Below are 40,759 nucleotides of genomic sequence, written 5' to 3'. Positions count from 1 at the left end.
GCGATCACCACGAACGCGTCGGGCACGTTCGGGTCAGGTACCTGCGTCCAGCGCGCCGGCATGGGCAAGGTGATGTCCAAGGCCTTGAAGTTCAGCGGCCGCTGCGCCTCCAGCTTGACGCCCTTGCTCTCCAAGTACTCCCGCAGAGTGCCGGTGACAGCCGGGATCGCCGCCGGTGGTGTCGGTGCCGCGGCGGGCGCGGGCGCGGTGCCCGGTCCCGCAGCCGGAAGTGCCGCGGCGGGCGCCAGCGCGGTGGCCGGTCCCGCAGCCGGAAGTGCCGCGGCGGGCGCGGGCGCGGTGGCCGGCCCCGCAGCTGGAACTGGTGCGGCGACCGCCGCAGGCGGCTGCACCTGGGCGGGAGCTTGCAACGGCGCGAGCGCGGGTGCCTGCGCCGGGGCAGGGGCGAACCTGTTGCTGTTGGCGCTCCCGGGAAACACCGTGGAGTTCTGACCGGGCGGCGTCGCGGGTTGCATGGGGACGGGACCCGGGATAGAAGGCTGGGGGATCATCGGCTCTGCCGATGCGGTCCCGCCCGCAACCAGCACCAGGCCGACGACGCCTGCGGCCATGCCACCCGCGACTGTCCGCCAGGTGCGCGCGATCTGAAACATCTCGGTCAGTCCCTCCGGGATAACGCGGGGCCGGGTATTGGTTTGGTACTGGATGAGCCCGACTCGAGGCTGAATGTAACTGCTGCTCAGCGCCGCGACCATGCCTGAAATAGAGCTGGGATGAACCTCTGATCGGTGCGCAACGGAACCGAGACCAACCTGTGGCCGGCGGAGCGGGGCCGGTGGAATGGAAGCTGCCCTCTACCCTGTTGGGCGTGACCGAATCGCCGACCACGAAGGACTCGGACTCCGACGCGCCGCGATACCGCTATACGGCCGAACTCGCGGCCGACGTGGAACGCAGGTGGCAGGACACCTGGGCCAGGCTGGGGACTTTCAACGTGCCCAACCCGGTTGGTTCGTTGGCTCCCACCGACGGCTCGCCCGTGCCTGAGGACAAGCTTTTCGTGCAGGACATGTTCCCCTACCCGTCGGGGGAGGGGCTGCACGTCGGTCACCCGCTTGGTTACATCGCCACCGACGTCTACGCCCGTTACTTCCGGATGCTGGGCCGTAACGTGCTGCACGCGTTGGGTTTCGATGCCTTCGGGTTGCCCGCCGAGCAATACGCGGTGCAAACCGGAACCCATCCGCGCATCAGGACCGAAGCCAATGTCGTCAATTTCCGGCGACAGTTGGGCCGCCTGGGTCTGGGCCACGACAGTCGGCGCAGCTTCTCGACCACCGACGTCGAGTTCTACAAGTGGACGCAGTGGATTTTTCTGCAGATCTACAACGCCTGGTTCGATACCGCCGCCAACAAGGCCCGCCCGATCGCGGAGTTGATCGCCGAACTCGATTCCGGGACGCGGCGTCTGGACGATGGCCGCGAGTGGGCGGCGTTATCGGCGGGGGAGCGGGCCGACGTGATCGACGGCTTCCGGCTGGTGTACCGGTCCGATTCGTTGGTGAACTGGTGCCCCGGCCTGGGCACGGTGCTGGCCAATGAGGAGGTCACCGCCGACGGCCGCAGTGAGCGCGGCAACTTCCCGGTGTTCCGGAAGCGGTTGCGGCAGTGGATGATGCGGATCACTGCCTACTCCGATCGGCTGCTCGACGACCTCGAACTGCTGGACTGGCCGGAGAAGGTCAAGTCCATGCAGCGAAACTGGATCGGCCGCTCGACGGGTGCATCAGCGCTGTTCGCCGCCACCAGGGTCGACGGTTCACGCGCCGATGTCGAGGTGTTCACCACCCGCCCGGACACCCTGTTCGGCGCGACCTATCTGGTGTTGGCGCCGGAGCACGATCTGGTCGACGAACTGGTAGGGACAGCCTGGCCGGACGGCGTCAACCCGTCCTGGACCTACGGCGCCGCGACACCCGCGGAGGCCGTGGCCGACTACCGTCGCGCCATCGCGGCCAAGTCGGATCTCGAGCGCCAGGAAAACCGCGAGAAGACCGGCGTGTTCCTGGGCAGTTATGCCGTCAACCCCGCCAACGGGGCGGCGGTGCCGATCTTCATCGCTGACTATGTGCTGGCCGGCTACGGCACCGGAGCCATCATGGCGGTTCCGGGGCACGATCAGCGCGACTGGGACTTCGCCAGGCAGTTCGGCCTTCCCGTCGTGGAAGTCATTGCCGGCGGCGATGTTTCGGAGTCCGCCTATGCCGGTGACGGAGTGCTGGTCAACTCGGACTATCTGGACGGCATGGACGTGGCCGCGGCCAAAGAGGCGATCACCGCCCGGTTGCAGAGCGAGGGTAAAGGGCAGGCCCGCGTCCAATTCAAGCTCAGAGACTGGCTTTTCGCGCGACAGCGCTACTGGGGCGAACCCTTCCCGATCGTCTACGACAGTGACGGCCGCGCACATGCGCTCGACGAAGCGGCGCTGCCCGTCGAACTGCCTGACGTGCCCGACTATTCGCCGGTGTTGTTCGATCCCGACGACGCCGACAGCGAGCCGTCACCGCCGCTGGCCAAGGCATCCGAATGGGTGCATGTGGAACTGGACCTGGGCGACGGGTTGCGGGCCTACACGCGCGACACCAACGTGATGCCGCAGTGGGCCGGCAGTTCCTGGTATGAGCTGCGCTACACCGACCCACACAACTCGGAGCGGTTCTGCGACAAGGAAAACGAGGCCTACTGGATGGGCCCGCGACCCGCGCAGCACGGACCCGACGATCCCGGGGGTGTCGACGTCTACGTCGGCGGCGCCGAGCATGCCGTGCTGCATCTGCTGTATTGCCGGTTCTGGCACAAGGTGCTCTACGACCTCGGCCACGTCAGCTCCCGCGAGCCCTATCGCAGGCTGATCAATCAGGGCTACATTCAGGCGTTCGCCTACACCGACAAGCGCGGCGCCTATGTCCCTGCCGAGCAGGTGGTCGAGCGCGATGGGAAGTTCTGCTACCCCGCACCGGAAGGCGAGATCGAGGTCTTCCAAGAGTTCGGCAAAATCGGTAAGAGCTTGAAGAATTCGATCTCGCCCGACGAGATCTGCGACGAATACGGCGCGGACACGCTGCGGGTCTACGAGATGTCGATGGGTCCGCTGGAGGCGTCCCGGCCCTGGGCCACCAAGGATGTCGTTGGCGCGCAACGCTTTCTGCAGCGGGTGTGGCGGTTGGTCATCGACGAGGAAACCGGGCGGATCCGGGTGGTCGACAGCGAGTTGAGCACCGACACGCTGCGTGCTCTGCACCGTACCGTCGCCGGAGTGTCCGAAGACTATGCGGCACTGCGAAACAACACCGCTGCGGCCAAGTTGATCGAATACACCAACCACCTCACCAAGCAGCATCGGGGCGACGTCCCCCGCGCGGCGGTCGAACCATTGGTGCTGATGCTGGCACCGCTGGCCCCGCACCTAGCCGAAGAGCTGTGGTCGCGGCTGGGTCACCCGAAATCGCTGGCGCACGGTCCCTTCCCGGTGGCCGACCCGGCCTACCTGGTGGATGACACGCTGGAATACCCGGTACAGGTGAACGGCAAGGTACGGGGCCGGGTGGTGGTGGCCGCGGATGCGGATCAGAACGCGGTGCAGGCTGCCGCTCTGGGCGACGAGAAAGTGCAGGCATTCCTGGCCGGTGCCGTCCCGCGCAAGGTGATCGTAATCCCGGGCCGGATGGTCAACCTGGTCGTTTGACCTAGCGCGGCCGGATGACCACTTCATGGACGTGGCCGTCCGGCGGTGTGGCCACCACCTGCGCAACCACCTCGGCGACGGTCTCGGGCCGCAAGAACTTCGCCGGGTCGTACTCGCCGCCCTCATAGGCGACGAGTTCGCGCTGCATGTCGGTGTCCACGCGGCCGGGGTGAATCGAGGTCACCAGCAGTGCGGGCTCGTCCTGACGCAGCGAATCGGCGAAGGCCCGCAACGCGAACTTGCTGGCCGAGTAGGAAGCCATGCCCGGCGACACATTGCGTCCCGATCCGGAGTTGATGAACACCACCCGACCGCGGGCTTGTCGCAGCGCCGGCAGCAGGGTCAAGGTAAGGGCAACGGCGCCAAAGACATTGACGTCAAAGGTGGCTCGCCACTCGTCGACGTGTGACTCGGCGACATGCCCGGGTACGGACACCCCGGCGTTGTGCACCAACACGTCCAGTTCGTCGATGACTTCACACGTGGATTCGATCGAGTCGGTATCGGTCAGGTCCAACGGAAACGTGGTGGCGCCGAGTCGCTGCGCGACGTCATCCAACCGGCCCGAGGGCCGTCCGGCCAGCAGCAGCGTATGCGTCGGAGCCAGCGCCCCAGCGATGGCGGCGCCGATACCGCCGCTGGCGCCGGTGATGAGTGCGGTGGGCATGACTTCAGCAGTTACCGAGCCGGTTGGAAACAAAACACTTTCATGAACACTCGGCGGGTCCGGCGGCGTTCCCGGCCGATTCACGGCTGGCCAGGCGGTCCAGCGGCGGCAGCGCTTTCGTCAGGTTTTCCAGGTCGGAGGCGGAGAGTTGGCTGAGCATCGCCGCCAGAGCGGCATGCCGGTTGGCCAGCGACTCGTTGTGCACCGACCGGCCTTGCGGCGTGATGTCGACCAGGACAGCCCGAAGGTCCGACGGGTCGCGCGAGCGTTTGACCAATCCGATCTTCTCCAGCCGGCGGATCGCCACGGTGGTGGTGGGGGTGCGTACCCGTTCGTGGGCGGCGAGATCGGTCATCCTGATCGGCCCTTGGTCGAGCAGGGTGACAAGAATCGACAGCTGCGCGAGCGTCAGTTCGCCGGCGACCATGCCGTTCGGGTCACCGCGGCGCAGAATCGCAAACAGCTTGGACAGTGACCGGTGCAGCCCCTCAGCAAGCTCGGTCACCTCCGGGGCGGTGGCTTCGCTGTCTGCCATAAACCGGCAGTCTAACCAGAAATGCCCGCGGCTGGAGACCCCGTATCGGGCGGGCTTACCCGTCGGGAAAAACCCGGAGTCAGAGCACCTGAGCTAGGAACCGCTGCAGGCGTTCGGTCACGGCGGCGCCGAATATCTGCTCCGGCGGCCCGAACTCCACGACTTTGCCGTGGTCCATGAATACGACAGCATCCGAGGCCGAGCGCGCGAATCCCATCTCGTGAGTGACCACCAGCATCGTCATGCCGTCGGCGCCGAGATCGGCGATGAGCGCCAGGATCCCCTTGACCATCTCGGGATCCAGTGCCGAAGTGGCTTCGTCGAAAAACATCACTTGGGGAGCCATCGCCAGTGCCCGGGCGATGGCGACGCGTTGCTGCTGGCCGCCTGACAGCGTGCCCGGCCGCGCGTCGGCCTTGGCCTTCAGCCCGACCCGGTCGAGGTGGTGCACGGCGAGGTCCCGCGCGGCCTCGCGGGACAACCGGTGCAGCCGACGTGGCGCCAGCGCGACGTTGTCCAGCACGCTGAGATGCGGAAAGAGGTTGAAATGCTGGAACACCATGCCGATGCGCCGCCGGAGTTGGTCGGGGTCGTCCCGCAAAACCGATCGCCCGTCCAGCAGGATGTCGCCGCTGTCGGGTTCGTGCAATCGATTCAGGGTGCGTAACAGTGTTGATTTGCCCGACCCGGACGGACCGATCACCGCCGTGGTGGTCCCGGCCGGCACCTTGATGGTGACACCGCGCAGCACCGGGTTGCCGTCCAGGATCTGGTGAATGTCCTCGGCTGCCAACGAGACCGGGTTTCGGCACGGCACGGCGGTAGTCATGTCATCTCCACGCCGATGGTCGAGGTGACAACTTCCGGAGGATCTTCCGGTCGCAGCTTGCTGCGGCCGCGGCGAAGGCGGCCGTCGATCTGGTTGACCAGGTGCGTCAAGGGAACGGTCAGCATCAGGTAGAAGATGCCGGCAGCCACCAGCGGCGAGAGGTTCCCGGTTTGAGCGTTCAGGTCGCGCCCCACCTGGAACAGTTCCCGCTGATTGGCGACCAGGCCCAGGAAGTACACCAGCGCGGAGGCTTTCAGCAGCGCGATGAACTGGTTGACCAGGGCCGGTAACACCCGCCGGATGCCCTGCGGGACCACTACCAACCGCATCGCGGTCGGATAGCTGAAGCCGAGCGCTCGCGCGGCTTCGAGCTGGCCGGGGTCAACGCTCTGGATTCCGGACCGCAGAATCTCGCCGACGTAGGCTCCGGCCATCATCCCTAGGGCGGCAATGCCCAGCGGATACGGATTGTTATTGGTCACTTCGCCGACCACCGGGCCCACGCCGAGTCCGATGATCAGAATGATCACTACCTCTGGCAGACCCCGGAAGATGTCGGTGTAGATCCGGGCGGGCCAGCGCACGCATCGCTTCTCCGAAATTCCTGCGATAGCCAGCAGCATGCCGATCGTCAGTCCGATCACGCTGGCGCTGCCGGTGAGGATGAGGGTGTTGGGTAGTCCGGTTGCGAGCAGCGCCGGGATGGCTTGCCGGTACATGTCCCAGTCCAGGAAGGATTCCCGCAGTTGGGTGAGGGTCGACTTGGGGGCAGTCGGGTGTACTGGTTTGCGGTGGTGTTCGGCGGCGATCCGGGTGAAATCGGGCAGTTTCGGTGCGACGGCGGCCTTGGAGCCCGGTTTCCAGCCGGGCGGCAGGGTGCGGGGCACCCACTTGCTGTACAGCTCCGCCCAGGTGCCATCCGCGATGACCGCGTCGAGTCCGGAGTTCAGCGCATCGACCAGCGGCTGGTTGTCCTTGGCAACGGCGTAGGCCACGAAGTCGTTGGCGCCGAAGGTGTTCGCCACTATCACGGCGGGGTCACCCGTCCGCAGGGCGGCCGATGCCTGGTTGGCCGGTGCCACCCAGGCATCGATCTGGTGGGTTTTCAGGCTGGCGTAGACGGTGACGAAGTCCGGGTACCGCACCGGTTGCAGATGCAAGGTGTCGACGACGTAGGTGTCCTCGACGGTGCCCTGGACGACGCCGATGCGTTGCCCCTCGGCAAGGTCGGTGAAGTTTCTGATCGGCGAAGCCGGTGGTACGACCAGCGAATAGAAACCGAAGTCGTAGCCATTGGTGAACGCAACAGTGTGACGACGGGCGTCGGTGGCCTTGACCGACGACGAGCCGACGTCGAAGCGCCGCGACGACACCTGAGCAAGGAGTCCGGAGAAGTCGGTCTCGACGAAGCGGACGCGCAGGCCGATCTTCGCAGCTATGGCGCGCAGCAGTTCGTTGTCGAAGCCGGTGAAGCGCCCGGTGGCATTGATGCAGGTGCTGGGCGGCGCGTCGGGCAACGTGCCGGCGACCAGGATTCCGGGTGTCGCCAGTCCCAGCGCACCGATGTTCACCGAGCTCAACGGAATGGTGCCCGGGGTGGTGTCGGTGTCGTCGGCGACGTCGGAGCCGGGTGAGGTGGTGAGGTCGTCGGGCAGTACGGTGGCACTTTCCACCCCGGGCGGCGCGCATTGGTTGCGATCCGCGGCTGCGGGTGCGGCACCGGCCAACCCGCCGACGATCACGATGCTCGCGATTATCCCGAACATCTTTGCCCCGCGGGGGCCGGACCGCCCGACGTTCGAACTCATCACTGCCACCGTAGCCAGTCCTCTGCGGTGACGTTCTAGAACACGATCGACGACACCCGCGGGCTAACCGGCCGGAACTGAAGGTGATTGCGCGACAGAGGTTTCCGAACATTCGCGGGAAGCGAACACCCCGCGTCTGCACAGCTCGGCAACCATCGTCTTGGCCATCAGCTCAGCGCGCCCCACACAGGCGGCCCGAGCGGCTCGCGGGTCGCGCCGGTGGATCGCGTCATTCTCAGCTTCGTAGAACGGCAGCATGTCGTCGCGGCTGTGCTGGTAGGTCATGAAGAAGACCCGGGGGATGAGATTCTGCGAGGCGCGGATGGTGGCGTGCAGGCGTGGCCCGGCGTACTCGTCATTGACCACGCGCCGGTACTCCCACGCGATCTCGGCGAAGGTGCGCGGTTCCTGGGCGACCCGCAGCGACCGGAGCAGCGCGTCGAGTTCGCCCAGGATCCGGGGCGTCGGGTTGGCTGCCGCCCGCGCTGACGCGATGCCGTTGAGGAGGCCGTCGAGTTCGTGGTGTTCGAGCACGGTTGCCTCGTCGAACCGCTCGATGAACGCGCCCCGGTGATAGCGAGTCGAAACGATACCGTCGTGTTCCAACTGAACCAGTGCTTCTTGGATGGGTACCCGGCTGATGCCGAGCCCCTGGGCGATCTCGTTGCGGTCGACGCGATCGCCACTGCGCAGCGTCCCGGTCAACACCAGGTTGAGAATGTGCGTCACAACTTGGTCTTTTTCTTTGACCCCGTATTTCTTCGGCATCAGTCCTTGCAGTCTCTTCCGGACGGCCCGCGGCCGCTAGCGCGGCCAGTTTCTCACGACGAGAGCGGCGCGGAGAGATGTTTCGTCGATCGCATAAGGATCAGCGCGAGCTGTCGCGCCACCGACACAGCGCTTCGGCGTCCTTCAGGTCGTAGTCGGGCCCATCGCAGCCGACCGTCAGCAGGGTGACTCCGAGATCGGCCAGGGCTTCAGCGTTGGCGATCAGGTCGGCTCCGCCACCGACCCCCGCGGACCGCTCGATACTGGCCGGGTCTCGGCCGACCGCTTCGCAGTGCTTGGCCAGGACCTCCGACTTGGGCGGATATTCGTCCGCGGAGCTGAAGCTGTGCCACACATCAGCGTGCTCGGCAACCAGCCGCAGCGTCTTGCGTTCGCCGCCGCCGCCGATCAATACCGGGATGTGCCGGGTGGGCGCCGGGTTCAACTTGGCCAGTCGCGAGGTGATGCGGGGGAGGGCACCGGCCAAGTCGTCGAGCCGACTGCCCGCGGTGCCGAACTCGTAGCCGTACTCGTCGTAATCCTTCTGCTTCCAGCCGGATCCGATGCCCAGAATGAGCCGACCGTCGGAGATGTGGTCTACCGTGCGCGCCATGTCGGCCAGCAGTTCGGGATTCCGGTAGGAATTGCACGTCACCAGCGCGCCGATCTGAATGTGCGACGTCTGCTCGGCCCAGGCCGCCAGCATCGTCCAGCATTCGAAGTGGGCACCGTCGGGATCACCGTAGAGCGGGAAGAAGTGATCCCAGTTGAAGGCCACATCGACACCGATGTCTTCGCAGCGCCGAACGGCGTCGCGGATATCGCGGTAGCGCGGGGCATGCTGTGGTTGCAGCTGGACGCCGATGCGGATAGGGACGGCGGGTTGAGCGGTGGAAGTCATGACAACCACCGTAGGCGCGTGTCGCGCCGGCGAACTCAGACGCTGCTGTACTGGCGCACAACACAATGCGTCCCGGTGTATACGGTGGGCATGCACTTCATGCAGTGGACGCACAGGCCCTCGGTGGCCGCCCCCCGATGAAAACTGTTGACCAGATGCGGGTCTCGCAGCAGGGCCCGGGCCATCGCGACGAATTCGAAGCCCTCGGCAAGCGCTCCTTCGACGGTGTCGAGCCGGTTGATTCCGCCAAGCAGGATCAGCGGCATGGACAGGGCCGCACGAAACTGTCGGGCGAGCGGGAGGAAGAAAGCTTCTTCGAACGGGTAGCTGCGAAACATGCGGCGACCGATGACGCGCAGGCCGAGCCCGACCGCTCGCGGTTGCGAGGCGATGAATTCGTCGAGCGGAACGTCGCCTCGGAAGTAGTACATGGGGTTCTGCAGCGAACTGCCGCCGGTCAGTTGCAGCGCGTCCAGGTGTCCGTCGGATTGCAGTAGGCGGGCCGTGGGCAGGCTGTCGGTGAGCCAGAACCCGCGGCGTACCCCGTCGTCCATGTTGAATTTCGCAGTGATCGCAACGGACGGGCCGGCGGTGCGCCGAACCCGCTCGGCTACCCGCCGGGCCAACTCGGCGCGCCGGGTGGTGTCGCCGCCGTAGCTGTCCCGCCGCTTGTTCAGGCTCGGGCTGAAGAACGAGCTGAGCAGGTAGCCGTGGCCCATGTGGATTTCGATCGCGTCGAACCCGGCTTCGACGGCATTGCGGGCGGCCGCTCCGAAGTCGTCGACCACCGCCTCGAGCTGATCGGGGGTGGCCGCGCGGACCAAACCCATGGCCGGCGCGCTGAGGCGGGTGGACGGGGCCAGGGTCGCCGTCTGGTTCGACAGCGTGTTGGCCACCAGCCCCGCATGTCCGATTTGCGCGCACACCAGTGCGCCCGCGGCGTGAACGGCATCTGTCAGGCGGCGCAGCTGCGGTACCCGATCGTTGTCGAGCACGACGGTATCGCGGTGCACTCGTCCGCCCGGGGAGATCGCGCAGTAGGCAACGGTGGTCATGGCCGCCCCGCCGCGGGCAACCTCGGTGTGGAAGTCGACGAGTGCGTCGGTGACTTGCCCGCGTGGCATCACGCCCTCGAACGTCGCCGCCTTGATGAAGCGGTTTTTCAGCGTCAGAGGACCGAGCCGCATCGGGACAAATGCAAGTTTCGATACCATTGGCACCGAAACATATCACCTGGTTATCGCCGGTCAAAGCGTGGCATCAGAAACTTCCGCAGGTAGCCGGCGACGTGGCGAGCGGGGACGGGGCGCGGCCAATCGTCACCGCGAAAGTGTGCGTCGGTTCCGCCGTCGACGAAAACGATACTGCCGCAGAGGAAGTCGGCCGAACCTGAAAGCATGAAACAGATCCACTGGGCCAGCTGCTCCGGGTCGCCGAAGCCGCCGACCGGAACCGGGAAGCGCTGCACGGCCCGGCGCTGCCGGGGATCGGCCAACTGCTGCTCGAGCAGTGGCGTCAGCACCGCGCCGGGTGCCAGAGCATTCAGCCGGATGCCGGCTCCGGCCCAATCGGTTCGGATCGCCTGCCGGCGCAACCACCGGCTGACCGCGACCTTGGATGCGGCGTAGACGATGGCCGGCCGGGCTGGTCCGAAGATCCGTACGCTGCGCACCGCCCGATCGACATCACCGGCCAACAGTGCGCGTACCGTCCGGCGCGGGACCATCGGAGTGGTGGTCGTCGAGTTGCTGGACACCACAACAACTTTCGCCCCGTTCGCAGCGGCCAGCGCGGGCCGCCACTGTTCGAGGAGTTCCACCACTCCGAGGTAGTTCACTTCCGCGATGCGGCCGAGATTGCCGGGAGTGGGGCCGATACCGGCAGCCAGGACGGCGCCGTCGAGCCGGCCGTCGGTGGCCGCGAGCACCGCGCCCGCCGCCTGCGCGCGGCCTTCCGCCGACGAGAGGTCGGCCAGCACTTCAGCGTCTCTGAGGTCGACTCCGATGACGGTGTGACCTTCGGCGCGCAACCGGTTCGCGGCGGCGCGGCCCATTCCCGACGCCGATCCGCTGATCGCGTAAATCCCCATGTATGTGCAGCCCGGCCCGCGCTCTAGAGTTACGATTCCACTGGTCTCGTAACGTTAGCACTAACCGCCGTCCGGCCGCATCGCCGTCGTCAGCAGCTGCGCTATCCGATTCCGTAAGGCCTGCGAATCGTCTTCGGCCGCAACGGTTGTCAGAAACAGCGCGGCGCCCGCCGCCATCGCCAGGGTCGCACGCGCGTCGAGCTCAGCGCGTTGCCGCTGCCGGCGGGTGGTGGCCTGTACCTTGTCGGCGAACAGTTCTGCGGCCGGACCGCTGAACGCGGTCCACAGCGTCTTTCGAAGGTCGTCATTCTCCTGCAGGGCCAGCAGCAGGCCCGGTACCGCCGTCCGTACGTCGGCACGGCTGAACAGCTCATGGCTGCCGCGGACCACCCATTCGATCCAGCCCGCCAGGTCAGTGCCTTCGAACGGTGCCAGGTCGGGGGTTTCCCCCAGGATCGCGTGCAACACCAGCTCCGCTTTGGAAGACCAGCGTCGGCTCAGGCTGGACCGCCCTACTCCGGCCCGCGCGGCGACCAGGCGCACGCTCAGGTCGTCCCAGCCGACCTCGAGCAGCAATTCACGTGTCGCCGACAGCACCCGGTCATCGATGGACGTGTCACGCGGCCGCCCGGCGGGCCTGGCTCGATCGCTATTGGTCATCCGACGGTGGACCTCAGCGGGCGGCGATGACTCCGCGCACCAACTCGATCAGCGCCCGGGGTTGGTCGCTTTGCACCGAATGGCCCGAATTCTCGACGACGTGGGCGGCACGGAAGTGCGGTGCACGCCGGCCGAGTTCGGCGGCGTCGTCACCGGTGACGAAGCCCGATGAGCCGCCGCGAATCAGGGTCACCGGCGCTCGAAGGCTGGCCACGTCGTCCCACAGGGTGCTGAAGTCGGGAAACACGCGTATTGCGTCGTATCGCCACGTCCAGTTGCCGTTGTCCATTCGGCGAGAGTTGTGGAAAACGCCACGGCGCAGTGCCTTGACCTCGCGGTGCGGCGCGGCCGCGATCGTCAGGTCCAGCATCGCCTGGAAGGTGGGAAACTCCCGTTCGCCGTGCATCAGCGCCACGGTGCCCTGCTGCTCTTTGGTCATTTCGGAGTGCCGTTGCAGCGCCGACGGGGTGACGTCGATGAGCACGAGTTCGTCGACCAGATCCGGGGCGAGCGCACCCAGCCGGATGGCCGTCAACCCGCCGAGCGACATGCCGACCACGAGTTCGGCGCTGGGTGCCAGCTCGCGCAACACCGGCGCCAGCGTGTCGGCGTTGTTCTTGGGGGAGTAGTCGCCGTCCTCCCGCCAGCCGGAGTGCCCGTGCCCGGGTAGATCCACGGCCAGCGCCGGCTCGCCGAGGCCGACGATCACGGTGTCCCAGGTGTGGGCGTTCTGCCCGCCACCGTGCAGGAAGATCACGCGAGGGTCGGAATCACCCCAGCGCAGCGCGCTGACGGCACCCGCGGTCACCCGTTCTACCTGCGGCAGGGGGCCTGTAACACCCGCTTGCTCGGCGTTTTCGGCCAGCAGGTCAAACTCGGACAGTCCGGTGAGTTCGTCGGGCGAGGTGTCGGTCACCCTTGTGACTCTACGAGTCAGCCCTCGATGATGAACTCTTCGAGTTGCGCACGAGCGATGTCGTCCGGGAGCTGCTCGGGCGGGCTCTTCATCAGGTACGCCGACGCGGGGATCACCGGGCCGCCGATGCCGCGGTCCTTGGCGATCTTGGCCGCCCGCACCGCGTCGATGATGACGCCCGCAGAGTTCGGCGAGTCCCACACCTCGAGCTTGTACTCCAGGTTCAGCGGCACGTCGCCGAAGGCACGGCCTTCCAGTCGCACGTAGGCCCACTTGCGGTCGTCGAGCCAGCCGACGTGATCGGACGGGCCGATGTGCACGTCTTTGGTCTTGAACTCACGCTGCAGGTTGCTGGTGACGGCCTGGGTCTTGGAGATCTTCTTGGATTCCAGACGCTCGCGCTCGAGCATGTTGAGGAAGTCCATGTTGCCGCCGACATTGAGCTGCATGGTCCGGTCCAGCTGCACGCCGCGGTCCTCGAACAGCTTGGCCATCACGCGGTGGGTGATGGTCGCACCGACCTGGCTCTTGATGTCGTCTCCGACGATCGGCACACCGGCGTCGGCGAACTTCTTGGCCCACACGGGGTCCGAGGCGATGAAGACCGGCAGTGCGTTGACGAATGCCACGCCGGCGTCGATGGCGCACTGAGCGTAGAACTTGTCCGCCTCTTCGGAGCCGACCGGGAGGTACGAGACCAGCACATCGACCTTGGCGTCCTTGAGCGCCTGGACCACATCGACGGGTTCGGCGTCGGACACGTCGATGGTGTCGGCGTAGTACTTGCCGATGCCGTCGAGCGTCGGACCGCGCTGCACCGTCACATTGGTCGGTGGCACGTCGGCGATTTTGATCGTGTTGTTCTCCGAGGCGAAGATCGCTTCGGAGAGGTCGAAGCCGACCTTCTTGGCGTCGACGTCGAAAGCGGCCACGAACTTGACGTCGCGGACGTGATACTGGCCGAACGTCACATGCATCAGCCCGGGCACGGTGCTGTTCTCGTCGGCCTCGTAGTAGTACTGGACGCCCTGAACCAGCGAGGACGCGCAGTTGCCGACGCCGACGATGGCGACCCGTACCTCAGACGCCTGTGGCGCGTTCTGCTCACTCATTGGGCGTTCTCCTAACCTCGTAACTCTGCTGTCTAAGTTGTTCGTTCTGGATGTCGCGAATTCACGTCTGTTCGGCGTGATTGGGTGCCGCTAGCTCCGCGGCGATGAGCTCGTTGAGCCACTTGACTTCCCGCTCGCTGGACTCAAGGCCGAGTTGATGCAGCTGACGGGTGTAGCGGTCGAACGAACTGCTGGCCCGCGCCACCGCCTCGCGCAGACCCTCTCGCCGCTCCTCGACCTGACGGCGCCGGCCCTCCAGGATGCGCATCCGCGCCTCCGCGGGAGTGCGGTTGAAAAAAGCCAGGTGCACCCCGAAGCCGTCGTCGGTGTAGTTGTGCGGTCCGGTGTCGGCGACCAGTTCGCCGAAGCGCCGGCGACCCGCGTCGGTCAACTGGTAGACCCGGCGTGCCCGTCGGACCGGTGTCCCGGCTGGAGCGGCGTTTTCGGCAATCAGCCCGTCGGTCTGCATGCGGCGCAGCGCGGGATACAGCGAACCGTACGAGAACGCGCGGAACGCTCCGAGCAGGCCTGTCAGACGCTTACGCAGCTCGTAGCCGTGCATCGGTGACTCGATGAGGAGACCAAGAATGGCAAGTTCCAGCACCGGTTCACCCCCTCTTTATGCGACTGATTACGACGATACGACGCCTCGTGTCATCGTATCGCCCCGATATATTAGCGACAACACCACCAACTGTTAGTGCGCCGTTAGTCACACCCTCAACTCACGTAATGGACCTGTTTCACGGTGCCGTCACCGGCCAGCTCGATGTAGCCACTGCCGTAGTCGCCGGAAACGTAGATGGTCAGGGACAACGTCCCCGGTGTGGTCGGGTCCTTTGCCGGTTCCACGATCAGATATGTCGATTTGACGTCTTGCGGCTTCATGCCGACGGTCTCCGGTGCGCCGCGCATGATGCCCACCACGGTCTTGACATCGAACTTGGCGAGATCCACCAGAGCGCCGTCGGTGCTGCTCTTTGCGGAGCTACTCGGATCGCCCCAGCCGCCGCGGTAGGTGTAATCCAGCACCCGGCGCTCGTCGGCGGGGTCGGGTCGGTCCATCGACGCGTAAGTGGGGTAGACCACCAAGCGGTAACCCTTCGTGTCGCCGAATCGTTTGCGGCTTTGCTCCAACAGACCAGTCAATCCGCCGAGGGAGTGGAGTTGCTTGGGCGGTGTCAGTACCACCGGGTCGATGCCGTCCGATTTGGCGCCGGGATCGGAGGTGAAGTCCAGCGGCGAGGTGGTATTGCCGTACAGACCCCACCCGATGGCGATGCCCAGCAACGCGGTGACCGCGAAGGCCGCTACGGTGAGGCCCCGCCCGTTCGGCTTCTTCCGCTGTTTGACCACGGCATTCTGTACCGGCGGCGCGACCTCGGCGGACTGCAGGTCGTCAACCAGAAGCTGCAGGTCGTCCAGGGTCACCGCGTTGGTGGCCATGCTGACCCGCTCGCGATGCTCCTCCATCGACAACTCACCGTCGTTGAGGGCGTTGTCAAGGATCCGGCACGCGCGTTGCCGGTCGCTGTCCTTTGCCCGCGTAGTCGCCGACCCGCCACGAGATTTCGCCACGGGATGATCGTAGAAGTCCTGGCGCGCAGCGGCGCAGCGTGTGAGCACTCAATACCGATTCACCCGCCTCCGGCCCGTGCGACAACACCCGCGGCTGCGTATCGGTGCTGGGGAAGGCGACGTACTCTGGTCACCGTGCGACTGCAGCGACAGGTGGTGGACTACGCGCTTCGACGGCGCTCGCTGCTGGCTGAGGTGTACTCGGGCCGCACCGGGGTGTCGGAGGTGTGCGACGCGAATCCCTACCTGTTGCGCGCGGCGAAGTTTCACGGGAAACCGAGCAAAGTGATGTGCCCGATCTGCCGCAAGGAGCAACTGACGTTGGTTTCCTGGGTGTTCGGTGAGCACCTGGGCGCGGTATCGGGGTCGGCGCGCACCGCAGAAGAGTTGGTGCTGCTGGCCACCCGCTTCTCAGAGTTTGCTGTTCACGTCGTAGAGGTGTGTCGCACCTGCAGCTGGAATCACCTGGTCAAGTCGTACGTCCTGGGTGCGGCAGTCCCCGCACACCCGCCGAAGGGGACGGGTGGCCCGCGGACGGCGCGCAACGGCGCCCGCACAGCCAGTGAATAACGACGGGCGTCACCACCAGGCGTCCAGCGGCTCACCGGGCGAGTCGGCGACCGAGGGTGGCACCAAGCATCCCGCCGAGCCTCCCGCCGGCGATCGGGGTGTTCCGCCGCCGGCACCGCGCCGACCGGTGCCCCCCGACGACCGGTTGACCACGATCCTTCCGCCCGTCGTCGACGACCGGTCGACTCGGCACGGCGATCCCATAGACAAGGTGAAGGCGGCCCTCGACAACGCGGCGTCAGCACCGGTCGAGCAACGCGACCCACTCGACCAGGTGAAGGCGGCACTGGACGCTCCGTCGCCGCGGCCCGGCCAGGATCGGGAACGGCTCAGCGGCGCACGACGGCCCCCGGGGGGCCCGCCCCCCCCACCGGGCCCCACCGGACCTTCGGGTGGCCGAAGGCCGCGCCGGAAGCCGACTTGGTCCGAGCAGATCAACTGGCGATGGGTCCGACGCTCGGCGTACTTGAGTGCGGCCGTGCTGATTCTGTTGCCGATCGTCACGTTCACGATGGCCTACTTCATCGTCGACGTGCCACGGCCCGGTGACATCCGCACCAACCAGGTCTCCACAATCCTGGCCAGTGATGGCACTGAGATCGCCAAAATTGTGCCGCCCGAGGGCAACCGGGTCGATGTCAACCTCAATCAGGTGCCGGTGCACGTGCGGCAGGCGGTGATCGCCGCCGAGGACCGCGGCTTCTACAGCAACCCTGGTTTCTCTTTCAGCGGGTTTGCCCGTGCAGCGAAGAACAACCTGTTCGGGGGGGATTTGCAGGGCGGGTCGACGATCACCCAGCAATATGTCAAGAACGCGTTGGTCGGCTCCGCGCAGCACGGGTGGAGCGGCCTGATGCGCAAGGCCAAGGAATTCGTCATCGCCACCAAGATGGCGGGGGAGTGGTCGAAAGACGATGTGCTGCAGGCTTACCTGAACATCATCTATTTCGGCCGCGGCGCCTACGGAATCTCGGCTGCGTCCAAGGCCTACTTCGACAAACCCGTCGAGCAACTCACCGTCTCCGAAGGTGCGCTGCTGGCCGCGCTGATCCGCCGGCCCTCCACCCTGGACCCCGCCGTCGACCCCGAAGGTGCTCTCGCCCGGTGGAACTGGGTCCTGGACGGCATGGTGGAAACCAAGGCGCTCGCTACCGGCGACCGCGCCGCACAGGTCTTCCCGAGGACGGTCTCACCGGATCAGGCGCGCGCGGCCTACCAGACCACGGGACCCAATGGACTGATCGAGCGACAGGTCACCAAAGAGCTTTTGGATCTGTTCAACATCGACGAGCAGACATTGAACACCCAGGGATTGCAGGTCACCACCACGATCGATCCGCAGGCCCAGCAGGCCGCGGAGCGGGCGGTGTCGAAGTACCTGGACGACCAGGACCCCGAGATGCGGTCCGCGGTGGTCTCGATCGACCCGCGCACCGGAGCGGTGAAGGCCTATTACGGCGGGGCCAACGCCCAGGGTTTCGATTTCGCCCAGGCGGGGTTGCAGACCGGTTCGTCGTTCAAGGTCTTCGCCCTGGTCGCTGCCCTCGAGCAGGGCATAGGTCTGGGCTATCAGGTGGACAGTTCCCCGCTGACCGTCGACGGCATCAAGATCACCAATGTCGAGGGCGAGAGTTGCGGGACGTGCAACCTGGCCGAGGCGCTGAAGATGTCGTTGAACACCTCGTACTACCGGTTGATGCTCAAGCTCAAGGGCGGCCCGCAGGCGGTAGCGGATGCCGCGCACCAGGCTGGAATTGCCGAGAGCTTCCCAGGTGTCGCTCACACTCTGTCCGAGGACGGCAAGGGCGGACCCCCCAACAACGGAATCGTCCTGGGGCAGTACCAGAGTCGGGTGCTCGACATGGCCACCGCCTACGCCACGCTGGCTGCGTCCGGTCTCTATCACCGTCCGCACTTCGTGCAGAAGGTGGTCAACTCCGAAGGGCAGGTGCTCTTCGATGCCGCCACCGCTGACAACAGCGGTGAGCAACGCATCCCCAAGGCAGTGGCCGACAACGTGACCGCCGCGATGCAGCCGATCGCCGGATACTCGCGCGGCCACAGCTTGGCCGGGGGGCGGGCGTCGGCGGCGAAGACCGGTACCACCCAACTGGGTGACACCAACTCGAACAAGGACGCGTGGATGGTCGGGTATACCCCGTCACTCTCGACCGCCGTGTGGGTTGGCACGGTCAAGGGCGACCAACCCTTGGTGACAGCGTCGGGCGGCGCCGTGTACGGCTCGGGCCTGCCATCGGACGTCTGGAAGTCCACGATGGATGGTGCCCTGAAGGGCACGCAGAACGAGACCTTCCCCAAGCCGACAGAGATCGGCGGTTATGCGGGCGTGCCCGCAGCACCGCCCCCGCCACCGCCGCGCCCTTCGCAGACCGTGATCCAGCCGACCGTAGAGGTGGCCCCCGGGATCACCATCCCGGTGGGGCCGCCCCAAACGGTCACGGTGGGACCGCCCGAACCGCCCGGATCACCGGGGGTGCCCGGATCGCCGGGGGTGCCCGGATCGCCGGGGGTGCCAGGATCGCCGGGGTTGCCCGTCCAGCCGGGCCCGGTACTGCCGCCGCCGGCTGACATTCCCCAACCGCCCCCGTGACGCAGGCACCACCCGAACGCGCCACCATCTCGCCGCTGCCGATCGCCGCCGATCGCCGCAGTGCGGACAGCCGCGACTGCCCGAGCCGCACCGATGCGCTCGGCGCGGCACTGGCCACGGTCATCGGCGGACCAGTGGGGCGGCATGCGCTGATCGGTCGGTCCCGGTTCATCACCCCGTTGCGGGTGATGTTTCTGATCGCGTTGGTGTTCCTGGCGTTGGGTTGGTCGACGAAGGCGGCTTGCCTGCAGAGCACGGGAACCGGCACGGGTGATCAGCGGGTGGCCAATTGGGACAACCAACGGGCGTATTACGAGCTGTGTTACTCCGACACCGTGCCGCTCTACGGCGCGGAGTTGTTGAGTCAAGGCAAGTTTCCGTACAAATCCAGTTGGGTCGAGACCGACAGTGGTGGTCGGCCGCAAGTCCGTTACGACGGCCAACTCGCGGTGCGATACATGGAATATCCCGTGCTGACGGGGGTTTACCAATACCTGTCGATGGCGGTCGCCAAGACTTACACCACCGTGAGCAAGGTTGCGCCGCTACCGGTGGTGGCCGAGGTGGTGATGTTCTTCAATTTCGCCGCACTTGGGTTGGCGCTGGCGTGGCTGGCCACCGTGTGGGCGACCGCGGGGTTGGCGGGCCGTCGACCATGGGACGCGGCGCTGGTGGCCGCCTCCCCGTTGGTGATCTTCCAGATCTTCACCAACTTCGATGCGCTGGCAACGGCTTTCGCGATGGGAGGCCTCCTTGCCTGGGCGCGGCGCAGACCCGTCCTTGCCGGGGCGTTGATTGGGCTGGGCGCGGCGGCGAAGCTGTATCCGCTCTTGTTTCTCGGGCCGTTGCTGGTGTTGGGTGTGCGATCCGGACGGTTACGGGGCGTGGCACGCACCGCGCTGGCCGCCGCCGTCACCTGGCTGGTGGTCAATCTGCCGGTGATGGTCCTCTACCCGCGCGGCTGGTCAGAATTCTTCCGGCTCAACACCCGTCGCGGCGACGACATGGATTCGCTGTTCAACGTCGTCAAGTCGTTCACCGGGTGGCGCGGGTTCGACCCCTCGCTGGGGTTCTGGGAGCCCCCGACGGTGCTCAACACGATTGTCACGGTGTTATTCGTATTGTGTTGCGCGGCAATCGCTTACATCGCGCTCACCGCGCCACAGCGGCCCCGTCTGGCGCAGCTGGCCTTTTTGGTGGTGGCTGCTTTCCTGTTGACCAACAAAGTGTGGAGCCCCCAGTTCTCGCTGTGGCTGGTGCCGCTGGCGGTGCTGGCTGTGCCGCATCGCCGCGTACTGCTGACCTGGATGACGATCGACGCACTGGTGTGGGTGCCACGCATGTACTACCTGTACGGCAACCCGAACCGTTCGCTGCCTGAACAATGGTTCACCGCGACGGTGTTACTGCGCGATATCGCGGTGTTAGCGTTGTGCGCCTTGGTGATTCGTCAGATCTATCGGCCGGATGAGGACCTGGTGCGGTGGCAGGGTAGGGTCGACGACCCCGCGGGTGGGACCTACGACCTGGCACCGGACACGCCACCAGGCTGGCTGCCGAACCGATTGCGGCCCAAGGCCGCAAGGCGTGCGCCGGCGCCGGCCCCGTGCCCCGAAGCTGAACTGGTCGGCGAGAAGCCTTGATGCAGATCGCGATTCCGTTGTTTCCCCGGTTCACCGCCCTGGATGCGGTGGGGCCCTACGACGTTTTGCAGCGCCTACCTGGCGCACAGGTGGTGTTCGTGGGTCGGCAGCGTGGTGAGGTGCGCACCGAGAACGGCATGCTTGGTGTGAGCTGCGATGCCACCTTCGACGAAGTGGACTCGCCCGATGTCGTGGTGGTCCCTGGGGGCATCGGAACCCGGGCGCTCATCGGCGACGAAAAGATCAGCGGTTGGTTGCAAGCGGTCCATCCACACACCACCTTCACCACCTCGGTATGCACCGGCGCGCTGCTGCTGGCCGGTGCAGGTCTGCTCGACGGGCTTACCGCGACCACCCATTGGTCCGCTGTCGACCAGTTGAACAATTTGGGCGCGCGGTACGTGCCGGAGCGGGTCGTCGAGCACCTGCCGCAGCGCATCATCACCTCAGCAGGGGTGTCCAGCGGTATCGACATGGCATTGCGGTTGGTGGAACTGCTGGCCGACCGCGTCGCCGCGCAAGCAATCCAGCTACTCATCGAATACGACCCCCAGCCGCCGTTCGACTCCGGTTCCGTCGCCAAGGCAGACGACGCGACGCGGACGCGAGCCGCGGAGTTCCGGACGTCGCGGAAGTGATTTCCCAGGTCGGTCCGGAGTCCGGTACCCTGATGCGGTTGCCGACGCAGGCGACCCTCCTGCCACGGACCGTCCGTGGCCGCCAAGACCACAGGAGGTGATGAGGTCCCTATGCGTCCATATGAAATCATGGTCATTCTCGACCCCACGCTCGACGAACGCACCGTCGCCCCGTCCTTGGAGACGTTCCTGAACGTCGTCCGCAAAGACGGTGGAACGGTCGAGAAGGTCGACATCTGGGGCCGGCGGCGGCTGGCGTACGAGATCGCCAAGCACGCCGAAGGCATCTACGTTGTCGTCGACCTCAAGGCCGAGCCCGCGACGGTGTCCGAGCTGGACCGCCAACTGAGCCTGAACGAGTCGGTGCTGCGAACCAAGGTGATGCGCACCGACAAGCACTAGCCGCCCCTGTCGGGGCCGTTGCTTAGGCTCGTCGTAACTAGCCATCAGGCCAGGATTAGGTAAGGATCAGGCGGAACAAGGAGGATTATTGTGGCTGGTGACACGACAATTACCGTCGTCGGAAACCTGACCGCTGACCCCGAGCTGCGGTTCACCCCCTCGGGTGCCGCCGTGGCGAATTTCACCGTCGCGTCCACGCCTCGTATTTACGACCGGCAGAGCGGTGAGTGGAAGGACGGCGAAGCGCTGTTCCTGCGCTGCAACATCTGGCGGGAAGCGGCTGAGAACGTGGCCGAAAGCCTGACCCGGGGTGCGCGGGTGGTTGTCACCGGGCGACTCAAGCAGCGGTCCTTCGAGACCCGTGAGGGCGAAAAGCGCACCGTGGTGGAAGTCGAGGTCGACGAGATCGGACCTTCGCTGCGGTATGCCACCGCCAAAGTCAACAAGGCCAGCCGCAGCGGCGGCGGTTTCAGCGGTGGCGGTGGCGGCGGATCCCGGCAGTCGGCGCCGGCCCAGTCCGGCGGATCGGGCGACGACCCGTGGGGCAGTGCCCCGGCATCGGGTTCGTTCGGCGGCGGCGACGACGAACCCCCCTTCTGATTTAGAAAACTTCAGAGAACGAGAACGGAAGAACAACACACATGGCCAAGTCCACCAAGCGGCGCCCGGCTCCCGAGAAGCCCATCAAGGCGCGCAAATGCGTGTTCTGCTCCAAGAAGGGCCAGCAGATCGACTACAAGGACACCACGCTGCTGCGCACCTACATCAGTGAGCGCGGCAAGATCCGGGCCCGGCGGGTTACCGGCAACTGCGTGCAGCACCAGCGGGACATCGCGGTCGCGGTGAAGAACGCCCGCGAGGTCGCACTGCTGCCCTTCACGTCCTCGACGCGGTAACCCCGCGGCGCGCAACGAAAGTACATACACGATGAAGCTGATTCTGACCGCCGACGTCGACCACCTCGGTTCCGTTGGCGAAACGGTCGAGGTCAAGGACGGATACGGGCGGAACTTCCTGCTGCCCCGTGGGCTGGCGATCGTCGCTTCCCGCGGTGCCCAGAAGCAGGCCGACGACATTCGCCGTGCTCGGGAAACCAAGACAGTCCGCGACCGCGAGCACGCTAGCGAGCTCAAGACCGCGATCCAGGCGCTGGGCTCGGTCGCACTGCCGGTGAAGACCGCGTCCGACAGCGGCAAGCTGTTTGGTTCGGTGACCGCCGGCGACGTGGTCGCCGCTATCAAGAAGGCGGGTGGTCCGAGCCTGGACAAGCGGATCGTCCGCCTGCCCAAGGCACACATCAAGGCGGTCGGCACCCATCCGGTCGTCGTGCACCTACACCCAGAAGTCGACGTCGAGGTTGCTCTCGAGGTCGTCGGCCAGAGCTAACTCGTCATCTCCGTCATCACCCGGTGTGGCCGCGAATTGGCCGCACCGGGTTTTTTCGGCTGCGTCGCGCTGGCGAACAAATCCGGCTTCACGATCGGCCGGCGGCTTAACCTGTCATTTACGCGAAGACAATCTGGCTGAAAACCAACACGCCCGACGCCATAACCTGCGACGACACGCCGCAGCAATTCTTGTCCACACGAATTCCCTGGCGTTATATGGCGGTCAACAGCAGTGATGTCGTGAGGCCCGGCCGTGATCCACAGGTTCTCCACACCCCCCTCAACACAGGTGTGCCCGGGTATGCACACGCCATGCACAGCTTCATGAACAGCGGCCCTTGGAGTACGCGCCAGCAACGCTTACGTTCGTCTCGGCGCCTAGGCCGAGTGGGGCCATGTGGTGGGACGGGGGAGGGTGTCAGTGCTTTGATTTACGCTCCGAATCGCAGTCTTCGAATGTATGTTCGGTGCCTAAGTCAGAGGAGGTGAGGGCGGATGGCAGTCGTCGACGATCTGCCGCACCCGGGGATGGATTCCGCGCCGCCGAGTGAGGACTACGGGCGGCAGCCGCCCCAGGATCTCGCCGCGGAGCAGTCGGTGCTGGGCGGGATGTTGCTGAGCAAGGATGCCATCGCAGACGTTCTGGAACGGCTGCGGCCAGGCGACTTCTACCGCCCGGCACATCAGAACGTCTACGACGCCATCCTCGATCTTTATGGGCGGGGGGAACCGGCCGATGCCGTGACGGTGGCCGCTGAACTGGACCGGCGAGGGCTGTTGCGGCGAATCGGCGGGGCGCCGTATCTGCACACCCTCATCTCAACGGTGCCGACCGCCGCCAACGCGGGTTACTACGCCGGCATCGTCTCCGAGAAAGCATTGCTGCGCCGCTTGGTCGAGGCGGGTACGCGGGTGGTGCAGTACGGCTATGCCGGCGCCGACGGCGCCGACGTGGCCGAGATTGTCGACCGCGCGCAGGCCGAGATCTACGAGGTGGCCGACCGGCGGACCTCGGAAGACTTCGTGCCCCTTGAAGACCTGCTGCAGCCGACGATGGACGAGATCGATGCGATCGCCTCCAACGGCGGTATGTCGCGCGGCGTGCCGACCGGCTTCACCGAGTTGGACGAGGTGACCAACGGGCTGCACCCGGGGCAGATGATCATCGTCGCGGCGCGGCCGGGTGTGGGGAAATCAACGTTGGGTTTGGATTTCATGCGGTCGTGCTCAATCAAGCACCGCATGGCCAGCGTCATCTTCTCCCTCGAAATGAGCAAGACCGAAATCGTCATGCGACTCTTGTCGGCGGAGGCCAAGATCAAGCTCGCCGACATGCGGTCGGGCCGAATGAACGACGATGACTGGACGCGGCTGGCGCGGCGGATGAGCGAAATCAGTGAGGCGCCGCTGTTTATCGACGATTCGCCAAACCTGACCATGATGGAGATCCGCGCCAAGGCGCGGCGGCTTCGGCAGAAGGCGAACCTGAAGCTTGTTGTTGTCGACTATCTGCAGCTGATGACGTCAGGTAAGAAGGTCGAGTCGCGACAGATCGAAGTATCCGAATTCTCAAGGCATCTCAAGCTTTTGGCCAAAGAGCTCGAGGTTCCGGTGGTTGCGATCAGCCAGCTGAACCGTGGCCCGGAGCAACGCACCGACAAGAAGCCAATGTTGTCCGACCTTCGCGAATCGGGTTCGCTAGAACAGGATGCGGATATGGTCATCCTGTTGAATCGTCCCGACGCGTTCGAGCGTGACGATCCACGTGGGGGAGAAGCGGATTTCATTCTGGCCAAACACCGTAACGGCCCGACCAAGACAGTGACTGTCGCGCACCAGCTGCACTTGTCACGGTTCGCGAACATGGCGAGGTGAAGGCTTTCCTGTCGAGATCCGTCGAAGAGTGACAAGCATCAGGTCATTGTTTGACAGAGTGCTTGGCGGATGAAGCCAACCGCCACTCCTGTGCGCGCGCTGCGAGTCCACTGAATCGCGCGACCAACGTCCGCGACAGGATTCGCCGGAGCAAAGGAACGTGTCCCTCAGGAAATAAGGGGTACAGCACATCCGTGGTGAACGTACTCGGTGAACCTTGTGCCTGTGTGCCTCGGGATATTGTTGACGCGGTGATAAGGCGCGAACGATGAATGGCATGTCGAGACCAGACCGAATAGTTGAAGACCTTCAACAGCTGCTCAAAGATGACCCCCGCTTGCGAAGTGACCTCGAGAGGTCGATCAGGCAAGCGCATGACCGTGCGGCGTCCGACCTCGACCCGACGCTTCGCGACGTCCTTGATTGGCCCCAGAACCTCGACGATTACTACAGGTACGTTCAAAACTTCATCAGGTGGATACCGCGCCAGTCGGATAATCCCGCGTGGCGAACCTCCAGTCCAGGTGAGCGCTATGCCAAAGAGGTCAGTGATCGGCTTGCGCATTTCTTCTGGCTGGTCGACCAGAGGGATGACGATGGCGGACCCGCCATCGAACGTTCACCTGTATTCCGTTCCTGGCTAACGGATTTCGCGCGACAGTGGGGCAGTTTCCTCGACACACCCGACTCGTTCAACGACGATATACTCCGGTCGTTTCTGGAGGAGGCCCCCGACTACACCGTCGAAGAGTCTCTCATCGATGGCAGACCGAACCAGCCCAGTGGGTGGCTGACCTTCAACCAGTTCTTCGCCCGTGAGCTCAATCCCGGGCTCCGTCCCATCAGCGAGCCATCGAACAACATGGTGGTTACGTCACCCGCGGATTGCAGTTATCGGCATACCTACGGCATTGACGCAGAGTCCAACATCCCCGCCACGACGGTCAAAGGAACACACCGTTACGGCAACATCAGGCAGTTGCTGGAGGGTAGCCGGTACGCCGATTCCTTCGCCAACGGAACGTTCGTCCATTACATGCTGCCTCCGTCGTCGTATCACCGGTACCACGCGCCTGTCGGTGGGTTCGTCAGGGAATCCTTCGTCACCACCGGACAGGTCTACATGCAAGTCGACCTCGTCGATGGCCAACTCGAGTCAAAGGACAGTTCGCAGAGCGGATATGAGTTCTTCCAAACCCGCGGCGTCCTGGTCCTCGACACGGCCGAATCCGGCTATGGAGACGTGGGCGTCGTCGCCGTGGTTCCGGTTGGGATGTCACACGTCGCGTCGGTCAACCTGACCACCGTCACCGACACCAAACTGCCGAAGGGGGAGGAGTTCGGATTCTTCGCGTTCGGCGGCTCGGACATCATCATCCTCTTCCAGGAAGGTATAGCCCAACGCGTCGATACCGACGCCGGCTTTTGCAAGGTGGGCAGCCCCATCGCGCACTTAAACCCAGCCTCGCCAGCGCCCTGACCGCCGCCACGTATTTCTTCGTTGCCACCTATTTCTTCGTTGGTGGTGGATGAGACGTACGGCCGTGGCACTGAGGCATGCGAGATCCGCGGGTTTATATAGCGCCCAGGCGCCGTTCTCGTTCGGCAGGCAAACTCGTTGTGTCGTACACAATGGTTGAGATGGACGGCGGTACGGAAGCAGCTACACACCCACCGGACCCGTACATCCGCGTCTACGCATCCCGCGTGCACAACCTCAAATCGGTGGACGTTGCTGCCCCGCGCGACCGTTTCGTGGTGTTCACCGGGGTGTCTGGCTCCGGAAAGTCATCGCTGGCGTTCGGCACCATCTACGCCGAAGCTCAGCGACGCTACTTCGAGTCGGTGGCGCCGTATGCCCGTCGGTTGCTGCTGCCTCAGGATGCGCCGAAGGTCGACGACATCACTGGGCTGCCCCCGGCGGTCGCGCTGCAGCAGCGCCGCGGCACCGCGACGTCTCGGTCGACCGTGGGTACTGTCACCACGCTCTCGAACCTGCTGCGCATGTTGTTCTCCCGCGCCGGCACCTATCCGCCCGGAGCCACAGAACGACTCGACTCCGACGCGTTCTCTCCGAACACCACGATCGGCGCATGCCCGGAGTGCCATGGCCTTGGCCGCATTCACGAGGTGACCGAGCAGACGTTGGTGCCCGACCCGTCACTGAGTATCCGTGAAGGGGCGGTGGCGGCCTGGCCGGGCGCCTGGCAGGGACAGAATCTACGCGACATCCTCATCACGCTGGGGTATGACATCGATAAGCCATGGCGCAAAATGCCCAAGCGGCAACGGGAATGGATTCTGTTCACCGAGGATCAACCCACTGTCGAGATCGATCCGAGCCAGCACCCGGTCACCGCGGATTACTACTACAACGGCACCTTCTCCAGCGCCGAGCGCCACGTCCGCCACACGCTGGCCAACTCGCAGAGCGCGTCGATGCGCCGCCGGGTGCTGCAGTTCGTGCACAGCGTCGACTGCTCTGTCTGCGGCGGGTCCGGGCTGCGGCCCGAAGCTCTCGCGGTGACCTTCGCGGGCCGCACCATCGCCGAGCTGGTATCCCTGCCACTGACGGCACTCGCCGATGTCCTGGCGCCCGCGGCCACCAGGACGGAGTTCGCCGCGGCCTACGAATCCACGGAATCCGGCGAATTCACTGAAGTGGCAACGATGATCGCTGCCGACTTGGTCGCCCGGATCGGCGTGCTGGTCGATCTAGGACTCGGATACCTGAGCCTGCGCCGCCGCACACCGACGGTTTCGCCCGGGGAATTGCAGCGTCTGCGGCTCGCGACGCAGCTGCGGGCAGGGTTGTTCGGTGTTCTCTACGTGCTTGACGAGCCATCGGCGGGTTTGCATCCGGCCGACGCCGAGCCGCTGCTCGATGTGCTGGATCGGCTTCGGCGTGCGGGGAATTCGTTGTTCGTGGTCGAGCATGACATGGATGTGGTGCGTCGCGCCGACTGGATCATCGATGTGGGCCCGGGCGCCGGGGAGCTGGGCGGCGACGTGCTCTACAGCGGGCCGGTGGCCGGCCTCGCCGGCATCGACAATTCAATCACCCGGAGATACCTGTTCGCCGATGAGCCGTCCGCGCAGCCGGCCCTCCGGACGCCCGCAGGCGTTATGCGGTTGCACGGCATCACTTTTCACAACTTGCGCAATGTTGACGTCGAGATCCCGCTGGGTGCGTTCGTGGCCGTCACCGGAGTATCGGGGTCGGGCAAATCGACGCTGGTCTGCAAAGTCCTCGGTGACGTGATGGCCAGCCAGTTGGGAAAATCGGTCGAACCCGCCGACGACGCCACCGACGGCGACGCCGAACTCCTCGACATCGATGTCGATTCCAGTGTGGGGGTGACCGTCGAAGGCGCGGAGATGATCGACCGGCTCATCACCGTGGACCAGCGGCCGATCGGACGCACACCGCGGTCGAACCTGGCCACTTACACCGGGTTGTTCGATGCCGTCCGCAAGGCGTTCGCCAACACCGCCGAAGCGCGGCGGCGCGGCTGGAGCGCCGGCCGGTTCTCGTTCAACGTCGCCGAGGGCCGTTGCGCCACCTGCCAGGGTGAGGGCTTCGTGGCGGTCGAGCTGCTTTTCTTGCCCGGCACCTATGCCACCTGCCCGGCATGCGGCGGTGCGCGCTACGCCGAGGAGACGCTCGAGATCACCTACCGGGGCCGCACCATCGCCGACGTCCTGGCCCAGACGGTAGACGAAGCGGTCGACTTCCTGAGCGATCTGCCCGGTGCGGCAAGGAGTTTGACCACCTTGCGTGATGTCGGTCTCGGGTACCTGCGGCTGGGGCAACCGGCGACCGAGCTGTCCGGCGGTGAGGCGCAACGCATCAAGTTGGCTTCGGAGTTGCAGCGCGCCAAGCGCGGCCACACGCTCTACGTACTGGATGAGCCCACCACCGGGCTGCACCCGGCCGATGTCGAGTTGCTGGAGCGTCAGCTGCACCGCCTCGTCGACGCCGGCAACACCGTCGTGGTGGCCGAACACGACATGTCGGTCGTGGCGAGGGCAGATCACGTCATCGACCTCGGACCCGGCGGAGGTGACGACGGTGGTGCGGTGGTGGTGGCCGGCACGCCCGTCGAGATTGCCGCCCACACGGTGAGCCGGACGGCACCATATCTTGCCGCTCAACTTGTTACTCCGGAGGCGCGAAAACCTCGATAATGCCGCCGGTTTCGCGGACCCGGAGCTTGGGCAGTGGCGCAGGCGCAACGGGCAGCTGGTGGGTGATGTTGGTGCCCGACAGCGAGAACGAGGTCGAGTGACACGGACAGCGCAACCGCTGTTCGGGTGCATCCAGCCACAGCTTGCAGCCGTGGTGGGTACAGATACCGGAGACCGCCTCGAGGCGGTCTCCGGCCCGGTGCACGAATCCGCTGATCGACCCGAGTGCGAACGCCAGGGCGGTGCCGTCGGCGACCTGATCAATCGTCCCGACCCGTTGCCACGCACCAGTATTCGGCACCAGTTGACCCTGCGCTTGGACCGGCTGGGTGGGGCTCGCCGCGGGGACCATAAGGTTGCGTCCTGCCACCAGCCCGGCCGCAGCAGAGGCCGCGGCAACCGAGCCGCCGATCACCAATTCGCGCCGTCCAGGTGTCCGGCGGCGGTGATCCACTGGTGCGTGTGCGTCATCGAGAGCCTCGGCGAGTTTGCGGTGCAGATCGCTGAGGAACTCTTCACGGGGAGCGTCGCTGCCCTGTCGCGCTGCGCGGAGTTCGATGGCGGTGCGCATCTCCTGAACGTCTTCGTTGTCCGGGTTCGCGCGTCCGGTTGGGCGACCGCGCAGGAGTCCGTCCACGAAACGCCGTACCGTCCGCCCGCTCATGTGGTCTCCTCCGCAGCAGTCTGCGCGGCGAACCTCAAGGCGCGGTACTGCAACACTTTCGCGTTTGCGATGCTCACCCCCATTTGGGCGGCGGCATCGCGCACCGAATATGCCTGCAGGAAGCGCAATTCCAATATCCGTCGGTAGTTGTCCGGCAGGTATGTCAACAGTCTGCGGACCTTCTCGGGCGCATCGCTGAGTTCTTCGGGTTCGTCCGACTCGGGCATATCTTCCGGGATAGACGTCACCTCGTGGCCCATTCGCTCCCTCCAGTACGACGCCAGCACGCTTCGTGCCGTCATGCGCAGATACTTGCGCACTTCGGGGACCGAAGCCGACACCCGCAGCGGTCGCAGTGCGGTCATGAAGACCTCGGCAGTCAGGTCTTCGGCGTCGGGACGGTTACCGACCTTGCCGTACATGAGCCGATACACCCAGGTGGCGTTGTCGCGATACACGGCATCCCAGCTCGGATACGCGGCATCGGTCATTGGATGCAGCCCTCCCGGGGGGCGCGACGATCGCGCCTGGCCGGGGCGGACACGGCGCACTCCATTCTCGCTCGCGATCACTGCCCGCCGTCCCAAAATCAACCTGCGGGTTCCCTGTGCGCCTGAACCTATGCCGTAAGACCGGTGACTCGGCGCTCACCTTCGGGGTTTTGGGTCCGCCTGGCATCCACCGACGCCGCCCCGGCACCGACGATCAGCAGGAAGACGCTCCCGCACAACATCGCGATCTCAAGTCGGCCCTCGTGGAAGAAGTCCCAGAGCCCGGACTCCTTGGGATACAGCGGGGCGTCCCCCCACAGCAGCGGCACCTTGGTGATCGCCAGGGCACCCACCATGTCAACGATCATCGGTACGACGGCCAGCCTGGTGAACACGCCCACCAAAATGAGTATCCCGCAGCCGATTTCGAAAGCACCGTCCAAGTAAGCGAACCACGTGGACGCGGGTATGCCCACCTTGTCGAATCGGCCCGGGCCCAACGTGGCAGGGCGCAGGAACTTCAGCACTCCCTCGCCGGCGAAGATCAGCCCGACGTAGAGGCGAATGAGCACCACAGCGCCCGGGGCGCGGGTGGCGGTGAGGCGAGTCAGCGTCATGCCAGGAGATAGCGGCAGGGGTTACAGCAATAGCCGATGCGTCTGGTTAGTCCCTGCGCAATGCGGGGTAATACCCCCTGCGCGTCGAAGACGCCGCCGTCATCGACTCGACGTCTGCCCTGTTCGGATGAGCGAACGACGAGTTTTAACAGACGTGCGAGAAGACCAGCCATGCCCGGTCCTCGGATGGGCCCTTATATCGAAGCGTAGGACTTGACGTGGCCGCAGCAGTTGCCGTTCATTTCTTCCTCGAACTTGCCGTCATTCTGTTGGCCTGCCGTGTCGTGGGGCTGGTGGCACAACGGTTGGGACAGCCGCAAGTCGTCGGCGAAATGCTCGCCGGTGTCATCCTGGGACCGTCGCTGCTGGGGCGGATAGCGCCAGGCATTCAGCACGAGCTGTTCCCACCGGGTGCGGCCAATGCGGTGCTCTATACGGTGGCACAGATCGGCCTGGTGCTGTACATGTTCCTGGTTGGACTCAACTTCGACATCAACCTGGTCAAACACCGCGCCGGCACCGCAGCCGCGGTTTCTGCCGCGGGCATCTTCGTCCCGCTTGGTCTGGGAGCGCTGCTCGCCGTGCCGCTGATGGCAAGCGACGCCTTCTTCGAGAAGAACACCACGTTGATCATGGCGATGATGTTCATCGGGGCGTCGATCGCGACCACAGCATTCCCGATGCTCGCTCGCATCATTTTTGAGAAGAAGCTTTCCGGGACGCCGTTGGGCACTCTCGCGCTAGCGTGCGGCGCCACCGATGATGCGCTGTCATGGTGCCTGCTGGCGATCGTGTTGGCCATTCACCGCGGCAATCCCGCGACGGCGTTGATCGCAATCGTCGGGGGGATCGTCTACACCGTGGCGGTGCTGACTCTGGGCCGAAGAGGATTCAGGGTTCTCGGCCCGATGGCCGAACGGCGGAACGGCGTCACTCCGGGAATGCTCAGCGTCGTCCTCATCCTGCTCATGGTGTGCGCATGGTTCACCGACGCCATCGGTATCTATGCCATCTTCGGAGCGTTCATCCTTGGCGTCGCTATGCCGTCCGGGTTCTTCGCCGACCGGCTAACGGCCAACTTGGAGCCGGTCACGACGACGCTCCTACTACCGTTGTTCTTCGTCTATTCGGGCCTGAACACCCAGATCGGGTTGGTGAATACTCCGGCACTGTGGGCGGCCACGTTGGGCATTCTCGTGGTCGCCATCGGAGCAAAAGGCGTCGCCTGCACGTTAGCCGCGCGGCTTCGGAAGGTGCCACTGCGCGAATCCATCGCGCTGGGGTCGCTGATGAATGCGCGCGGGTTGATCGAACTCATCCTGCTCAACATCGGGTTAGAGGCCGGCATCATCACCCCTACGCTGTTCACCATCCTGGTGATGATGGCCATCGTCACTACGCTGATGACCTCGCCGATATTCGAGTTCGTCTACGGCCGGCACCGACCGGAACCGGTCGACCCGCCAACAGCTCGGGAGCCCTCTGCCGTCGGCGTGCCAACGGCGCCAGTTGATGGCTGACTGCCGTGACGTGTGGCGCGGCCCCCGCTGGGGTATCTCATCCATCCTTGAATAAAGAGAAAATCCATCCTTGATAAAGAGAAAATCCATCCAGCCTTTGATAGGAGCAACCGTGGACGTGCGAGCGCACCTGTCGGAGCTGGACGCCGAGGCTCGAGCGGCCCTTGCCCGAAAGATCCGTCGGCAGCTGAGCGACGATGGTGCCGGCGCCACCGACTATGACGTCGTGATCGTCGGAGGGGGCGCCGCCGCACTCACCCTGGGGCTGGAGCTCCGCACGGCACGCGCCGGGACGCGCATCCTGATCCTCGAGTCGAACGCCCACCCAGTGCCCGAGATAACCCACACCGTCGGCGAGTCGACCGTCGAAGTCTCTGCGCACTATCTGCGCGAGCGGCTTGGCCTGGGCGACCACCTGAGCGCCGCGCAGCTACGCAAGATGGGGTTGCGGATGTTCTTCGCCCAGGACGGCAACACCGATATCGCGCGTCGAATGGAACTGGGCAGTTCCTCATTCGTCCCGCAAGTGACCTATCAGATCGACCGCGGTCGGCTGGAGAACGAGCTGCACCGCCGCTGTCTGGCCGCCGGCGTCGAAATCATCTGTGGCCGAGTCAGATCCGTGGAATTCGGACTTGATGGGGGTCCCCACACCGTTTCCTATCAACACCAGGACAGGATTGCTACCACGACTGCCCGGTGGGTGGTGGACGCGTCCGGGCGCAACCGGACGCTGTCCCGGCAACTCAACATGCGGCGTCCCACCGAGCATCACTGCAACGCCGCGTGGTTGCGCGTCGCGACGGAACTCGACGTCAATCAGTGGAGCGATGACCCGGACTGGCGCACCCGACTTACCGAGGGTGACCGTGCCTTGTCCACGAACCACTTGATGGGGGAGGGTTACTGGGTCTGGCTCATCCGGCTCGCTTCGGGCGCCACCAGCGTCGGCATCGTCGCCGACCCTGAGATCCACCCGTTCGACACGTTCAACACGCTGCCCAAAGCCAAGGCGTGGCTGCGTGAGCACGAACCGCAGTGTGCCCACGAGTTGGCCAAGCACGAGGACCTGATCCGGGACTTCAGGGTGATGAAGCATTACAGCCACACCGCGACCAAGGTGTTCGACGGCCGCGACCGGTGGTGCCTGAGCGGTGATGCCGGAGTCTTTCTAGACCCGTTGTATTCCTCGGGTCTGGACCTGGTCGCGATCGGCAACGGTCTCATCACCGACATGATCGTGCGTGACCTCGATGGCCAGGACGTGGTGGCGCGTGCCGGGATCAGCGATTCCCTGTTCCGCTCGCTCACCGAGATGTGGATCGCGGTGTATCAGGACCAATACCCGCTCATGGGCGTACCAAAGGTGATGGCGGCCAAGGTCGTCTGGGACATCGCGTTCTACTGGGGTTTCATCGGGTTGCTCTACACGAACGGGCGGTTCGTCAGTGTCGCCGACGATCCCGCGGTCGTCCCGCACCTGGAAGGGCTCATCGAACTCAGCAACCGGGTGCAACGGTTCTTCCGCGAATGGGCGGCGATAGAGGACAAGGATTCTCCGGTTCCGTTCGTCGACCTGTATTCGCCGTTGAATTTCATGGTCATCCTGCACAAAGCCATGATGGGCAAAGCGCCGAACTTCCCCGAGCAATTCGACGCCAACGCCCAAATGCTCCGACAGCTCGCCGGCCAGTTGGTCGAGACCGTCATAGCGGAGAAATCCGGCATGTTCAGTGACGACGCCGTGGTGCGGCAGGTGCAGACGTGGCAACGGGATCCACTGCTGCGCGAGTTCCGATCGATCTACCGGCGCGAACAGGCGACCACACCGCTCAGCCCGGACTGGATTCTCACCGCGGTTCCGCAGCTGCGACCTAGTTAGCCGCGGCCCGTCGGCCAATTTTGGATTCAGACCCATCCGTCGCTGTCCCGGCAACGAAGTACTAACGGCCGTGCGACGTCACACGGCCATGCCGACGACGACAAGGAAGGTTGCGCTGTGCTCACCGATGCGCTCAGACGTGATGGCGGTTGCGAGATGCGGTGGGTTTTCCCGACAGGATGGGCGGGAAAAGCATGAACATGCCACCAGGACAGCGCAGCCACGCGCCGCTGGCGATCGTGGGAGTCGGATGCCGCCTGCCCGGCGGCGTTGATTCCGCCGACGCTTACTGGAGTTTGCTCGGCGGGGCGACCGACGCCACCTGCGAGGTGCCCGAGACACGATGGAACGCCGACAAATTCCACGACCCCAATCCAGCGAAGGTCGGCAAGATGGTTACCCGTCGCGGCGGGTTCCTCAGCGAGATAGATCAATTCGATCCGCAGTTCTTCGGGATCTCACCACGCGAGGCGCACTCGATGGATCCCCAGCAGCGCCTGCTGCTGCAGGTTACCTGGGAAGCATTGGAAGACGGGGGAATTCCCCCGGACTGCCTGGCCGGCACTGACGTCGGGGTGTTTATCGGCGGATTCACCCTCGACTATCAACTCCTGCAGAACCAAGGCCGCACCAGCCGCTACCGGTTCAAGACGCATTCCGCCGCCGGAATGATGATGACAATGTTGGCGAACCGGATCTCGTTCGCCTTCGACTTCCGCGGGCCGAGCATGACGATCGACACCGCGTGCTCTAGCTCACTGGTCGCGGTGCATCTTGCCGCGCAGAGTATCTGGAACGGTGAAAGCGACCTCGCCCTCGCCGGCGGAGTCAACATCATGATCGGACCCAACACGGCGATCGCCGAGTCCAAGAGTGGGTTCCTCAGTCCCGACGGTCGTTGCAAGGCTTTCGACGAGTCCGCCGACGGCTACGCCCGCGGGGAAGGCGGCGCGGTCGTTGTCATCAAGCCGCTTGATCGAGCGCTGCGCGACGGTGACGAAATCTATGCCCAGATCCTCGGCACTGCAGTGTCGCAGGACGGCCGGACCGACGGCATCACCGTCCCCCGCGCGGAAGCCCAACAGGCAGCGATCATTTCGGCGCTGCGCCGGGCTGAGGTCCACCCGAACGAGGTCGGCTACGTGGAGGCACACGGCACCGGCACGCCCGTCGGTGACCCGGTTGAGTTACAGGCGCTGGCCGCCGCCCTGACATCGCACCGGCCCGCGGCCAATCCGCTGTTGGTCGGATCGGTCAAGACCAACATCGGCCACCTCGAGGCCGGCGCCGGTGTAGCGGGACTGATCAAGACGGCAATGGTGCTCAAAAACGGCTACATCCCGGCGCACCTGCATCTGCAAAATCCCAGCAGTCAAGTCTCGCTCGCTGATTTGAACATCGACATACCTCGAGCCGGTCGCCCGTTTCCCGACACCGACCGGCGCATAGCCGGGGTCAATTCGTTCGGGTTCGGCGGAACGAACGCTCACGTCGTACTCGCCGAACCGCCGGCCCCGGTCCGTGACTCCGAACCAGCTTCGCGCCTGCCGCTGGCGGTGTTGCCCATCTCGGCACGCAGCGACGAAGCGTTGATGGCGACCGTCGGCGAGTTGGCCGCCCACCTCGACGCCCACCCAGAGGTCACGTTGCCGGATCTGGGTTACACGCTGTCCCAACGGCGCGCCCACCTCAGTCACCGCCATACCCTGATCGCCGGCAGCATCGCCGACGCGCGAGACCAGTTGCGTGCTCTTGCACAGGGCGGACAGATCTCCTCGGCACGTACCGCGGTGACGGCGCCCAAGCTGGCGTTCGTGTGTACCGGGATGGGCCCACAGTGGTGGAAGATGTGCCGCGGGCTGCTCGACGTTCTGCCCGCCTTCGCCGCCAGCATGCACCGCAGCGACCGTGCGCTGGCCCGGTACACAGGCTGGTCCCTGATCGAGGAACTCCGTCGTGACGAAACCCGTTCGCGGATGGGCGAAACGGATGTCGCGCAGCCGGCCAACTTCGCGATTCAGGTGGCGCTGGCCGAACAGCTAGCCGTCTTCGGGATCAAGCCGGACGCGGTGGTGGGCCACAGTGCTGGTGAGGTGGCCGCTCATTATCTCGCCGGCCTGCTGAGCTTCGAGCAGGCGATCGAGGTGATCTATCACCGAAGCCGGCTGCAGCAGCGGACCCGCGGATTGGGCCGCATGCTGGCTGTCGGCCTCGCCGCGGAATCGCTGATGCAGGCACTCGACGAGAAAACACGCGATGAGTTCGGGCGACGGGTGTCTATCGCCGCGATCAACAGTCCCTCAGCGGTAACCGTCGCAGGCGACGCGGATGTTCTCGACGACATCGCTTGCCGCATGGATGAAGCCGGGATTTTCAACCGGTATCTGACCGGGAAGGTGCCGTATCACACGCATTACATGGAGGTGATCAGAGACGAGTTGCACACTGCCTTCCAGGGGTTGTCCTCGAGCCCGTCCACCCTCCCGCTGTACTCGACGGTCACCGGGGACCGCTTGGACGAATACGCTGCCGGTGCCGCCTACTGGTGGCAGAACACCCGCGCCACAGTGCTATTCGAGCCTGCGGTCCGACGGATGCTGGAAGACGGTTACACGCACTTTGTCGAGCTCGGCCCGCATCCCGTGCTCGCGTCGTCGATCTTCGAGATTGCTGGAACCGAGAAGGCATTGGTCCTGGCCGCCCAGCGCCGCAACGAAGACGACCTCCGCACGTTGCTGAATTGCGTTGGCGCCCTGCACACCAATGGCCACGACCTGACGTGGGAGGCGCTGCATCCGCGCGCCGGGACACGGTTGCTGAAGCTTCCCGCCTACCCGTGGCAATCCAGACGCTTCTGGAACGAAAACCAGGAGGCGGCGGAGTCGCTGTACTACCGTCCGGTGCACCCACTACTGGGGCAACCGATCAGTGCCGTGCACCCGACCTGGGAAGTCGAGTTGAGCACCATGCTCATCCCGTTCCTTGCGGATCACCAGGTACAGGGCAGTGTTGTGGTGCCCGGAGCGGTTTACGTCGAAATGGCTTTGGCCGCAGCCAAAGTGGCCTACGAGGCAGATCTGGGTGTGAACGACCTGGTGCTGCACCGTGCGCTGATCCTGGACGAGACGTGCGACCCCGTACTGCGAACCACGCTCAATCAGGACACCGGCGCCGTGGAGTTCGCCGCGTTCACCGCGATAGCTGACGGTGAGCTCAAGTGGACCGTCACGGCGACCGCAGAACTCAGGCCACGACCAAGGACGCCCAGCCGACAGGAGGTGCCGAACGGCCTGCCACCCGTCACCTCGATGAACGGTGCGGACTTCTATGCACTGACCCGCGCCATCGGATTCGACTACGGCCAGTCGTTCCGATCGGTCGATGCGATAACCGCCGGTGACGACTGGGTGGTCGCCGAAATCAGCGTGCCGGCAGTTATCGCCGACGAGCTTGACGACTACCGATTCCATCCGGCACTCGTTGATGCTGCCTTCCAAACACTCTTCGGCGCACCGCTTCTCGAGCGCGGTGATAACCAAAGTCCGTATCTGCCCACGCGCATTCGGCGCAGCGCGATATACGGGACACCCAAAGGCGATATGACCGTGCGCCTGCGTGTCGTGACTGCCACTGCCGAGGAGATCCAGAGCGACATTGCTATCTGCGACCACAGCGGTGAGCCGGTCGCCTTCTTCGAAGGCTTCACAGTCCGCTCGCTGAACGCGTCCGCGCGCATGTCGCCGGAGAGCATCGACAAGGGGCTTTACGAGCTGCAATGGGAACCCCAGCCGGAACACCCCGGAGACCGGGATCGGGGCGCAGCTGCGAACGCCCCGTTGTCCTGGCTTGTCTTCGTCGACAGCGGCGGGTTCGGTGCCGCTCTCGCGCAACGCCTTCGGAGCCAGGGCCACCGCGTCCGAACGGTCGCCCACCAAGCCGTCGATGAACTCACCGCATCCGACGAGGGTTACGTGGTCGACGCGCGGCGTCCCGAACATATCGGCGCGGTGTTGGACCACCACCTCCGCGAGGAGGGCGACCTCGCAGGCGTCGTCGACTGCTGGCCGCTGGATATCGTCGCCGAGGGAGACAACGCGGACAAGAACTTGTCTCTGGGTGTCCTGGCCGTCCTGCGTCTCACCAAAGCCCTGGCCAAGCACGACACCATCAAGCCGCGCCTGTATCTGATCACCGCCAACGCACAACCGGCACTCGGAACCGAACCGCTGGCCGTGGACCAAGCCACCATCTGGGGGCTCGGCCGAGTCATCGGGCACCAGGAATTCGTCGAACGTTGGGGCGGCCTAATCGATATCGATGACGCGGACAAACCCGACGAAACCGCCGCGCGCGTCTGTGAGCACCTCCTCGACACCGAATCCGAGGATCAGGTCGCGATCCGCGGCCCGGTCACCCTGGTACCCCGGCTGCGCCCCAGCACCAGTCTCACCCGGCCGTTCCCCACCAAGCTCACCCCGGACGCCACCTATGTCGTCACCGGTGGCACCGGAGCGCTGGGCCGCACTGTGGCTTCCTATCTCGCAGAACACGGGGCGCGACACATCGCGCTGCTGAGCAGAACTGCGCTGCCGCCAAGAAGCCGCTGGTCGGAGCTGACCGAAGCGGACCCGCAATACTCGTCCGTCGAAACCGTCCGCGCAATCGAACGCCTCGGCGCCTCCGTCAGCACTCCCCGCGTCGATGTCACCGATACCGAGCAGGTACGGACCTGGCTGGCAGGGCACCGTCGCGACGGCGGTCGACCGGTGCGCGGCATCATTCACGCGGCGGGATCCGTCCATGACCAACTCCTGGTCAACGTGAGTGAGGACGATTTCGTAAAGGTGCTGACTCCCAAGATGATCGGCACCCGGGTGCTGCACGAAGCCTTTGCGGACCACGACCTGGAATTCTTTGTCATGTTCGGGTCTGCGGGGTCGGTGGTCGTCTCGCCGGGTCAGGGCAATTACGCTGCCGCCAACGCTTTCCTCGATGCTTTCGCGCATTACCGGCAGGCCCAGGGCTTGCCGGGTCTCACGGTCGGTTGGGGGCCCTGGTCGGTGGGAATGGTCGAAGAGCTCAAACTGGAGAACGTCTACGCCATGCGCGGCATCGATCTGATCACCCCCGCCGCGGGCTCGCTGATCCTGGATCGACTCATCAATCAGACCACACCCAATGTCGTTGCCATCAACGCAGATTGGGCCCGCGCGCGGCAGCTGCTGGGCGGACACCTACCGCCGATGTTCGCCGCCCTCGACTCTCCCGACTTCAGTCCGGACGCGGAGTCGGACACCTCGATACTCAACGTCCTTGCCAGGACGCCCGAACCGGAGCGGCTAGACGTCGTGAAGGGTCACGTACAACGACTCGTCGCCGGCGTATTCGACTGCGGGGTCACCGATTTTGAATCCGACGCGATGCTGGAAGACATCGGGCTGGACTCGATGATGGCGATGGATTTCAGGGTGAGAATCAACACGACGTTCTCGATCGACCTTCCCGTCCTGGATATCCTCAAAGGCGTGAGCGTCGATTCGCTTGCCGCCCGGGTACTCGCCGAACTCGAGTCGATCCACAACGAGGTGCCGGAGGTCACGACTGCGGAACCCGACTCGACCGAGAACGACGTGGATCGGATGATCGACCAACTGTCGGAGGCCGACCTTCGGGAACTTCTGGCCGAACTCGAGGGTGGGACTCCCGCGAGATGACGAATTCGTCGGCCGCGATTCAAGTCCGGGGGCTGTCGAAGTCCTACGGTCACAAACCCGCGGTGCGCGGACTGGACCTCGACGTCGGCAGCGGTGAGATCTTCGCCATCCTCGGGCCCAACGGGGCGGGCAAGACGACCACGATAGAGATCTTGGAGGGCAATCGAATTCGTGATGCCGGGCAAGTCCTGGTACTCGGTGAAGACCCCGGGACCGCAGGCCGCAGTTGGCGGTCCAGGATCGGCATTGTGCTCCAGGAGGTCAGCGACGCCGGGATGCTCACCGTGTTCGAGACCGTGCGGATGTTCACCAGTTGCTACCGCACCGCCCGGGCCCCCGCGGAAGTACTCGAACTCGTCGGCCTCGGCTCGGTCGTCAATTCCCGGGTACGGGCCCTGTCCGGCGGACAACGTCGTCGCCTTGACGTTGCGCTGGGCATCGTCGGGGTGCCGGAACTGTTGTTCCTGGACGAACCGACGACCGGGTTCGACCCGGAAGCCCGACGTCAATTCTGGCAGCTCATCAAGCTGTTGGCGGCTGACGGTACGACCATTCTGCTGACCACCCACTACCTCGAGGAAGCGGCCGCGCTGGCGGATCGGGTGGCGGTGATCGCCGATGGCCGGGTGGTGGCGGTGGACTCGCCGACGAAGCTGACCGAACACGTGAGCTCAGCCGCGACGGTGCGATGGATGGAGGGTGACGACGTACATGTGGAGCGCACCGATCACCCCACCGCATTGGTCCGGCAGCGCAGTCAGGATGGCCGGGAACTGGCTCAATTGACCATCACCCGACCGACATTGGAAGACGCCTATCTGCATCTGATCGGGTCGGCGTGACTAGCCTCGACCGCGCCAACGAGACGTCGCCGCAGCGCCGCCACCGCGCAGCGAAACCGGATGCACAGCTGCCCTCTCCGCTGCGGATCGGGCTGTCGCGGGTGGTTCCGGAACTGAAGATGTTCTACCGGCGGCCCGAGCAGGTGGC

At 65.0% G+C, this 40,759-nt stretch carries 34 protein-coding genes (1 of these 34 cut by a window edge); 17 read left to right on the top strand and 17 right to left on the bottom strand.

Annotated features, from left to right (window positions below):
- On the bottom strand, window positions 1-611 hold a 611-nt coding region (locus A5636_RS09000), incomplete at its 3' end, for an LpqN/LpqT family lipoprotein (RefSeq protein ID WP_172827192.1).
- Between the two features lie 215 nt (window positions 612-826).
- Between A5636_RS09000 and leuS the strand changes: the two genes are divergently transcribed.
- Entirely contained in the window at window positions 827-3,703 is a 2,877-nt protein-coding gene (gene leuS / locus A5636_RS08995) for a leucine--tRNA ligase (RefSeq protein ID WP_065158336.1), read from the top strand.
- A 1-nt stretch (window position 3,704) separates the two neighbouring features.
- Here leuS and A5636_RS08990 read toward each other — a convergent pair whose 3' ends face one another.
- From A5636_RS08990 to A5636_RS08930, 13 genes are all read right to left on the bottom strand, one after another.
- Window positions 3,705-4,370 carry an SDR family oxidoreductase gene (locus A5636_RS08990; RefSeq protein ID WP_065158319.1) on the bottom strand — a complete coding sequence of 222 codons (666 nt, stop codon included), beginning with the start codon at window positions 4,368-4,370 and terminating at the stop codon, window positions 3,705-3,707.
- A gap of 40 nt (window positions 4,371-4,410) precedes the next feature.
- Complete coding sequence (locus A5636_RS08985; RefSeq protein WP_065158318.1) at window positions 4,411-4,905, bottom strand: MarR family winged helix-turn-helix transcriptional regulator; 495 nt, start codon at window positions 4,903-4,905, stop codon at window positions 4,411-4,413.
- Window positions 4,906-4,984: 79 nt separating this feature from the next.
- Window positions 4,985-5,734: an amino acid ABC transporter ATP-binding protein gene (locus tag A5636_RS08980; RefSeq protein WP_065158317.1), complete on the bottom strand. Its 750-nt coding sequence runs from the start codon at window positions 5,732-5,734 to the stop codon at window positions 4,985-4,987.
- Window positions 5,731-7,542, bottom strand: a complete 1,812-nt coding sequence (locus tag A5636_RS08975) for an ABC transporter substrate-binding protein/permease (protein ID WP_065158316.1) — start codon at window positions 7,540-7,542, stop codon at window positions 5,731-5,733. The genes A5636_RS08980 and A5636_RS08975 overlap by 4 nt, the downstream gene beginning before the upstream one ends.
- A gap of 63 nt (window positions 7,543-7,605) precedes the next feature.
- On the bottom strand, window positions 7,606-8,310 hold the full coding sequence (locus A5636_RS08970; protein WP_065158315.1) for a GntR family transcriptional regulator: 705 nt from the start codon (window positions 8,308-8,310) through the stop codon (window positions 7,606-7,608).
- Window positions 8,311-8,410: 100 nt separating this feature from the next.
- Window positions 8,411-9,211 carry an LLM class F420-dependent oxidoreductase gene (locus A5636_RS08965; RefSeq protein ID WP_065158314.1) on the bottom strand — a complete coding sequence of 267 codons (801 nt, stop codon included), beginning with the start codon at window positions 9,209-9,211 and terminating at the stop codon, window positions 8,411-8,413.
- A gap of 35 nt (window positions 9,212-9,246) precedes the next feature.
- Window positions 9,247-10,425, bottom strand: a complete 1,179-nt coding sequence (locus A5636_RS08960) for an NADH:flavin oxidoreductase (protein ID WP_065158313.1) — start codon at window positions 10,423-10,425, stop codon at window positions 9,247-9,249.
- Window positions 10,426-10,448: 23 nt separating this feature from the next.
- The gene (locus tag A5636_RS08955; protein WP_065158312.1) at window positions 10,449-11,300 is read right to left on the bottom strand and encodes an SDR family oxidoreductase; all 852 of its coding nucleotides are present in this window, start codon (window positions 11,298-11,300) and stop codon (window positions 10,449-10,451) included.
- 60 nt (window positions 11,301-11,360) lie between these two features.
- Window positions 11,361-11,960, bottom strand: coding sequence for a TetR family transcriptional regulator (locus A5636_RS08950; RefSeq protein WP_065158311.1), 600 nt, complete (start codon window positions 11,958-11,960; stop codon window positions 11,361-11,363).
- A gap of 13 nt (window positions 11,961-11,973) precedes the next feature.
- Entirely contained in the window at window positions 11,974-12,876 is a 903-nt protein-coding gene (locus tag A5636_RS08945; RefSeq protein ID WP_065158310.1) for an alpha/beta fold hydrolase, read from the bottom strand.
- Window positions 12,877-12,893: 17 nt separating this feature from the next.
- Window positions 12,894-13,988, bottom strand: coding sequence for an inositol-3-phosphate synthase (locus A5636_RS08940; protein ID WP_065158309.1), 1,095 nt, complete (start codon window positions 13,986-13,988; stop codon window positions 12,894-12,896).
- 61 nt (window positions 13,989-14,049) lie between these two features.
- Window positions 14,050-14,592 (bottom strand): PadR family transcriptional regulator, encoded by a 543-nt coding sequence (locus A5636_RS08935; protein WP_065158308.1) that lies wholly within the window; start codon window positions 14,590-14,592, stop codon window positions 14,050-14,052.
- 116 nt (window positions 14,593-14,708) lie between these two features.
- Window positions 14,709-15,566, bottom strand: a complete 858-nt coding sequence (locus A5636_RS08930) for a DUF1707 domain-containing protein (RefSeq protein ID WP_065158335.1) — start codon at window positions 15,564-15,566, stop codon at window positions 14,709-14,711.
- A gap of 135 nt (window positions 15,567-15,701) precedes the next feature.
- Here A5636_RS08930 and A5636_RS08925 point away from each other — a divergent pair, with 135 nt between their 5' ends.
- From A5636_RS08925 to A5636_RS08875, 11 genes are all read left to right on the top strand, one after another.
- Window positions 15,702-16,136 (top strand): DUF5318 family protein, encoded by a 435-nt coding sequence (locus A5636_RS08925; RefSeq protein ID WP_065158307.1) that lies wholly within the window; start codon window positions 15,702-15,704, stop codon window positions 16,134-16,136.
- Window positions 16,129-18,747 carry a transglycosylase domain-containing protein gene (locus A5636_RS08920; RefSeq protein ID WP_065158306.1) on the top strand — a complete coding sequence of 873 codons (2,619 nt, stop codon included), beginning with the start codon at window positions 16,129-16,131 and terminating at the stop codon, window positions 18,745-18,747. The genes A5636_RS08925 and A5636_RS08920 overlap by 8 nt, the downstream gene beginning before the upstream one ends.
- Complete coding sequence (locus A5636_RS08915; RefSeq protein ID WP_065158305.1) at window positions 18,744-20,390, top strand: glycosyltransferase family 87 protein; 1,647 nt, start codon at window positions 18,744-18,746, stop codon at window positions 20,388-20,390. The genes A5636_RS08920 and A5636_RS08915 overlap by 4 nt, the downstream gene beginning before the upstream one ends.
- Window positions 20,390-21,028 (top strand): DJ-1/PfpI family protein, encoded by a 639-nt coding sequence (locus tag A5636_RS08910; protein ID WP_065158304.1) that lies wholly within the window; start codon window positions 20,390-20,392, stop codon window positions 21,026-21,028. Before A5636_RS08915 ends, A5636_RS08910 begins: the two co-directional genes overlap by 1 nt.
- 111 nt (window positions 21,029-21,139) lie before the next feature.
- Window positions 21,140-21,430, top strand: a complete 291-nt coding sequence (gene rpsF, locus A5636_RS08905; RefSeq protein ID WP_036362157.1) for a 30S ribosomal protein S6 — start codon at window positions 21,140-21,142, stop codon at window positions 21,428-21,430.
- Window positions 21,431-21,520: 90 nt separating this feature from the next.
- On the top strand, window positions 21,521-22,030 hold the full coding sequence (locus A5636_RS08900) for a single-stranded DNA-binding protein (protein WP_065158303.1): 510 nt from the start codon (window positions 21,521-21,523) through the stop codon (window positions 22,028-22,030).
- 41 nt (window positions 22,031-22,071) lie between these two features.
- Window positions 22,072-22,326, top strand: a complete 255-nt coding sequence (gene rpsR, locus A5636_RS08895) for a 30S ribosomal protein S18 (RefSeq protein ID WP_065158302.1) — start codon at window positions 22,072-22,074, stop codon at window positions 22,324-22,326.
- Window positions 22,327-22,357: 31 nt separating this feature from the next.
- Entirely contained in the window at window positions 22,358-22,816 is a 459-nt protein-coding gene (rplI, locus tag A5636_RS08890) for a 50S ribosomal protein L9 (protein WP_065158301.1), read from the top strand.
- Window positions 22,817-23,313: 497 nt separating this feature from the next.
- A complete protein-coding gene (gene dnaB, locus A5636_RS08885) occupies window positions 23,314-24,693 on the top strand; it encodes a replicative DNA helicase (protein WP_065158300.1) in 1,380 nt (459 codons plus the stop codon).
- 337 nt (window positions 24,694-25,030) lie between these two features.
- A complete protein-coding gene (locus A5636_RS08880) occupies window positions 25,031-26,173 on the top strand; it encodes a phosphatidylserine decarboxylase (RefSeq protein WP_253900543.1) in 1,143 nt (380 codons plus the stop codon).
- Between the two features lie 161 nt (window positions 26,174-26,334).
- A complete protein-coding gene (locus A5636_RS08875) occupies window positions 26,335-28,881 on the top strand; it encodes an excinuclease ABC subunit UvrA (RefSeq protein WP_065158333.1) in 2,547 nt (848 codons plus the stop codon).
- On the opposite strand, the gene A5636_RS08870 is transcribed toward A5636_RS08875, so the two are convergent.
- The 3 genes from A5636_RS08870 to A5636_RS08860 form a co-directional block, all read right to left on the bottom strand.
- Window positions 28,853-29,545, bottom strand: a complete 693-nt coding sequence (locus tag A5636_RS08870) for a Rieske (2Fe-2S) protein (RefSeq protein ID WP_065158299.1) — start codon at window positions 29,543-29,545, stop codon at window positions 28,853-28,855. The genes A5636_RS08875 and A5636_RS08870 overlap by 29 nt on opposite strands.
- The gene (locus A5636_RS08865; protein ID WP_065158298.1) at window positions 29,542-30,036 is read right to left on the bottom strand and encodes an RNA polymerase sigma factor; all 495 of its coding nucleotides are present in this window, start codon (window positions 30,034-30,036) and stop codon (window positions 29,542-29,544) included. The genes A5636_RS08870 and A5636_RS08865 overlap by 4 nt, the downstream gene beginning before the upstream one ends.
- A 128-nt stretch (window positions 30,037-30,164) precedes the next feature.
- On the bottom strand, window positions 30,165-30,653 hold the full coding sequence (locus A5636_RS08860; protein ID WP_065158297.1) for a DoxX family protein: 489 nt from the start codon (window positions 30,651-30,653) through the stop codon (window positions 30,165-30,167).
- A 218-nt stretch (window positions 30,654-30,871) separates the two neighbouring features.
- On the opposite strand from A5636_RS08860, the gene A5636_RS08855 reads away from it, so the two are divergent.
- From A5636_RS08855 to A5636_RS08835, 5 genes are all read left to right on the top strand, one after another.
- Window positions 30,872-32,173, top strand: a complete 1,302-nt coding sequence (locus A5636_RS08855) for a cation:proton antiporter (RefSeq protein WP_081287686.1) — start codon at window positions 30,872-30,874, stop codon at window positions 32,171-32,173.
- 112 nt (window positions 32,174-32,285) lie between these two features.
- Window positions 32,286-34,055, top strand: coding sequence for an NAD(P)/FAD-dependent oxidoreductase (locus tag A5636_RS08850; RefSeq protein ID WP_155763708.1), 1,770 nt, complete (start codon window positions 32,286-32,288; stop codon window positions 34,053-34,055).
- A 194-nt stretch (window positions 34,056-34,249) separates the two neighbouring features.
- A complete protein-coding gene (locus A5636_RS08845) occupies window positions 34,250-39,769 on the top strand; it encodes a type I polyketide synthase (RefSeq protein ID WP_253900542.1) in 5,520 nt (1,839 codons plus the stop codon).
- Window positions 39,766-40,611, top strand: a complete 846-nt coding sequence (locus tag A5636_RS08840) for an ABC transporter ATP-binding protein (RefSeq protein WP_065158296.1) — start codon at window positions 39,766-39,768, stop codon at window positions 40,609-40,611. The genes A5636_RS08845 and A5636_RS08840 overlap by 4 nt, the downstream gene beginning before the upstream one ends.
- A 68-nt stretch (window positions 40,612-40,679) precedes the next feature.
- Window positions 40,680-40,759, top strand: the 5' portion of a protein-coding gene (locus A5636_RS08835) for an ABC transporter permease (RefSeq protein WP_367592426.1). The gene runs 712 nt beyond the window's last position; only the first 80 of its 792 coding nucleotides appear in the window; the start codon lies at window positions 40,680-40,682; the stop codon falls past the right edge of the window.

This window comes from Mycobacterium asiaticum (assembly GCF_001673315.1).
Lineage (GTDB): Bacteria > Actinomycetota > Actinomycetes > Mycobacteriales > Mycobacteriaceae > Mycobacterium > Mycobacterium asiaticum_B.
Note: the sequence above shows the minus strand (reverse complement) of the source record. Positions and strands in the feature narration are given on the sequence as shown.

Bases quoted from the DNA above. Each gene is read 5' to 3' on its own strand.
- A5636_RS08990 (WP_065158319.1), bottom strand. From the start codon at position 4,370: ATGCCCACCGCACTCATCACCGGCGCCAGCGGCGGTATCGGCGCCGCC.
- A5636_RS08985 (WP_065158318.1), bottom strand. From the start codon at position 4,905: ATGGCAGACAGCGAAGCCACCGCCCCGGAGGTGACCGAGCTTGCTGAG.
- A5636_RS08980 (WP_065158317.1), bottom strand. From the start codon at position 5,734: ATGACTACCGCCGTGCCGTGCCGAAACCCGGTCTCGTTGGCAGCCGAG.
- A5636_RS08975 (WP_065158316.1), bottom strand. From the start codon at position 7,542: ATGAGTTCGAACGTCGGGCGGTCCGGCCCCCGCGGGGCAAAGATGTTC.
- A5636_RS08970 (WP_065158315.1), bottom strand. From the start codon at position 8,310: ATGCCGAAGAAATACGGGGTCAAAGAAAAAGACCAAGTTGTGACGCAC.
- A5636_RS08965 (WP_065158314.1), bottom strand. From the start codon at position 9,211: ATGACTTCCACCGCTCAACCCGCCGTCCCTATCCGCATCGGCGTCCAG.
- A5636_RS08960 (WP_065158313.1), bottom strand. From the start codon at position 10,425: ATGGTATCGAAACTTGCATTTGTCCCGATGCGGCTCGGTCCTCTGACG.
- A5636_RS08955 (WP_065158312.1), bottom strand. From the start codon at position 11,300: ATGGGGATTTACGCGATCAGCGGATCGGCGTCGGGAATGGGCCGCGCC.
- A5636_RS08950 (WP_065158311.1), bottom strand. From the start codon at position 11,960: ATGACCAATAGCGATCGAGCCAGGCCCGCCGGGCGGCCGCGTGACACG.
- A5636_RS08940 (WP_065158309.1), bottom strand. From the start codon at position 13,988: ATGAGTGAGCAGAACGCGCCACAGGCGTCTGAGGTACGGGTCGCCATC.
- A5636_RS08910 (WP_065158304.1), top strand. From the start codon at position 20,390: ATGCAGATCGCGATTCCGTTGTTTCCCCGGTTCACCGCCCTGGATGCG.
- rpsF (WP_036362157.1), top strand. From the start codon at position 21,140: ATGCGTCCATATGAAATCATGGTCATTCTCGACCCCACGCTCGACGAA.
- rpsR (WP_065158302.1), top strand. From the start codon at position 22,072: ATGGCCAAGTCCACCAAGCGGCGCCCGGCTCCCGAGAAGCCCATCAAG.
- rplI (WP_065158301.1), top strand. From the start codon at position 22,358: ATGAAGCTGATTCTGACCGCCGACGTCGACCACCTCGGTTCCGTTGGC.
- dnaB (WP_065158300.1), top strand. From the start codon at position 23,314: ATGGCAGTCGTCGACGATCTGCCGCACCCGGGGATGGATTCCGCGCCG.
- A5636_RS08875 (WP_065158333.1), top strand. From the start codon at position 26,335: ATGGACGGCGGTACGGAAGCAGCTACACACCCACCGGACCCGTACATC.
- A5636_RS08870 (WP_065158299.1), bottom strand. From the start codon at position 29,545: ATGAGCGGGCGGACGGTACGGCGTTTCGTGGACGGACTCCTGCGCGGT.
- A5636_RS08865 (WP_065158298.1), bottom strand. From the start codon at position 30,036: ATGACCGATGCCGCGTATCCGAGCTGGGATGCCGTGTATCGCGACAAC.
- A5636_RS08860 (WP_065158297.1), bottom strand. From the start codon at position 30,653: ATGACGCTGACTCGCCTCACCGCCACCCGCGCCCCGGGCGCTGTGGTG.
- A5636_RS08845 (WP_253900542.1), top strand. From the start codon at position 34,250: ATGAACATGCCACCAGGACAGCGCAGCCACGCGCCGCTGGCGATCGTG.
- A5636_RS08840 (WP_065158296.1), top strand. From the start codon at position 39,766: ATGACGAATTCGTCGGCCGCGATTCAAGTCCGGGGGCTGTCGAAGTCC.